Origin of the sequence: Nostoc sp. (genome assembly GCF_036917395.1) — a bacterium.
In the GTDB taxonomy this organism is placed as follows: domain Bacteria; phylum Cyanobacteriota; class Cyanobacteriia; order Cyanobacteriales; family Nostocaceae; genus Nostoc.
Window position 1 is genome coordinate 230686 of the sequence record NZ_JBALDI010000004.1, and the last position, 57671, is coordinate 288356.

The 57671-nt window shown below is 40.7% G+C and carries 43 protein-coding genes and 3 pseudogenes (1 of these 46 running past the window's edge); 20 read left to right on the forward strand and 26 right to left on the reverse strand.

The genetic code is table 11. From position 1 onward, the window contains the following. Nucleotides 1-1266: the 5' end (the start) of a cobaltochelatase subunit CobN gene (cobN, locus tag V7K46_RS03350; RefSeq protein ID WP_335111029.1), read on the reverse strand. The gene continues 2925 nt to the left of window position 1, outside the view; 1266 of the gene's 4191 nt are visible here — the first part of the coding sequence; its start codon is at nt 1264-1266; its stop codon lies beyond the left edge, outside the window. Between the two features lie 230 nt (nt 1267-1496). Here cobN and V7K46_RS03355 point away from each other — a divergent pair. Then, nucleotides 1497-1670 (forward strand): annotated as a pseudogene (locus tag V7K46_RS03355) (acetylmannosamine-6-phosphate 2-epimerase); the annotation flags it as partial. A gap of 45 nt (nt 1671-1715) precedes the next feature. Here V7K46_RS03355 and V7K46_RS03360 read toward each other — a convergent pair. Together V7K46_RS03360 and V7K46_RS03365 are read right to left on the reverse strand one after the other, a co-directional pair. Next, on the reverse strand, nt 1716-2549 hold the full coding sequence (locus V7K46_RS03360; RefSeq protein WP_335111031.1) for an ATP-grasp domain-containing protein: 834 nt from the start codon (nt 2547-2549) through the stop codon (nt 1716-1718). Between the two features lie 49 nt (nt 2550-2598). Continuing rightward, complete coding sequence (locus tag V7K46_RS03365; protein ID WP_335111033.1) at nt 2599-3480, reverse strand: hypothetical protein; 882 nt, start codon at nt 3478-3480, stop codon at nt 2599-2601. 136 nt (nt 3481-3616) lie between these two features. Between V7K46_RS03365 and V7K46_RS03370 the strand changes: the two genes are divergently transcribed. The 4 genes from V7K46_RS03370 to V7K46_RS03385 all read left to right on the forward strand — a co-directional run bounded on the left by V7K46_RS03370 (nt 3617) and on the right by V7K46_RS03385 (nt 6786). Continuing rightward, nucleotides 3617-4534, forward strand: coding sequence for a metallophosphoesterase family protein (locus V7K46_RS03370; protein ID WP_335111035.1), 918 nt, complete (start codon nt 3617-3619; stop codon nt 4532-4534). A 5-nt stretch (nt 4535-4539) separates the two neighbouring features. Beyond that, on the forward strand, nt 4540-5793 hold the full coding sequence (locus V7K46_RS03375; protein ID WP_335111037.1) for an AAA family ATPase: 1254 nt from the start codon (nt 4540-4542) through the stop codon (nt 5791-5793). Next, nucleotides 5790-6431 (forward strand): retron system putative HNH endonuclease, encoded by a 642-nt coding sequence (locus tag V7K46_RS03380; RefSeq protein WP_335111039.1) that lies wholly within the window; start codon nt 5790-5792, stop codon nt 6429-6431. Before V7K46_RS03375 ends, V7K46_RS03380 begins: the two co-directional genes overlap by 4 nt. 61 nt (nt 6432-6492) lie before the next feature. Then, complete coding sequence (locus V7K46_RS03385; RefSeq protein ID WP_335111041.1) at nt 6493-6786, forward strand: antibiotic biosynthesis monooxygenase family protein; 294 nt, start codon at nt 6493-6495, stop codon at nt 6784-6786. A 48-nt stretch (nt 6787-6834) separates the two neighbouring features. Here the strand turns inward: V7K46_RS03385 and pcrA are convergent, their stop codons facing one another. Beyond that, complete coding sequence (pcrA, locus tag V7K46_RS03390) at nt 6835-9159, reverse strand: DNA helicase PcrA (RefSeq protein WP_335111043.1); 2325 nt, start codon at nt 9157-9159, stop codon at nt 6835-6837. 600 nt (nt 9160-9759) lie between these two features. Then, complete coding sequence (locus tag V7K46_RS03395; protein WP_335111045.1) at nt 9760-15213, reverse strand: trifunctional serine/threonine-protein kinase/ATP-binding protein/sensor histidine kinase; 5454 nt, start codon at nt 15211-15213, stop codon at nt 9760-9762. 1337 nt (nt 15214-16550) lie between these two features. Between V7K46_RS03395 and V7K46_RS03400 the strand changes: the two genes are divergently transcribed. From V7K46_RS03400 to V7K46_RS03410, 3 genes are read left to right on the forward strand one after another with little or no spacing between them, the layout of a single operon-like run. Further along, a complete protein-coding gene (locus V7K46_RS03400; RefSeq protein WP_335111047.1) occupies nt 16551-17519 on the forward strand; it encodes a sodium-dependent bicarbonate transport family permease in 969 nt (322 codons plus the stop codon). Between the two features lie 4 nt (nt 17520-17523). Continuing rightward, a complete protein-coding gene (locus V7K46_RS03405; protein ID WP_335111049.1) occupies nt 17524-17835 on the forward strand; it encodes a P-II family nitrogen regulator in 312 nt (103 codons plus the stop codon). Nucleotides 17836-17863: 28 nt separating this feature from the next. Next, nucleotides 17864-18565: a carbonic anhydrase gene (locus V7K46_RS03410; RefSeq protein WP_335111313.1), complete on the forward strand. Its 702-nt coding sequence runs from the start codon at nt 17864-17866 to the stop codon at nt 18563-18565. 138 nt (nt 18566-18703) lie between these two features. On the opposite strand, the gene V7K46_RS03415 is transcribed toward V7K46_RS03410, so the two are convergent. Beyond that, a complete protein-coding gene (locus V7K46_RS03415; protein WP_335111051.1) occupies nt 18704-20377 on the reverse strand; it encodes a sensor histidine kinase in 1674 nt (557 codons plus the stop codon). Between the two features lie 1166 nt (nt 20378-21543). On the opposite strand from V7K46_RS03415, the gene V7K46_RS03420 reads away from it, so the two are divergent. Then, nucleotides 21544-21981, forward strand: coding sequence for a CAAD domain-containing protein (locus V7K46_RS03420; protein WP_334956620.1), 438 nt, complete (start codon nt 21544-21546; stop codon nt 21979-21981). Between the two features lie 247 nt (nt 21982-22228). On the opposite strand, the gene V7K46_RS03425 is transcribed toward V7K46_RS03420, so the two are convergent. Then, nucleotides 22229-23401, reverse strand: coding sequence for an S-layer homology domain-containing protein (locus V7K46_RS03425; protein ID WP_335111053.1), 1173 nt, complete (start codon nt 23399-23401; stop codon nt 22229-22231). A gap of 379 nt (nt 23402-23780) precedes the next feature. Here V7K46_RS03425 and V7K46_RS03430 point away from each other — a divergent pair, with 379 nt between their 5' ends. Next, on the forward strand, nt 23781-25139 hold the full coding sequence (locus V7K46_RS03430; protein ID WP_335111055.1) for a sensor histidine kinase: 1359 nt from the start codon (nt 23781-23783) through the stop codon (nt 25137-25139). Nucleotides 25140-25270: 131 nt separating this feature from the next. On the opposite strand, the gene V7K46_RS03435 is transcribed toward V7K46_RS03430, so the two are convergent. From V7K46_RS03435 to V7K46_RS03455, 5 genes and pseudogenes are all read right to left on the reverse strand, one after another. Beyond that, nucleotides 25271-26338, reverse strand: a complete 1068-nt coding sequence (locus V7K46_RS03435; protein ID WP_335111057.1) for a sensor histidine kinase — start codon at nt 26336-26338, stop codon at nt 25271-25273. A 7-nt stretch (nt 26339-26345) separates the two neighbouring features. After that, a complete protein-coding gene (locus tag V7K46_RS03440) occupies nt 26346-27503 on the reverse strand; it encodes an FIST signal transduction protein (RefSeq protein WP_335111315.1) in 1158 nt (385 codons plus the stop codon). Nucleotides 27504-27811: 308 nt separating this feature from the next. Beyond that, nucleotides 27812-29308 carry a glycosyl hydrolase family 57 gene (locus tag V7K46_RS03445; RefSeq protein WP_335111059.1) on the reverse strand — a complete coding sequence of 499 codons (1497 nt, stop codon included), beginning with the start codon at nt 29306-29308 and terminating at the stop codon, nt 27812-27814. 601 nt (nt 29309-29909) lie between these two features. Further along, nucleotides 29910-30767 carry a glycosyltransferase family 2 protein gene (locus V7K46_RS03450; protein WP_335111061.1) on the reverse strand — a complete coding sequence of 286 codons (858 nt, stop codon included), beginning with the start codon at nt 30765-30767 and terminating at the stop codon, nt 29910-29912. 273 nt (nt 30768-31040) lie between these two features. After that, nucleotides 31041-31348 (reverse strand): annotated as a pseudogene (locus V7K46_RS03455) (SDR family NAD(P)-dependent oxidoreductase); the annotation flags it as partial. A 726-nt stretch (nt 31349-32074) separates the two neighbouring features. On the opposite strand from V7K46_RS03455, the gene V7K46_RS03460 reads away from it, so the two are divergent. Next, complete coding sequence (locus tag V7K46_RS03460) at nt 32075-33283, forward strand: ScyD/ScyE family protein (RefSeq protein WP_335111063.1); 1209 nt, start codon at nt 32075-32077, stop codon at nt 33281-33283. A gap of 385 nt (nt 33284-33668) precedes the next feature. Here V7K46_RS03460 and V7K46_RS03465 read toward each other — a convergent pair whose 3' ends face one another. Next, on the reverse strand, nt 33669-34544 hold the full coding sequence (locus tag V7K46_RS03465; protein WP_335111065.1) for an SDR family NAD(P)-dependent oxidoreductase: 876 nt from the start codon (nt 34542-34544) through the stop codon (nt 33669-33671). A gap of 890 nt (nt 34545-35434) precedes the next feature. Beyond that, nucleotides 35435-35692 (reverse strand): hypothetical protein, encoded by a 258-nt coding sequence (locus V7K46_RS03470; RefSeq protein ID WP_335111067.1) that lies wholly within the window; start codon nt 35690-35692, stop codon nt 35435-35437. Nucleotides 35693-35739: 47 nt separating this feature from the next. Here V7K46_RS03470 and V7K46_RS03475 point away from each other — a divergent pair, with 47 nt between their 5' ends. After that, nucleotides 35740-36030 (forward strand): hypothetical protein, encoded by a 291-nt coding sequence (locus V7K46_RS03475; RefSeq protein WP_335111069.1) that lies wholly within the window; start codon nt 35740-35742, stop codon nt 36028-36030. A 503-nt stretch (nt 36031-36533) separates the two neighbouring features. Here the strand turns inward: V7K46_RS03475 and V7K46_RS03485 are convergent. Next, nucleotides 36534-36788 carry a hypothetical protein gene (locus V7K46_RS03485; RefSeq protein WP_335111073.1) on the reverse strand — a complete coding sequence of 85 codons (255 nt, stop codon included), beginning with the start codon at nt 36786-36788 and terminating at the stop codon, nt 36534-36536. A 1947-nt stretch (nt 36789-38735) separates the two neighbouring features. Next, nucleotides 38736-38957: a hypothetical protein gene (locus V7K46_RS03490; RefSeq protein ID WP_335111075.1), complete on the reverse strand. Its 222-nt coding sequence runs from the start codon at nt 38955-38957 to the stop codon at nt 38736-38738. Nucleotides 38958-39187: 230 nt separating this feature from the next. On the opposite strand from V7K46_RS03490, the gene V7K46_RS03495 reads away from it, so the two are divergent. Further along, nucleotides 39188-39325 carry a hypothetical protein gene (locus V7K46_RS03495; protein ID WP_335111077.1) on the forward strand — a complete coding sequence of 46 codons (138 nt, stop codon included), beginning with the start codon at nt 39188-39190 and terminating at the stop codon, nt 39323-39325. A 346-nt stretch (nt 39326-39671) separates the two neighbouring features. Here V7K46_RS03495 and V7K46_RS03500 read toward each other — a convergent pair whose 3' ends face one another. Continuing rightward, nucleotides 39672-41363 (reverse strand): alpha/beta hydrolase, encoded by a 1692-nt coding sequence (locus V7K46_RS03500; RefSeq protein ID WP_335111079.1) that lies wholly within the window; start codon nt 41361-41363, stop codon nt 39672-39674. Between the two features lie 310 nt (nt 41364-41673). Here V7K46_RS03500 and V7K46_RS03505 point away from each other — a divergent pair, with 310 nt between their 5' ends. Beyond that, nucleotides 41674-41868, forward strand: a complete 195-nt coding sequence (locus tag V7K46_RS03505) for a hypothetical protein (protein ID WP_335111081.1) — start codon at nt 41674-41676, stop codon at nt 41866-41868. A 21-nt stretch (nt 41869-41889) separates the two neighbouring features. On the opposite strand, the gene V7K46_RS03510 is transcribed toward V7K46_RS03505, so the two are convergent. The 5 genes from V7K46_RS03510 to sat form a co-directional block, all read right to left on the reverse strand. Beyond that, entirely contained in the window at nt 41890-42804 is a 915-nt protein-coding gene (locus V7K46_RS03510) for an ion channel (RefSeq protein ID WP_335111083.1), read from the reverse strand. Nucleotides 42805-42967: 163 nt separating this feature from the next. Continuing rightward, on the reverse strand, nt 42968-43849 hold the full coding sequence (locus tag V7K46_RS03515) for a YsnF/AvaK domain-containing protein (protein WP_335111085.1): 882 nt from the start codon (nt 43847-43849) through the stop codon (nt 42968-42970). A 170-nt stretch (nt 43850-44019) separates the two neighbouring features. Further along, nucleotides 44020-44922: a DUF2382 domain-containing protein gene (locus tag V7K46_RS03520; protein WP_335111088.1), complete on the reverse strand. Its 903-nt coding sequence runs from the start codon at nt 44920-44922 to the stop codon at nt 44020-44022. Between the two features lie 563 nt (nt 44923-45485). Next, a complete protein-coding gene (locus tag V7K46_RS03525) occupies nt 45486-47609 on the reverse strand; it encodes a caspase family protein (protein WP_335111090.1) in 2124 nt (707 codons plus the stop codon). 167 nt (nt 47610-47776) lie between these two features. Next, a complete protein-coding gene (gene sat / locus V7K46_RS03530; protein WP_335111092.1) occupies nt 47777-48955 on the reverse strand; it encodes a sulfate adenylyltransferase in 1179 nt (392 codons plus the stop codon). A 337-nt stretch (nt 48956-49292) separates the two neighbouring features. Between sat and V7K46_RS03535 the strand changes: the two genes are divergently transcribed. Next, complete coding sequence (locus V7K46_RS03535) at nt 49293-49928, forward strand: Uma2 family endonuclease (RefSeq protein ID WP_335111094.1); 636 nt, start codon at nt 49293-49295, stop codon at nt 49926-49928. A gap of 37 nt (nt 49929-49965) precedes the next feature. Next, nucleotides 49966-50184 carry a ribbon-helix-helix domain-containing protein gene (locus V7K46_RS03540; RefSeq protein ID WP_334725296.1) on the forward strand — a complete coding sequence of 73 codons (219 nt, stop codon included), beginning with the start codon at nt 49966-49968 and terminating at the stop codon, nt 50182-50184. Nucleotides 50185-50400: 216 nt separating this feature from the next. Here V7K46_RS03540 and V7K46_RS03545 read toward each other — a convergent pair whose 3' ends face one another. Further along, nucleotides 50401-50889, reverse strand: coding sequence for a hypothetical protein (locus tag V7K46_RS03545; protein WP_335111096.1), 489 nt, complete (start codon nt 50887-50889; stop codon nt 50401-50403). A gap of 3 nt (nt 50890-50892) precedes the next feature. Between V7K46_RS03545 and V7K46_RS03550 the strand changes: the two are divergent. Continuing rightward, a pseudogene (locus V7K46_RS03550) lies at nt 50893-51093 on the forward strand (IS630 transposase-related protein); the annotation flags it as partial. A gap of 236 nt (nt 51094-51329) precedes the next feature. Then, nucleotides 51330-51770: a cupin domain-containing protein gene (locus V7K46_RS03555; protein ID WP_335111098.1), complete on the forward strand. Its 441-nt coding sequence runs from the start codon at nt 51330-51332 to the stop codon at nt 51768-51770. A gap of 57 nt (nt 51771-51827) precedes the next feature. On the opposite strand, the gene V7K46_RS03560 is transcribed toward V7K46_RS03555, so the two are convergent. Both V7K46_RS03560 and mnmA read right to left on the reverse strand, forming a co-directional pair. Then, nucleotides 51828-52118: a hypothetical protein gene (locus V7K46_RS03560; RefSeq protein ID WP_335111100.1), complete on the reverse strand. Its 291-nt coding sequence runs from the start codon at nt 52116-52118 to the stop codon at nt 51828-51830. Between the two features lie 110 nt (nt 52119-52228). Then, nucleotides 52229-53284: a tRNA 2-thiouridine(34) synthase MnmA gene (mnmA, locus tag V7K46_RS03565; RefSeq protein ID WP_335111102.1), complete on the reverse strand. Its 1056-nt coding sequence runs from the start codon at nt 53282-53284 to the stop codon at nt 52229-52231. A 243-nt stretch (nt 53285-53527) separates the two neighbouring features. Between mnmA and V7K46_RS03570 the strand changes: the two genes are divergently transcribed. Beyond that, a complete protein-coding gene (locus tag V7K46_RS03570) occupies nt 53528-54442 on the forward strand; it encodes a hypothetical protein (protein WP_335111104.1) in 915 nt (304 codons plus the stop codon). Nucleotides 54443-54469: 27 nt separating this feature from the next. Here the strand turns inward: V7K46_RS03570 and V7K46_RS03575 are convergent, their stop codons facing one another. Continuing rightward, on the reverse strand, nt 54470-54697 hold the full coding sequence (locus V7K46_RS03575; protein ID WP_335111106.1) for a hypothetical protein: 228 nt from the start codon (nt 54695-54697) through the stop codon (nt 54470-54472). Nucleotides 54698-55183: 486 nt separating this feature from the next. On the opposite strand from V7K46_RS03575, the gene V7K46_RS03580 reads away from it, so the two are divergent. Then, the gene (locus V7K46_RS03580; protein WP_335111108.1) at nt 55184-57538 is read left to right on the forward strand and encodes an AAA family ATPase; all 2355 of its coding nucleotides are present in this window, start codon (nt 55184-55186) and stop codon (nt 57536-57538) included. Nucleotides 57539-57671: the final 133 nt, after the last annotated feature.

Genomic DNA, 57671 nt, shown 5'->3' on the forward strand with positions numbered 1-57671 from the left:
ACGAGTAATAATCCGCCCATCTACTTCTGGTAGCGCTACATTCATCCCAATATCGCGGGGAGAAAGCCCTTGAAACTGTGACTCCCACTGCTCAATTGAGCCGCCACTAAGGATTACCTGCAACACAGGTACATTTAATTTTTCCCATAGTTCAATTTGGGGTGTTTCGGTTTCCAACCTTGCTAGAGAAAAACTGGTGGTATTTAGCAGTACAGCTATTGATTCGGCTTCTTTGGGTTGGAAAAATTCACTCAACTCAGCCTGAACATCTGGTTCACGCAACGAGGAAACAAACACTGGCACTGGTTGTAAATTTTTCTGTACCAAGGCTTCGCATAAAGCATCGATTACCTTAGTATTTCCCGCTAAATAATGGGCACGGTAGAAAAGAATGCCAATTTTGGGCATGGAGCATGGGGCATGGGGCATTGAGTATTGGAACCCTTGAGCTTCTAAGGTGGATTCATCCAGTTCAAAGGTGGATGAACGGAGTTCTGAGGTGGATTCATCCGGTTCAAAGGTGGATGAACGGAGTTCTGAGGTGGATTCATCCGGTTCAAAGGTGGATGAACGGAGTTCCAAGGTGGATTCATCCAGTTCAAAGGTGGATGAACGGAGTTCCGAGGTGGATGAACGGAGTTCTAACTCTCCCCTGCTCCCCTGCCCCTCTGCTCCCCTGCCGCTCTGCTCCCCCACTCCCCACTCCCCACTCCCCACTCCCCATTCATACAATCCCACACGCGGAATTGGCCGGGGTAGCGGGGGATTGTATGCAGTTAATAGGCAAGTGTCAGAGATAAATTGGAGAGCATTAACGAAATTTTCTACGCCGCCTTCGCTAAAATACTGCCATACCTGGTTAACAACACCCAAAGGCACGGTAGACAGGGAGATTAAATCGGGATCAAAAGCGTCATCCCCTGGCATTACAATCAGGGATCTACCATTACGTTGTACAATTTCCTGCACTACTTCTAAGCCATAACCCCAGTAGGAACGTCCTCCTAACAGGCGCAAAATAATTACTTGGGCAAGTTCTAAAACTTGCTCTCCATAAGTATCTACACTTAATTGTTGCTGCAATTGCAACAGGTTGGCGACTCTTAATGCCGGAAAGCTTGCAGGTAATTTTGTCACCGCAGCTGCCAAAGTTTGAATGTCGGTATCAGCAGCTGTAATCAACACCAAAGGCGCTGGAGTTTGTTCTAGAAAAATTAAACCCTCTGACTGATTCCATCCACCCGATGTGCTACTTGTCCGATGCATAATGCTGTATTACCGTTTTAAACTGTTGGTTATTACATAATCAAAACAAACTTTTTCCCTTGCACTCAGCCCCCTCTTACCATTAATGATTGAAAATGCTTATAGCGGTTCCCATTCAGATGAGGTAAAACATTATATTGCCAGGTGTAGGGGCACAATAGGACTGCGCGATGCTCTCCTCGCCGCCGAAGCCGCTAGCATAAGCTGCTGTAAATAATGGTGTTGTTGGTGTGCGTATTCATCCGCCAAATCACATCAGCACCCTGCAAGAAAGGGTGCAAGTACCAATTATTAGGTTATAGAAGCAATTAATAGCTGGATGCGATGTGTATATTACACCACAGTTTAACCATGCTGGTGCGATCGCAAAAGTAGGAGCAAATATTATTGTCATAGATGCAACTAATTTATGCAGAGTCATGAATTGGATAACCGAAGTACCGATTTTTTTATTTTGAGGCTAGGCTAATTAGCATTTTCTCAAAAATTTTCAATACAGGCTCCTCGCCATTGTCTCTAGTGAAAATACTATAATTTGGGTGAGAATTGATTTCAATCAACCAATATTGGTTATTTCGATCTAATACAATATCTAAACCAGCATAATCAAGGTCTAATTCTTCAAAAATTGGTCTGGCGAAATTAGCAATCTCTGACAATATTTGTGGATCATTGATATACTTGGCTTTCGCACCATCCCAATGCAGAGGACTGAGATTACCCACAAATTTTGCATTACTTATATCTTTTTCATAAAGCAAAACTAACTCTTTTTTTAAGAAAACTGCTCTATATTCAGATTGAATGTCAATAAACTCTTGAGCAAGAGCGACGTAATCATACTTATTAGAATTGATATTAAAAATCTCTTTTAAAGCAGTTGTAATTTCATGTTGATTCTGACATAAAAAAACATTATGTCCCCTAGCACCAGAATTCCTTTTAACAATCACAGGTGTTTTAAAATTTTCCTTAATCTCTAATACAATATCTTGAATAGTTGAGAATTTTAAGTAAATCTTATACTTGGTGTCACAAAAAGGAGAAAGAAAACCTACTGTCCGAGGAAGTTTAACTTTTTTATTTAAAATATGGTAAGTGTATTCTTTGTCTTTTATCAGATATGCTAATGCTTGATTAATTAACGGAGTGCTATAGTTACAAAAATAATGCTGTTTACTATTCAATTTTATTTTGACTAAGTTTTCAGCAGGATAAATAATTTCATAAGTGATGTTTAAATTTTTACAAGCTTGGATTAATAGAGAAACATTGTCTAACATAAATACTTGAGTTAAACATCCTAATAAAGTGTTTAGATTACGAATTATTTTAACTTGTTGTTTGCCGTTTAAAAATCACTATCTCAGTACCAACAACTGGGTTACGCGCTATCAGCCTATCTTGGGAGTCGATAATTTCTAAATGGGTAAAATCAAGTTCTTGAGAGCGTTGTAATATCTTTGCAGCTAGTTTATCCTGCTGAGATTCTTTGAGAGTGTACCAATCGTTACTAATTTTGACAGTCAGATTGCTGGTGCGAAAGTTGGCTTGAATTGACTTTATCAGACCAGAGGCAATGCGATCGCTAGTTTCAGCTACCTGATTTTCAATAGCCGCAATCAAGGCTTGTTCTGGTGTCAATTCTATGGTTTGTGTGCGAGTTGGTGTGGGAATTGGTTCTGGTTCCGCTTCTGGCGTTGGTAGTGGCGGAGTTTGTACTTCTGGCGGCGGCGTAATTTCCTCTGGTGGCTGTGGCGGCTGTGGTTCTGGTGCGACTGACTCCGGGGGAGTAGTTATCGTTGGTGTTGGTGCAGGAACCTCCTCAACCGGTGGAACTGTTGCTATTTCAGTAGGTTTACCAGTAAAGACAGTCGCCGTTGTCCAAACGAGAATTACAGCAATTGCAGTAACAATTCCCGTCAAAGCTGTATCTGATAACTTTGTTGACAAATTTGATGGTAAAAACAAGCGGATTGTCCTTAACAGTCCACCCCATCGCAACTGAAGCTGCTGGAAAAAACTGGGTGTTTCCTCAGTACCAGGTGGGGGTGCAGTCTCCAGTTTTTCAACCGTTACTTCTAAAACCCCAATCGTCCCTTGGAGAAGTTGGATAATTTTAGCCTTCCAAAATGGCTGAACTATCTGATAAGGTTTTTGGGGAGGTTGAGTTACCTGCTCATCCGTCGGTTTTGACTGATTGTCTTGTGACATGGAACTTTCACCAAAAGCAGCGAATCAAAGACAAACAACGTACATTATTACTGGTGCTGCCTTCTTTTGCCTTAATGTATCACTTCATTGCTCATTGTTTCTGCTGAACTGACTATTTATTAAATTTGGTGAATATATGAACCTGAAACGCCGTCAATTTTTATTTTTAAGTAGCCTCAGCGCCATTGGTGCAGGATTTTTAGGCTGGATGTTAGCTAATCAAAATAATCAAAGTGCTGGTATTACCGATTCAACAACAGCCATAGCCGCTAACCCACCCAAAAAAGACTTGTTATTACGTTTTGTGTCTGTTGCGGATACGGGGACTGGGGCTAAAGGACAGTATGCTGTGGCTGGGGCAATGAATGCGTATCACAAGAAAAATCCTTATGATTTAGTAGTTTTAGCTGGAGACAACATTTACAATAACGGCGAAATTGAGAAAATTGGCGAAGTTTTTGAGCGTCCCTACAAAGTTTTACTCAAGCAAGATGTGAAATTTCAGGCTTGTTTAGGTAATCACGATATTCGTACTGCTAATGGAGATCCACAAGTCAAGTATGCCGACTTTAATATGAAGGGACGTTACTATACATTTAAACGGAATCAAGTACAATTTTTCGCTTTAGATACTAATATTAATGCTGATTGGAAAAACCAGTTAAATTGGTTAGAAAAAGAATTAAGTCTTAGTAATGCTCCTTGGAAAGTGGTGTTTGGACATCATCCGATTTATTCATCGGGTCAGTATGGGAATAATCCAGGTTTTATTAAAACTTTCACTCCTCTATTTCAAAAATACGGTGTTCAACTTTACATCAATGGCCACGAACATAGTTATGAACGCACTCGTGCTATTGATGGTACAACTTATTTAATTTGTGGTGCAGGTGCAGGTAATCGTCCTGTAGGACGTTCCGAGTGGACAGAGTATTCCACCAGTGATTTAAGTTTTGCCTCTTATGAGGTGTATAAAGATAGAATAGAAGTAAGTGCGATCGCTACTGATAATCGCGTTTTTGATAAAGGCATTATTCAGTTGAAATCAACGTAATTATTATGAAAGTCAAGCGCTTGACAATGCAATCCTTCCGTGGAATCGGTGATTTGACGCTTGATTTCGATGTAACTGAACCTATTGTGCTTATTGGTATCAACGGTGTAGGTAAGTCTAGCATCCTTGATGCTCTTTCCCTCTTACTTTCCCGTTTTATGGAGTGGATTGGAGGTGTTTCTCCAAAAGATGAAGTACGAGCATTTAGTGAACTAGATATTTCTAATAAAGACATATTAACAATACTAAATATTACGATTTTATTAGGTGGAGGAGAAGACTATTGGGAAATATCTCGAAGTCGTAATGGAGTATCTCAAGATTCAATGCATGAAATGATCAGGTCTGCTGCTAATGCAATTTGGCGTCATTGGCAAAATGAGCCTCAATACAACCTACCTCTAGCAGTGTACTATCCCGTCAATCGTGCAGTTCTTGATATTAGACTAGAGATTCCAAATAAAACTCAGTTTAAGCAAATAGATGCTTATGAAAAAGCGCTTACAGGCAGCCGAAATGACTTTGCGATTTTTTTCCAATGGTTTAGAAACCGAGAAGATTTAGAGAGTGAGTTACTACGAGACAATCGTGCTTACCAAGATTCACAGTTAGAAGCAGTTAGACAAGCTATATCTTCATTGATACCTAGTTTTTCAAAGTTACGAGTTCGTCGTTCTCCTTTAAGAATGACTGTAATAAAACAAGGTGAGGAACTTATAGTCAATCAGCTATCTGATGGGGAGAAATGCTTGCTGGCAATGGTGGGGGATTTAGCAAGACGATTAGCGATCGCCAACCCAGGTTTAACAGAACCGCTCGAAGGTGAAGGTGTTGTTTTAATTGATGAAATTGAACTACATTTACACCCCAAATGGCAACGGGAAATTATTCCAGCTTTGACAAGAACATTCCCCAATTGCCAATTTATTGTCACCACCCATTCGCCTCAAGTAATTAGCCAAGTCAAGCCGGAAGGAATTTACATTCTAGAAAAAATAGACGAAGGTGTTGTTGCTAAAAGACCAGAAAGTTCCTTTGGGAGAGATAGCAATCGAATACTAGAAGACTTAATGGGTGTTCCAGCACGTCCACAAGAAATTAAAGATCGTTTACATGAGTTATTTAGACTTATTGATGAAGGTAATCTTGATAGTGCTAGGCAATTATCTCAAGAAATTGCTAACATTATTGGACAAGATGAACCGGAATTAGTAAAAGCAAGTGTATCTATTCGACGCAAAGAGATTTTGAAGCGGTGAAATATATCAAAAAAAGTGAGGAGCCAGAAAGTTTTACCGTTTGGAAAAACTTAGTAAATGAGGATTGGCAACCAAGTTGGGAAAACTTCAGCAAACCACAAAAAACCGATGTACATGATTCTTTGTTGCAAGAGCAAGGTTTTATATGTTGCTATTGCGGAAGGCGTATTACCAAGGATATTAGCCATATCGAACATCTAAAGCCTAGAAAAACTCATCACAACTTAGCACTAGAATATACAAATCTGTTAGCTTCATGCCAAAGAGAAAGAGAACGTAAAGAACCTCTGCACTGTGGAAGCAAGAAAGATGAATGGCATGACGAAAACCTCATGGTTTCGCCTCTATATATAAACTGTGCTGAGTTCTTTAGATATACAGAAGATGGACAAATTCTCTCAACAGAAGTTCTAGATAAAAAATCTGCGGCTGACACAACAATTGATAAGCTCGACCTGAATATTGATAAGCTAAAAAAAATGCGTAGTGATGCCATAGAAGGTATCTTGGAAGGTTTTGAGGAACTTACAAAGGATGACCAACAAAGATTAATCCAGGCTTTCTGTCAACCAGATCACAATGGGAAAAATGAAGAGTTTTGTGCTGCTATTGCGTATATCCTTAAGAATTATTTTTGAGTTAGTGAAGTAAGCGCCGCCGTCTTACCATAGTTTCAGTCTAATTTTTAGGATAAATTGTATGATTCTTGAGGCAGTTACGCTTCATGTTAAACCTGGTCTAGAATCTGATTTTGAAGCTACTTTCAAAAAAGCTTCTAAAATTATTTCCTCTATGGACGGATATTTATCCCATGAATTGCATAGATGCATAGAAGTTAAAGGTAAATACTTATTACTTGTCAGATGGGAAACTTTAGAATCTCATACTGTTGGATTTAGAAATTCTGCTGATTTTCAAGAGTGGAAAAAACTTCTGCACCATTTTTATGAGCCATTTCCTACTGTTGAACACTTTGAAGAAATTCAAATATAAAAAACAAGAACCCCGCTTTATTTGATAAGTCGGAGTTCTGCGATTGTATCATTCTACTCGTTGCAACTGTGCTACTCTTGGGTCAACAATTTTTTGTCCCAAGCTGGAAAATTTAATTGCTACAGACATCTTATTACCCGTTCCGAAAACATGAGTGATTTCACCAAGCCCAAAAGTTTTATGTGATACTCTATCGCCCACTTGCCAATTCTGGGTTGCGTCTTGTTTCCCATTAGGAGTAGAAGCACTTTTGGTATAACTTTGACGACTCAGGTGTTTGGTAGATAATAATTCTTCTGGTAATTCGTCGAGAAATTGCGATCGCATCGCGGGTTCACGAGAACCATATAAACGACGTTCACGCGCGTGTGATAAAAATAACCGCTCTTGGGCGCGAGTAATCCCCACATAACACAAGCGGCGTTCCTCTTCCAAAGATGCGGGATCGCCCAGCGATCGGTAGCCAGGAAATAGCCCTTGTTCTAATCCCACCAAAAATACTACGGGAAATTCTAGCCCTTTGGAAGCGTGCAAAGTCATCAAAGAAACGGCTGTCTGTGCTTCTTTTAAGTTATCCAAATCGGAACTGAGGGCGGCACTACTCAGAAAGTCTTGAAGGGAAACCTCTTCGTTTTCTTCTTGAAATTGCAGTGCAGCGTTGTAAAGTTCTTGGACGTTTTGTACCCGGTCTGTGGCTTCATCTGTGCCTTGACTCATCAAGTCTTGGACGTAACCAGAGTCTTCTAGTATTCCTTGCAAAACCTCAGTTACCGGAAGCGTGCCGATTTGTCCTTGCCAACGGCTAATCATTGCGGCAAAGTTATTTACAGCTTTTGTCGCCCGTCCAGCTAATGTATTAACTGATGTTTCATCACTGAGTATTTCCCATAAAGTTGTCCCTAATTGTTGGGAGGCATTCACCAAAGCATCAATAGTGGTTTTGCCAACTCCCCGCCGGGGAGTATTAATGACTCGTAATAAACTGACTGTATCAGATGGGTTAGCGATCGCTCTTAAATAAGCAATGACATCTTTAATTTCTTTGCGATCGTAAAATCTCATTCCCCCCACAACTGTATAAGGAATTTGATATTTCACCAACAATTCTTCAAAGGGGCGAGATTGGGCGTTTGTCCGATAAAGTATGGCAAAACTACCCCAGCTTAATTCTGGATTTTGCTGTTCTAAAGTCCGAATTTGATTGATTACAAATGCGGCTTCTGCAAGTTCTTCATCGGCTTTGTAACAAGTAATCTGCTCACCCGGCCCCCGTGTCGGTTTGAGGATTTTATCAATCCGTTGGGTGTTATTTTCAATCAGTTCGTTAGCCGCTTGCAGAATGTTTTCACAAGAACGATAGTTTTCCTCCAGCTTAACCATCGTCCGGGTGTCATCATCTACCAAACCATCCCCAAAGTCTTCCTGAAATCCCAGCAAGATAGTGAAATCTGCCATCCGAAAGCTGTAAATTGATTGATCTGCATCGCCGACAACGAAAACTGAGCGATTTTGCCATTCCCATTCGCTCTTTCTGGTTTCGCCATTAGTAACTAATAAGTGGATGAGTTGATACTGAGTGCGGTTGGTATCTTGATATTCATCTACGAGTATATGGCGAAACTTCCGATGCCAGTAACCCAATACTTGCTCATTTTGCTGAAATAATCTGGTAGGTACGAGAATTAGATCATCAAAGTCGAGAGCGTTGTTTTCTGCTAACTTATCTTGATATAAATTGTAAACTTGGGCAATCACTCGTCCGCGATAATTGGGTTGTTCTTGCTCAAATTCTTGGGGTGATAAACCTTGGTTTTTAGCATTACTAATAGCGTAGCGGACAGAGCGGGCGTCAAACTTCTTATCGTCTAAATTTAACTGTTTGTTGACGATTTCTTTAATCAGAGTCATCACATCTGATTCATCAAAGATAGAGAAATTGCGATTCCAACGGCGTCCTTTCTCGTCTACATATTTTTCAATATCAAAGCGGAGAATGCGAGAAAATAGACTGTGGAAAGTGCCACACCATAAGTCTTTGATCGTGTTTTTGTAAACTTGCGATCGCAATTGTGTTTGTTGATATTCCGTCAATAAATCAAAACGCTGACCGTGTTCCTTCATTGCCAGTTGTTCCGCAAACAGCCGTTGAATCCGGTCTTTCATCTCCCGTGCGGCTTTGTTGGTAAAAGTAACCGCCAGGATATTTTCTGGATCAACGCGGTGTTTCAGAATCAGATTCGCAATGCGATAAGTCAGCGCTCGTGTTTTACCGGAACCTGCGCCAGCAACAACTAGCAACGGCCCGCAGTAATGTTCGACAGCTTGACGTTGGCTAGGGTTAAGGTGACTGAGAACGTCGATGGTTGTTGTCATGGATGTGAAAAAGCGATACCTGGCGTCACATCAATAGAGAGTCGCTATTGCCCAGGTTACAATATCCTAACTAAACTTGCTCAACAAAGATTGTGTGGCAATATTCTTAACCAGAATGGTACTCTATCATGATTTATGTAAAAGCAAGAAAAAGCTATGCTGTCAGTCAAAGGCACATTCCAAAACGGTGTGGTTCATCCTAACGAACCAATTGAAGGGCATGAGGGGCAGTCAGTTATAATCTGTGTTTGTCGAAGAAAACCACACACCTCAGCCAGTAGCCCTTTCAAGGTGGGTAAAAATGTTAGTCAAAAAACCTCTTTTTAACTTCTTACCTCTGTGTTCTCTGCGTCTCTGTGGTTAGATAAATTACTTTTAAACCACAGAGGCATAGAGGAGGGCAGTTGCGTGGGCGGGTTTCCCGACTTGAGCAAACTGCCCGTAGCGCAGAGAGAAAAAACGAGATTTTTCGAGTCACCTTGAAAGGGCTAGTCCTAGCTCTGCAATATTTCTTTACAACGTGTCCTGTTTTGGGCGTATCCCGGCTGAACCCCTAATTACTAATTCGTAATTTGTAATTGCAATCAGTGGCGGTAAAGATTAGACACTTCTTGCTTTTAGTCTTGCTTGAAGGGGGATAGAGATAATAAATTCAGCCCCTTGTCCTAAAACCGATACACATTCTAACTGTCCTTGATGCTTATTAGTTACAATCTGGTAACTAATAGATAGCCCTAAACCAGTTCCTTTACCGACAGGTTTTGTAGTAAAAAAGGGGGTGAAGAGTTGCTGACGGATATTTTCAGAGATCCCAGAACCGTTGTCAGCAATACGAATGACACCAAGATCACCCTCAACAGTAGTACGAATTGTAATAATACCTGGGCGACGTATTCTCTCTGCATCAGTCCGATGTTTGTTAAATTCTTCCAAAGAGTCAATGGAATTAGCGATCAGGTTCATAAATACCTGATTCAGTTGCCCAGGGTAGCACTCTACGGGTGGCAGGTTGCCGTACTCCTGTATTACCTGAATTCCCGGAGAGTCTGGTTGGGGTTTAAGCCGACTTTGCAAAATCATTAAGGTGCTATCAATGCCCTCATGGATATCAACGGCTTTGACTTCAGATTCGTCTAGGCGGGAAAAGTTTCGTAAAGATAATACAATTTGACGAATACGATCAGTTCCCACTTTCATTGAAGCCAACAGCTTAGGTAAGTCTTCCATCAAAAAATCTAAGTCAACAGCATCTATTTCATTCTGAACTTTAGGTGGTAAATTCTGGTTTTGCTGCTGATAAAGTTGTACTACACTCATCAAGTCTTTGATATAATTATTGACGTAAGTAAGGTTGCCGTAGATAAAGCTGACTGGGTTATTGATTTCGTGAGCAACGCCTGCTACCAACTGCCCCAGGCTAGACATTTTTTCGCTTTGCACCATCTGGGACTGGGTGAACTTCAATTCATCAAGCGTCTGCTCTAGCTCCTTTGCTTTCTGACGCGCTTGTGTTTCCGAAATCTCTAACTCTTGGGAGTATATGTGCAAATTTGTGTAGAGCCGAGCATTTTCTATTGAGATAGAAACTTGCGAAGTCAATAAGTTGAGTACCTCTAGTCGCTCTGCGGTAAAGGCTCCGGTTGTAAGGTTATTTTCCAAGTAAAGAACTCCGGTTAGCTTACCCTGATGAGCGAAAGGCGAACACAAAACTGATTTGGGTTGATTGACAACAATATAGTTGTCACTGGCAAAACGCTCTGTGTGGCTAGCATCGTCTAAAACCAAATTTTCTTTTGTTCTTTCAACATAGTTAATCAGCAAAACTGGTAGTTTATGCTTTACTTGAACCAGGCTGGATGATTGCACTGTAACTTGGTCTCGATCAACGCTTCCCTCAGCTTCAATCAGCCATTGGTTCTCCCGTTTAATAAGTAGATAACCCATTTGAGCACCAGCATTCTCGATCGCGATCGTCATCATCTTCTCCAGCAGCCGATTTAGCTCCATCTCACTCGACAGTGCTTGTGATGCTTTAATTGCTGTGCTTAAATCTAGAATTTGGGTTTTAGCTTCAGAAGTATCTCTGATTGAGTTTGTAGCAGTGCCCCGAAGAGTTGCTTCTGCTGCTGTATCTGTAAAAAATTGAGAATATTGTTCGTCTAGTTGTTGGACTTTACCCATCGCTTCCCACTTCAAATAGCGATAGCGGGCTTCTGTAAGATAAACTTTGGCAAGGTTTTTTCTGTCCTTGGCCAAGTAAAATCGAAATGCGAGTTCGTTTGCTAAGGCTTCATTTTGTAAATAACCGTTTTCGGCAGCAGAGACGATCGCCTTGTCATACAACTCCATTGCCTGATAATCTTGTTGACAAATTCTGGCAATTTCAGCTTGAATCAGCAGGAACTTGTGTTGATAATTGGTTGGGCAGTGCATTGCCCATTGCTGGAATTTTTCCAGGTTGACATTTAGTTTATGCAGATAAATGGCTTGAGTTGTTGTATCTACCTCAGCATAAGCTTTAGCCAAAGCAATACTGTGGTGAAAGTAGAAAACAGGATTAATAAAAATTCCTCGTGCTCCCCCAACAAATTTTTCTGCATTTTCTGCATACTCAACAGCTTTGGTATACTCTCCATACCAGTTACAGAGAGCAAGTTTATAGATGTAAACTACAAATGCACTCAACATATCCGAAGATGCCAACGCAAACTCTAGCACTTGTTGTTCATCTGCCCAAGTTCCAACAAGCTCGTCAATCTTGCCTGCTGGCTTAGTTAGGTTAGCGATCGCTTCCATAGCCAGCAGATGATAGTTCAACATATTTTTGTCAATCTTGCGGAGGGTAGGAATAAAATCTTCGGCTACTTCTGCGGTTTTTTCTAAAGATTCATTCCCAAATAAAGATTGCCATAACAAATTAACTGAACAATAACCAGACCATTGGTAAGAACCTGTTTCTAAACCGCTATTAAATCCTTTTAACAAATAAGGTTTTCCCTGGCTAATATGGTCTTTATAATGACAGATTAAACCTCCCCACATATTCAAAATGTTTGCTTCTAATTCCTTCGTTCTCATAATTTCATGGAGTTGGAGAGAAAGCTGCCCAAACTCATAACCTGAATCTACCTCACCATATTGAAATACTAAATTGAAGGAATATAGCATATAGCCAAATACCGAAATCGGTGAGTTGCCATACTGAACCGAAAGTTGAGTCAGATTCATTGATGTAACGTGCAACGCTTTAGATCCTAAAAAGTAAGCAATAGGCCAAACTTCTTTTAAAATGCGTTGAGCCATTAACTTCTCTTCGTCTTGCATTTGTGGTAGTTCTGCTAGACTAAAAGTTGAGCGATCGCCGATAACTTCCTTTGTTTGATTAAGTTTTTCCAACAGATATGCATCATCAGGATAAGCTGTAAACTCAAAACCTAAAAGCTTCAAGGTGTTTAACCCAATTTCATAAGCGGAGTTTAAGTCATTCTCCATGCGATAACACATAATCCGATATTCATTTACACGGCACATATCAAGAGTATTTATAACCTGGCTGAAAGTCTGCTCAAAAATCAGTAAAGCTTGCTCGTATCTTCCATTTAAAAATTCTGCTTCTCCAGATTGTAAATATAATTTTAATGTCAGTAAATATTTATCTTGCCAACTATTTTTATGTAAATACTTTATCCCTATCTTCAATAATTTTAGGGCAGTTACAAACGCCGAAGATGATTTCGCTCGTTGACCTAATTTCAGATTTAATTCCGCCATTTCGTATCTTTCTGCTGGTTCAATAATCAATGATTCTCCAGCATTTAGATGGTTGACAATCTCGAATAGATGCTCCTCTAACTGACTTTTTTCAGTATTATGTAATAGTAATTTTCCAACCTTCAGGTGTACTTGTTGTTGCTGACCGATTGGAATTAAAGAATAGGCAGCTTGCTGAACGCGATCGTGCAAGAACTTATAGTCAATTTGTACCGCATTATCACAGTATCTTGCCAATTCCGACTGATTCAACAACTGAGGAATTTTATAAGTATCGCTCAAGGGAAGAATTAATCCCTCCTGTAAAGCTGACCATAAATCAGCTGCTGTTGCTGATGCAGATTTTTCGTTTACTACTGCTATAACTTCTAAATTAAAACGATTACCAACACAAGCAGCTAATTGTAAAACTTGCTGGGTTGGTTCTGACAGTCTCTGAATTTTATTCACCATTAAATCGACCACATTATCGGTAATGGCTTGTGATTCAATTTTGTTAAGATCCCACTGCCATAAACCTAAATGGTAATTAAATGTTAAAAGATTGTCTTGATGCAATACTTTTAATAACTGAGTCAAGAAAAAGGGATTACCTTGGCTTTTTTGAAGTAGCAAATCAGCTAAAGGTTCTGCCTGAGATGATTCGCAATTGAATGTGTCAGTAAGCAGTTGAGTAATATGAGGTGCTGCTAATGGCTTCAAGAGCAGTTCTTCAACCGTTGCCCCAGATACTCGAATGGCCTCTAGCATTAGTATCAACGGATGGGTAGGACTAACTTCGTTATCTCGGTAAGCCCCAATCATCAATAAATACTGGGTTTCTAAGTCAGTCATCAAATTCTCGACCAGCTTCAAAGAGGCAGCATCTGCCCATTGCAGGTCATCTAAAAACAGTACTAAGGGATGATCCGCAGCAGTAAAGGCATGGATAAATTGCTTAAATACCCGATTAAAACGGTTTTGAGACTCAGTAACACCCAACTGCGGTACAGGCGCTTGCTGCCCGATAATCAGTTCTACTTCTGGGATAACATCAATAATGACCTGGCCGTTAACTCCCAATGCTTGTAGCAATTTATTTTTCCAAACCTCAACTCTGACTTGGCTTTCAGTTAACAGTTGTCGCATCAATTCTCGAAATGCCTGAATCAAAGAAGCATAAGGAATATCTCGCTTGAGTTGGTCAAATTTGCCACCGATGAAGTAACCTCGTTGCCGCACAATAGGTTTATGAACTTCGTTAACTAGTGAGGATTTGCCGATACCTGAGTATCCTCCTACTAACACAACTTCACTCGAACCAAGGCTAACTTTATCGAAGGCAGCCATAAGAGCCGCCACTTCTACTTCCCGACCATAAAGTTTTTGAGCTATTTGAAGTTGATGCGAAAAATCCTGCTCACCTAAGCTAAAAAGGTCAATCCTTCCTTTTGTTTCCAGTTGAAGCATTGCTTTCTCTAGGTCAGCCTTTAACCCGTAAGCGCTTTGGTAGCGATCTTCAGCATTTTTGCTCAGGAGTTTCATGGCGATCGCACAGATTCCCAGTGGTATATTAGGATTGATCTCCTTAGGAGCCATTGGAATTTTCGCAATGTGACAATGCACCAACTCCATTGGATCTTGAACATTCTGGAACGGGAGCCGACCCGTTAGCATTTCGTAAAAACTCACGCCTAATGAGTAAAAATCTGTACGATAATCTAAGGTTCGGTTGATGCGTCCAGTTTGCTCTGGCGACATATAAGCCAGCGTTCCTTCTAGGAGGTTGAGGCTAGTGATTTCTGGGCTTTCTTTTGACAGCAGCGAAGCAATGCTAAAGTCAATCAGTTTTATTTTTTCGCTATTGGGGTTATAAAGAATGTTTTCAGGCTTAACATCCTTATGAATAATGTGGTGACTATGTAACTCTCCTAATGTTTCAGTAATTTGAACGGCAATGTTGAGAAATTTTCTGAGTTCAAACCCTGTAGTAGATATCTGATCTTTTAAGGATTTTCCGCCAAAATCTTCTAAAACCATTGCTAGACCATTACTATACCCATTGTCGTAATTGATTAATTTATGGGTTTTGATTACACCTACAATATTCAGGTTTTGGATAATTTCGTATTCGTGCTTGATCTGAGCAATCTCTTTGACAGTAGGATACTCTGCTTTGAGCAGTTTGATCACAACTGAGTCTCCGTTAACTTTGCAGTATGCTCGATAAATTACTGTGGCAGTAGCTTCATAAATTAAACTGGTAATACTGTACTCTGGGATACGAACAATTAATTTAGACACTATTACTTGCCTGAATGTTGTTTTACAATGGATTTTTGCGGTTCCTATAATAATTCCCAAAATTCAAGTCAAGTTAACTCTTCAAATCCTAGTTAAGCCCAGATCAGCGGCTTCCAAAATTGTTGCGTGAAAATTAGAGAGCAGACATCAGGCTCCTATAAAAATACTCTACTGATTTATTTCTCTCAGTAGAGTATTTAGAGGTTGTTTGAAAAGTGTTTTGCTATAACTTTAGGCACTTTTATATTTCCTATACCTCCCTTTTTAAGGGAGGAACCGGAATCAAAGTTTCGCTTTTTAAGGGGGATTTAGAGATAATTAGAACTTTTGATATCGACAAGAGGACTTTTCAAACATCCTCTTAAAGGGGTTCAGCCGGGATACGCGCAAAACAGGACACGTTGTAAAGAAATATTGCAGAGCGTGTTTTATTGATTTACCAACTTGCCCATAAATGATGTTGGGGCAATCAAAATTTGGCACGAAAAAATCCATCGGTGAGAGGTTAAGATAAAGTGCCTTTTGTCAATCATAGGACTTACGCACTGTACAAATTAACCATAATGTGCATCATGAAATTTTATAGTTTCAGGCGCTTCGCATAACTTTAATTTATTGGCCTAGAAAGCGATCGCTGGCTACTAATTATGGCTTTATACCCAAATTGCGTGTAGTACTTATGTACAATGCGTAAGTCTTGAAAGTCTGCAAATCATCCCTTTCGACCAAAAATTGCTAGATGAAGGTTAGATGTTATACAGCCAGCGTCCTGATAAAGATTGGGGGCTAACTGACTGTATTAGCTTTGCAGTGATGACATAGGAAGGGATTACTCAAGCCTTTACAACTGACCGTTATTTTAAGCAAGCGGGGTTTACCAAACTGTTGTAAATCAAAAAATACTGGGATTTAGCAAGGTTTGTGTAGGAGCAATTCATGAATTGTCCCGACAATATGTTAACTTTTTTCCGGAGAAAAGTTAGCCACTAGTTATTCCGGCGCGTTCTGTCGTAAAATCAGCGACGGGGAATCAAACCTCAAAACATGGTGAGCTTGCTCTCACTGTTCTGTTGTCAACAGAGCTTACAGCTATTTTCAGTTAATTGAACTACAGATTTTCGTAGGGATACGGCAATGTTCCCTAGCCCGTGGTTTATTTGCTTGAAAAACGCTGCAATACCTAACGGAGAGTATTGTCACCAATAGGACTATTCACTCCTTGAGTACCCAATTGACATTGGGTAGCAATACACGATACATCATGATTGAACCGTTAAATTTTTAAAGATGAAAAATTTCTTTAATTGCAGGTTTAACCAATACAACGAGGGGTGGATATGGATCTGAGCTTAATTGTATCCAACATTTTAAATCCGCCAATCCTGTTTTTCTTTTTAGGCATGACTGCTGTTTTTGTCAAATCTGATCTAGAAATTCCCGCACCAGCGCCCAAACTCTTTTCGTTGTATCTGCTGTTTGCCATTGGTTTTAAAGGAGGGGTAGAACTAATCAAAAGCGGTGTCACTCAGGAAGTAATTCTAACACTCGCCGCAGCAATGATGATGGCTTGCATTGTTCCAATTTACACCTTTTTTATCCTGAAGTGGAAATTGGATACTTACGATGCTGCTGCGATCGCTGCAACCTACGGCTCTATCAGTGCTGTTACCTTCATTACAGCTAGCGCTTTTTTGACTGAGCTTGGCATTACTTTTGATGGTTACATGGTGGCAGCTCTTGCCCTGATGGAATCCCCAGCTATTATAGTTGGTCTAATTTTGGTAAATATATTCACCGCCGATGGCAAGCGAGAGTTTTCGTGGCCGGAAGTTTTGCAAGAAGCATTTCTTAATAGTTCAGTTTTTCTATTAGTCGGTAGTCTATTAATAGGTGTCTTGACAGGAGAACGCGGTTGGCACGTATTAGAACCTTTTACTCAAGGGTTGTTTTATGGCGTTCTCACCTTCTTTTTACTGGACATGGGATTGGTCGCTGCTAGAAGAATTAAAGACTTACAAAAAACCGGAGTTTTCCTGATTTTATTTGCCATACTAATTCCAATACTCAATGCAGGCATTGGGTTGGTGATTGCCAAATTCATCGGTATGCCTCGCGGAGATTCGCTGTTATTTGCTGTATTGTGTGCCAGTGCTTCTTATATCGCTGTCCCTGCGGCGATGCGGATGACTGTTCCCGAAGCAAATCCCAGCCTGTATGTTTCTACTGCTCTAGCTGTAACATTCCCGTTCAATATTATTGTGGGAATTCCGTTATATCTCTACGGAATTAACCTATTTTGGAGGTAATAATATGCACGTAGTTAAAAAGATAGAAATTATCGCCAACTCCTTTGAGCTTGCCAAAATTTTAGATAGTTTAGACAAGTCTGGTGTACATAACCATGCCGTAATCCGAAATGTTGCTGGTAAAGGATTACGAGGAACGACAGAAGATTTAGACATGACTATGCTTGATAATGTTTACATCCTCGCGTTTTGTATGCCAGAAGAACTCAAGCGTGTTGTCGAAAACATCAAACCACTCCTGAATAAGTTCGGAGGTACTTGCTACATTTCCGATGTAATGGAAATTCGCTCTGTAAGATGTGTTGCCTCGATGTAGGAGAGTTAGAAATTCAATGAAGCATTTCATGGAACGTCGTGACTTTTTAAAGTTAGGAATGACCGGAGCGTTTGGGATGATGCTAACTGCCAGCGATTTCCTCTGGCGGGTTGAACAGGCCAAAGCTGCCGAAATACCCTCAACCTCCCCTGAATCCATCAATCCCGATGCAGCATTGCAAAAGCTGATGGAGGGAAATCAGCGGTTTGTTCAGCATCAACCCCAATACCCCGATCAATCTGCGCTGCGGTTGCAGGAAGTTGCTCAAGCTCAACATCCGTTTGCAACTATTCTTAGTTGTGCGGATTCACGAGTGCCCGCAGAAATTGTTTTTGATCAAGGCATTGGGGACATCTTTGATGTTCGGATTGCCGGAAATATTGCCACCCCTGAAGCGATCGGCAGTATTGAATATGCGGTTGTTCTGTTAGGTTCTCCACTGCTGATGGTGATGGGTCATGAGCGTTGTGGGGCAGTAACAGCCGCTGTACAAAACCAATCGTTACTCGGTGATATTGGTACTTTTGTGAAGGCAATTAAGCCAGCAGTGGAAAAGGTCAAGAGTCAGTCGGGTGACGCGGTTGAGAATGCTGTGGTTGCAAATGTACAATATCAACTTGAACGGTTGAAGCGATCGCAGCTTTTAACTGAGCAGGTGCAGTCGGGCAAATTGAAAATCGTCGGAGGTCGTTACGATTTGGATACAGGAAGGGTAAGTATCATTACTTAATTTGGCAGAGGACTTCCAACAATTAAACAATTTAGGACTTACACATAAGATATCCCCCAACCCCCTTATAAAAGTTGGCTGTTTAGGGTTCCCCCCTTTTTAAGGGGGGATCTAGGTTTCAGGTTTTCAGTAACTCCTTCAATCCTGCACAGTCATTGGTAGACGAATAGTGAAAGTAGAGCCAACTCCCGGCTCACTTTTGACAATAATCTCACCACCCATCATCTGGCAAAAGTGGCGGCTAATTGCCAACCCCAGTCCCGTACCTCCATACTTTTTCGTAGTCGAGGTATCTCCTTGGGTAAAAGGTTGAAATAACTGCTGCTGTTGACGGTGAGACATACCTATGCCTGTGTCGGTAACGGTGAAAGTAATGATGCCCAAAGAAGCCTCCAGTCGGAATTCATCCTTTTCTCTGTTGACTGTCAGTATCACCTTGCCGTTTGTAGTGAACTTGGCGGCGTTACTTAGTAAGTTTAACAACACCTGCCGCATCCTGGTTTGATCGGCGTACATGATGCCAAGTTGCTGATCAATATGTACTTCTAAGACATTGGCATTTTTTTCTATAGTCGGTTTGACTGTGAGGACAACGTTATGAATTAGGGTTGCAATCTCGAATGTCTCTGGATAGAGGGTCATTTTCCCCGCTTCAATTTTTGACAAGTCGAGGATTTCGTTAATTAAGTGCAGTAGATGCTTACCAGCAGAGTTAATTGTTTCTAAGTCTGTGATAAAGTCTCCCGATAAACCAAGATCGGTGGCGTCGTCTTCTAGAAGTTGGCTTAAGCCAATGACAGCATTTAATGGCGTGCGTAATTCGTGGCTGACATTGGCCAAAAATACGCTTTTTGCTTTGCTAGCAGCTTCGGCTAATTCTTTAGCTTGTTGTAGTTCTTTTGTTCGCTCAGATACTCGTTCAATCAGACGATTTAGAGATTTGGCGAGTAGGCCAATTTCATCTTCAGTGGTGACTGGAGCTCGCAAATCGAAATTAGATTTTCTTGCAACTTGCTCCGCTACTTGGGTGACAGTGATAACTGGTTCAGCGATCGCCCGACTGGTACGCCATGCTACAATAGCTGCGATCGCCACCGAAACCAGCATACTCATAATCACGATGAATCGCTCGACTACTTTTGCCTCTTCAACAGCTTTTTGCCTTTCTTCCTCTTGAACTTCAGCAGTTTGCAGGATGTTAGTCAAGCTTTCAGAAAGCTGGTCTAGCCGGATGGCTGTTTCACCACGCATAATTGTCAATAACTGCGATCGGGCAGAGGAAATCTGCTTCTGCTGCACTTGCTGGGAGTCAACTTCCTTTAAGACGACCTCTATTTGGTCAACGTAAGCTTTTAAATTAGTCTTATAATCCAGCAATAACGTCTGTAAAATCGAACTTGTTGCTGCTAGTCTTTTAGGTTTACTATCGATGAATCCGGCAATTTTTGACTCTAGTTGCTTGGCTTTTTCAACATTTTTCAGAAAATCGGCTTTTTTACTTTGCAGTTGTTGTGAATTTTCCAATACAGCAACTAGGTTAGAGCTATGCAATTGCGCCCCTACTACTGCATCTTTATAATTACTCAGTAGTTGTCCTTGTTCATAGGCTTGATTGAATTGCCTGACTTCTCTTCCCCGGTAGTAGTTGGCAATCACTAACCCAGTCAGTGAGCCAAAAAAGCCAATTCCGATAGCTACAAAGTACCCATAGCCAATTTTTTGATGGATGCGCCAAGAACTGGCTTTGAGTTTCCCTCGTGAGGGAAATTCTATAGTCGGGAGTTCGTCTGTCGATCGCTCTTCGGCTGACACTTTTTTGCTTTCTGAACTGCTGTCGATAGGGGTTGGCTTTTGAGGAAAGCATTTCTCAATCTCCTTGCCTTCCCGCAAAAATCACTAAATCAGTCTAGCTTGTGCAAACACTTTCATTAATGATTAATATCTAGATTATCTTCTTTTATAGCAATAGCAAATCATTGCTTATTAGATAATTAGCATAACCTTATATAATATGAGTGGTTTTGATATAGCAATTTTAAATCATTCGTGAGAGATAAAATTGCTGAAATGCTTATAAATAGGTACTTTTAATCTCCGTATTTTCTCACATTTCAATTTTGATTGCTATAGCAATGAGTTCTTGGCATCAGGTACGCCACTACTCTACCTTACTGCTTCTTTAGAAAATTATTACAATCAGGAAAAAAACAAAAGCTTTGACATTCGTTGGGCACTTGTACTGAGCTTGTCCTGAGCGTAGTCGAAGGGCGACTTGTACCGAGTGTTCGCAAGAGCGTCTCGTAGAGAAGTCGAGGTAAGCCGTAAAGCCTGCGGCATAGCTACGCTTAGGGCGCAGCCTCTGCAAGAGTTGTATTGGGCATTGGGAGGAGACAAGTTAGAGACTTCTTCCTCCATGTCTAGCCAGTCCCCATTGCCCTTTATCCCCAGAGAGCGCCCCGAGTTCCCCAGTCCCCAGACACGCATATCATAAAATAATTCTAAAATCTAGTCTATATGAACACACAAAAACTGTTATTACGTATTAATATCAATACGAATGCGTTAATTGACGAAGGCGGCTTAAGATAGCTTTAATATCAGATAAAATCGGCTTTTAGGCTTATATAAATGAGAGGTAGACTGATTTTTGCATAATTTGTACTTAGATTTAGTACGATTATGAGCAAATGACACGGAATGGGATAATCACAACCGGAGGATTCCAGTTGATTCAAAAAAAAGAACTCAGAAAGCCGATTATAATACAACATCCTTCTGAGTTCTATCCTCCTGCTGACTTTCTACCTTGTAGTTGATGCAGTAGATATTACGGGGCAATTATGGTTATAGGATACTAAAACCCATTTCTGCCCTTGACCTAATTCTATTGATGCACTTGTGCATTACCTAATCAACAGCCTTTTGGTTGTAATTATCCAGATCAGAAAAACTCAACTGTCAAATTTATAGGAGCGAAAATGCCAGAACAAGAATTCACAGAAAGCACATCCAAAGAGGGTACAGTGACAGATATCAACAGCCAAACGGGAACCATCACCAAACTCCAGCCCCCCGCACAATCTCAAGACGAATGGCTAAAATACGGAGAGCAAATTTCTAGCTTTTTAGCAACATTACCAGAATATCTGGGAAGCTTCTTTAATCAATATAGGCAACCCCTGGTGACTGTTGGTTTAATTGTGGGATCAATTGTTGGAGTTAAAGTACTCTTGGCAATATTAGATGCTTTGAATGATATCCCCTTGGTAGCACCTACTTTTGAGTTGATCGGTATTGGTTATTCTGCCTGGTTTGTTTACCGCTATTTACTCAAAGCCTCAACCAGGAAAGAGTTAACTAGTGAAATCACCACTCTGAAATCACAAGTAGTTGGTAAAGAAATTCCAGAAGCTTAATATCTAACTATGGCTTCTCCTGCAAAGACGCTACGCTAATGCTTTAATTCAAAATCACGCTCTGTTCTGATCTGAGGAAGCCTTAGATCAGACTTTTCTCAAAATTAAGAATTTTTTTGAATTTCTAATTTTGAATTTTGAATTCTCTGCAATGGGTTAGCCAACAAGCAAGGGAGCAGGGGAGCAATAAAGAATCTTTCTCCTCAGTTCCTCTGCTGTGTTTGTTGAACACTTTCCCTACCGAGCTTCACTGAGACGAGCCTCCTGCGGACAAGTTACCTTTTAGGTTGTGCTTTGGAGTGCGCGAAAGTCCTGGAGACACGCTGCGCGATGCCTGCGGCAGGCGTAGCTGCGGCACAATGTTTTGAGATGGAATTGCCTCCAACTTGCCACGTTTTACTAAAGCTTGATGAATCATCGCTGCCACTTCAGCCCGACTAGCTACTTTGTTAGGAGCGATAATTTGTTGATTTGGATAGTTAACTACCAGACCATTAGTTGTAGCAGCGGCTATTTTGCTAATAGCATAGGTTGGAATATCTTTAGCATCTTTATAGACACTTAAAATCTGATTTGGGGAAGTGGGTGCTTTTAAATTCAACCCACTGACAAGGGCAACTAAAACTTGCACTCGCGAAATATTTTGTTGTGGTTTGAAGGTTTTTTTAGGGTAGCCTGTGAGAAATCCGGCACTGATGGCTTGGTCAATTGCTGGAGTAGCCCAGAATTTTGCTGGTACATCTTGAAATGCGATCGCGGTCTTAGACGGTTCTTGGTCAAAGGCTTTTTGGAGTATAGCAGCAAATTCGGCGCGATTTACAGGCTGATTTGGTCTAAAAGAATAATCAGGAAACCCCTTGAGAATACCACGGGAAGAAAGAACATCTATAAAACGCCGACCCCAGAAGTTATTGGGCACATCGTTAAATGCAATTGGCGGCGGAATAATGGATTTTTGTTTTGCCGGAGTTACTAAAGGCAATGCTAATGATGTAATTGATGACTCAAGTCCTGTTGAAGAGGATACAGGCGTCTGTAGTTGTGGGGATTGAGTTGGGATTACCTCAGCAGATGGTAACACTGCGCGGGAAGGAGTTGCGCTGTTAGTCGGAAATGAAGGTATCTTGGGTTCAATAACAGCTTCAGGTGGAGATGACGGCAAAACGTTGAATCTAGGGGCTGCATTTGGTTCTACCTTGGGAGTAGGGGAGGGCAATACTTGATTTGGTTGAACGCTAGGAGATGGAGTGGAAGAAGGCGACAGCAGCCCGTTTAAGTTCCAGCTAGAATCCCTGCCAGACAATGACCAAAAAAGAATCGCTCCGATAGTGGTAAAGGCAACCATAATGGCTATAAATTCATCAAAGCCAAGGGCAGTTCTTTGGGATGACTCTGGTTCGGAAGGAGGTCTATTTGTCATCTTGATTACCCTGGTAGCAGTAAAATTTGTGTCTAAACAAATTAAGCCATAGATGACTCTTTTACACCAGCCCTTTTTAATTCATAATTCCAATTCGTAATCACGCTCGTTGCGCGGCATCGTCTCACGCCACTTGCTCTACTTGGGGTTTCCCCAAGTAGAGCAAGTGGCTCCCCTTGTCCCATTCGTGAGAGGCTAACGCCTGCCGTAGGATGCCCAAAGGGCTGGAGCCGCTTAATACAAGCGAATCATTCTGGAAAAATGAATGAGGATTAACTTAGTTCGACTAGATACCTAAACCTAAACCGGATTTAGAGGGTGGCAGAATGTAAAATATTAACTTATTGTTTACCTGTCTTTGTAAAAATCAGGGTGTCTAGTGCCAGAAGAATTCAGTTGCTCAATCTTACCGCCATTTTTGTCTATTGGTAGCGATCGCGATCTCGATTTAGAGTCAACCCTCCAAGAACTACCAATGTACAACTTCCCAGTGGAAATCAACCGCACTGGTATGGAAGTGGCTAATTTTTTGGAAAAATATCCCCTGTTACCAGGAGTAATTTTGGTAGAACAGGGAAACTTTATTGGGATGATTTCGCGGCGACGACTGCTGGAATTTTTGATTCGTCCCTATGGACAAGAGTTATTTGTTCAGCAACCATTAGCCGTTCTCTACAGCTATGCACGGATACCGATGTTGCTCCTTGCTGATACAACATCGATTTTAACTGCGATGCAACTTAGCTTAAAGCGATCGCCAGAATTCTTAGCAGAACCAATTGTAGTACACACAGAATCTGATGCTTATAGATTGTTAGATGTACAAGAATTGAATATTATTTCTTGGCAAATTCGGGGAATTGACAATTTGGTGCGGTATGAACGCAGCCAAGCCCAAATGATTCAAAATGATAAAATGGCAAATCTGGGACGTTTGGTAGACGGCATAGCGCACGAAATTTTAGACCCAGTAGGTTTTATTTGGGGTAATATAACTTATGTTTCAAACTACAGCCAAGATTTACTCAAGCTGATAGCAGCTTATGAAAAAGAATTACCATCAGCTTCCCAGACAATTAATCTTCTTAAAGAAGAGATTGAATTTGATTTTTTAGAACAAGATTTGTCGCGATCGCTTGCTAGTATCCGCACCGGAGCGGAAAGATTAAAAAAACTCGTCACCAGCTTACAAAATTTCTGTCATATCGATGAACTTTATCCAAAACCAGCAGATTTACATGCCTGTATAGATAGTATCATTTTATTAATTAATAGCCGTCTTCAAGGAGAAATTGAAATCGTCAAATACTACGGTCAATTACCTCCAATCTATTGCTTTATGGGGCAATTAAATCAGGTTTTGATGAATATTTTCAGCGAAGTTGTAGATACTTTACTCAATGAAGCAGTGCGACAGCAATTGCATCTAGATGATACAAAGACTGTTCAAAAACCCCGAATTGAGATTACCACAGAAGTGATTTCCCAGGAAGCAAGCAACCCAGATGTAGCAGATTCTCGCTGGATTTTAATTCGCATTGCTGACAATAGTTCTGGAATATCTCAAGAATTGCAACAGCAAATTATGGAGTCTTTTTCTCTTGAAACAAAGAATAGTAAGAATACTAGTTTAGCACTAAGTTATCGAATTATCACTGTAAGACATGGTGGAAAATTAAATTTCCATTCACAAATTGGTATAGGTACAAAATTTGAAATTTTATTGCCTTTAGTTTAATAAAACTCCATCCCCAAAGGCTTATTGGAAATACATAAAATTTTGCTCCTAGTCTTTGACTTGAAACGAAGAATTTATTTTCGGTTAGGTGGAGTTTGAATATCCATCATCACATTGCGTTAGATTACTTCCTAAACTTGCTGCTTGATAGGAATTTGAACCACAAACTCCGTTCCTTTTCCAGGTGTCGAAAAAAATTCTAACTTGCCGCTATGTTTTTCGGTGATGATTTGATAACTGATAGCCATTCCCATTCCTGTTCCCTTCCCGACAGGTTTTGTTGTAAAGAAGGGATTGAAAATCTCTTTTTGAATCGATTCGGGAATCCCAGGGCCATTGTCAGCGATCGCAATTTTTACCCATTGCAAATCAATGACAGAGGTATGAATCGTGATGTGACTGGGATTATCCAGGATTTCTTGATAAGTCCATTTGGTATTGAATTCTTCAAGCGCATCGAGCGCATTTACTAAAATATTCATAAATACCTGGTTGATCTGTCCGGCGCAGCATTCTACATTGGAGAAATTGCCGTAGTTTTTGATGATCTCAATTGCTGGGCTTTTGTCAGTGGCTTTGAGGCGGTGCTGCAAAATCATCAAAGTATTGTCGATGCCTTCATGAATATCCACCGCTTTAAACTCACTTTCATCTAGGCGCGAGAAGTTACGTAGTGACAGCACAATATCCCGGATACGCTCCGTCCCAATATTCATTGAGTTCAATACCATAATCGCGTCTTTTTGTAGAAACTCTAAATCGACGGTTTTGCGTTCAGTTTGAATTTCAGTAGGTGGGTTGGGGAAATGATGGTGATAAAGCTCGACTAGTTGTAGTAAGTCATGGATGTATTGCCTGATATGGCTGAGATTTCCGTAAATAAAGCTAACGGGATTGTTGATTTCGTGAGCAATGCCTGCCACCATTTGACCTAGAGCAGACATCTTTTCGCTTTGAATCATTTGAGCTTGCATTTTATGCAAACTAGCTAACGTAGCTTCTAACTCTTGGCCTCTATACTGCAAGTCTGTCCGAGAGTCTTCTAACTCACAAATGACTTTCTTTAGTAAAAATTCCTTTGTGCCAATGTCAGTTTCTAGCTGGCGGCGTTCAGCTTCGCAGCGTTCCAGCTTTTTTCGCAAGATACGGTTTGTCTTTTCCAACTCTTGGATTTGCATGGAATCGTCTTGGTTATCCATACACTACTTATTTTGTTCCCATTAGCAGTGTGACAAATGTTTTGTTATGATATTGCGTTTGACCTTTGCTTACCAAAGGAGCAATTTCACCATAAGCGTAGAAACCACAGCAAGGCAACGCCTTTGGTAAATGAGTTTTGACTAGCTGATACTCAAGTCTAGTCAGAGTTCCCAGAATTCGCCGACGGGCTGCACAGGAAATAAGTAACGCTGCTGTTGGCTCGACACCGGGATAATCGGCAAGAGCATTTTTCAGGGATGCCTCAGAAGCTGACAGAATATTGTCACGAGTTGCATCGGTGATTTGCACAACTGCTTGTTCAGGAATATCAGAGAAGAAGGTAACGCTACCAGATTGTTGATCGTAACCATTAGGTGCCCGCATATAAAAATGGTCTTGATCCTCAAAAACCGCCAAGGCATGAATCGCAAAGTTGGCCGCAAATCGTTCTTGACCGAGATAGTGCTGGTAGAAATCTAAGGCACGCTGTCCATCAATTTCATAGACTACGTTGCCATTAACTTTAGTTACACGGCTACGTTGACTGATAGGAGTCCAACCACTGGCAACTCCGTGGGAAAATAATAGTTGTCCAGAGAACAGCAGCACTGGCACTGAATCACTCAACACTTCACGCTGAAAGAATTGGTAGGTCTTATTAAAGGTATAGTCATCGGCAGCCATTCCCCCAATGATGGGAACATGCTCTGCCAGACTTTGTTTTAAACCCTCTAAAATCAAGACCCCATTGCTGGTTAGACTATCGGGAAAGGTGAGGCATAATTGCGGTAAGGATGCACTTTTTGCCTTTGCTTGTGCGATCGCTTGTTGGGCTGCAAGGGCTGGATTTTTAGATGCTCCTCGTCCAATACCTGCCCGAATTTCCACTTCATCGGTAGCAAACAGCATTAAGGTTAGAGAATCTTGCTGAAACTCCAGAATTGAGGAGATTTCTCCATTTGTAGTTCCACCAATCAACTCAATTCCGGGGAAAGCATCTTGAATACGTTGCAAAATTAACGCATGATCAAAGTCTATAGCAGTGAATAAAAGTCCAGCCTGAGGAATTGACCCTGCTAAGGAACGGCTACATTCTTGAAGAACTTCAGCGATCGCGTTTTGAGAATCAGGATCGTCACTATGACCAACAACAACTCGAAACACAACTACCTCATTGTAAGTTTGAATACCAGCGTGCTTACCCAATTCAGATGGCAGCACCTAGTAACCTACAATTAGACTTCCCACTTACTTAAACTAAATCTCAATTCACCTGAGTTTTTATTTTCTGCCTCATTACGCTTGGGTTAAGGCTTGCTCCTCCCTAACCCTCCTTAAAAAGGAGGGAATTAGAGCAAGCCTTTTTAAGGGGAGCCAGCTACCATCTCAATTAACCAGACAACAAGGGGCAAAATCCCCTTGTTAAAGGTAGGCAAACTGACGCCGTATTGTACTAGCTTCCAGTCCTCCGTTCAATTCATCTGCAATAAATTTTCACCCCGTTGATAAATTTCCCGTGCATAGTCAGTCCAAGCACCTTGTCCCCAATAACGAAAACAGCTGGTTTGCAGCAAAAGGTTATGTAAAAGAACGTTACGGTAGTTAAATTGTCTGGTAACAGGTTCTGCTGAATCAATTTGCTGTAATGAATCAACTTTTTGATGGAATAAACTGCTTAATTGATACATGGGGGATAACACATTTTCATATCCTTTCACCCAACTGATATGATTTGTCCACGAGGCTCCATCCATGTGAAAATTAGAGTTAATTTGCTTTAATTCTTGAATCGCATTCTCTACAGCTTCAGGTTGGCAATTATCTGGTGAAACTCGCTCCCAAATCTGATGTTGTCCAACTGGCTGACAACTTGGATAGTCTTCAGGTTTGCATCCAGCAGCTTCTATTAATTCTAAATATTCTGTACCACACATCGCAACAACACCTGATTTTCCTCCGCCGTTATTGACCATATCCCACCAAGCTTGTTTAAAAGCGCTAGGAAATTCATTCATCATTACACCGCCATTTTCACCATCTCCAATTTGGCTAACTATTGGTGGCACAAAAACACTGCCAATTTGTTGTTTGGATAAGGTTTTGGCTTCATAATAAGGCTGCATTTGTGCAACTAATTTAGTATCCGAACCTTGGGTTTTAATTAAGGCTGTGATACTAATTGTTTCGCCTTGAGAATTGCGGGCAATCAGACGATGTGGTAAATGTTTGTGGGTAAGAGATTGACCACTAATTGTTTCTACAGAATGTTCTTGAACAAGTAGCCAGCGATATCCACATTCTTTCAGCGCTTTCACAAATTCAAACAGAGCATCAGGGTGATTTGGTAGGTGCATTTCTGGGGGCGAAAATCCTTTGACTCGCGCTAGTGCTTCCCAGCCAAAAATTGCCGCAAAGTGATGTTGCCATGCGATGATATGCAATTTAATATCTGGTATAGGTGTGGAAGGAATAACTGCATGGCTCCACATTGTACCCAGCCATTCTACATAAGGTTGATAGGTGCGATCGCAAGTGATGCGTTTGAGATTATCAAGAACATCACTGCGTCCCATTTGCCGCAGTCCCCACAAAAGATTACCAGAGTAATCCAACATCACACGCGGATTGCAACCTTGATTTACAAGTTCGGGGATCAAGTCTCCCATGCGGCTGTAACAATAAGCAAAAGGATCTGCATTGTGGTTATCCCCCTCATGAGGATGTTCAAACATATATTGCAGATTGCTGATGAGTGTACCATCATTTCCTGCGGGTATAGTTGGCTGGTGCATGTGCAAGGCGATCGCAAACACAGCATTCACATCCTCTAAGCGGATATTTGTTGTTGGCAAAAATACTGGTTTATTATGGTTAACTACAGAGATAACCTCTGTTTCCCAACCAGAAATATTCGGCAAGCCATCAATAATTTCGGGCAAAGGAGTAAGAGTCGTGGGGAAGGAAAGCATTTTTGATTGCTCCGAAATAAGTTAGGACTTACGCAAACAATAGCCGAAAAGAAAGATTTTCTTCTTAGGGCAATTCATGAATTGCCCTAGAGCGCGTGTAGTTTTGCGTAAGTCCTAACAGTGTCACCAAAATTATCGCACTTTATTAAAAGTTATTGTTCCAGATCGTGTTCTAGAACGCCCAGGCAGAAGTGAAGTATGAGTCTGCAAACGCTCGCTGCCTGAAAGCTTACCCCTTGATGGCAAAATCCTGCATCAATTACATAAGCTGTAAACTGCTTAAACCACAAGTGTTTCTGCTTTTATTAATGCTATTCGGACTAGATCCCCTGGGGTACATCCCAGTTTTTATTTTGTAATCAGAGAATAACTTGTCATTGCCAACGCAAGAGCGTCTCGTAGAGAGGAGGGACGACGTTGTTCGCGCAGCGTGTCGCAGACAAGCAATCCCACAATCACTCACTAAGCACCAGTTGATGGGATTGCCACGCTCTACTTCGTTGCGCTCACAATGACAGGCAAAAAAGTGGGATGCTCCCGATCCCCTGTTAGCCAAAGTAGTCCAAAATTGTAGTTTTTAATTTTATTGCAATCCTTTTTATCAGGTTCGACTATATTTAGTTAATCTCTGCCTAATCGATTCAGGTAATCGTTCTGGATACTTATAAAAATAAAATATTTTTAATAAAATAAAATTCAGGTTCCGAGCTAACCAAATTTGCCATTGCTCCATCAATGATAGTGTTTTAATATAATCATTAAATAAGTGTTTAATTCGCACTATGCTGGTTCCTCTTGTAGAATCATCAAATGTTTTCGTTCCTGGATAATATCTATAGTTACCCCAAGTTTCATTGAAATACTTGACATGACATGAAGAAACCGCTCTCAAGAGGAAATCTACATCCATTGCATAATGCTCTTCTACTTTATAAAGTCCGATTTGCTGATGCAATGATTTGTGGTAGAAGTAAGCAGACGGATTTAATGGAAAAGAAGCATCGATAATTCCATCGTCATTAATTCGCCTTTCTAATAATAAATCAATCGCCCGTAAGGGTTTAGCTTTATTAATAGAAATTAATTCACCCTCAAAATTACAAATATTACAGTTGCCAATAATCAAGCTAGGCTCTGCTAAAGTTGGAAAAATTTCACAGATGCGGTTAAGAACATTTCTTTCATAAAAATCATCAACATTTAAAACACCAATAATCTCTCCTTGTGCCATAGAAATTCCTTTATTGAGAGCATCAGATTGTCCTCGATCCTTTTCACTAATCCAGCGGATGTGGGGATATTGATTGGCTTTATCCTTAATAATGTCTACTGTTTTGTCACTTGAACCTCCATCTACAATGATATGCTCAACTTCTAAACATTTTTGGTCAATAACAACTTGAAGACAAGATTCTATAAATCTCTCCCCATTATAAACTGGTGTAATTATACTAATCATTAACAACTACCTCTTGTGAGTATTCCAAACAAAAAAATAAATCAAACAATTGATCTCTAATAATAGAGTTACCCTGGCACAAGTTTCTAACATAATACGGTTCAGTGTAAGTAAGTCGGTGCTAATATTTTAAGCTATGTTAATAAATTTAAATCGTTGGTGCGTTGTCGCGCAGTGCAACCCACCATCAACGATTCAAGGTGCGTTAAGATAAAGGCAATTGACCGCAAAAGCCTCAAAAAATTTAGAAATTACGCGCAGACACGCAAAAAATCATATTCTTGACAAGAACAAATCACTGAAACGATGGATTCTTATCAAAAAACTAGTTTTTGACTCGGCTGTTGTTTTCTTGGTGCTGGCGGAGTTGCTATTCGTAAAATTAGCTCTAGCAACCAAAGAGCAAGGCGTTGACACCATACGGTTAAATGATACCATCTGAATAAAATTTATACTGAATTATTTTGTATTGCAGTGACGAGTGTTTTAGCCACTTGCTGGGGAGTCATGGGGATCACCCAGCGAAATAATTTTAAGTCGCGCACCATGTCTGTGTCTGTCAGGGAAAACAGTAATGCAATCCTCAGATATTGTGTTCAGCTATAGCAATCCTAAATCATTCGTGAAAAGTTAGATCCCCGACAACTTTTACAAAGTCGGGGATCTGGACACCGCGAATTTAAACGAAATCAGATAGGACTGCTATGGCTCTTGGCGCAAAGCTTAGGTAAATCCTAAGATGGCCAACTTGGTAGCTGAGTAAGTCAATCGCCTCAACTTGCTGAAATTGAGTTTTCCCTGGAGGGTGGGATCAGATTTTTCCAGACGCTGGAGTTCATCAAGTAGATACTTATCTATACGTCCCTACAGCCGATTCATGTGTTGCAAAGATTTTTGGAAATGGTATGATACAACTCAAAATTAAGAAATTCAGATTTAATCTGGGTTTCTGGGTTTGAATCTGTTGCCCTCTTTTAAAGAATTGGTATAAGTTTTAACTAATTAAAAAATTCTCAAACTTCTCTAATTAGCCAATTTTACAACAAATAGACTTGTCCAGAATTTTATAACTCAGTCTGTACAAGGGTTTTAAAGGTTGACTATATGTCTTCATTCAACGTTGCAATAAGGGTTTGGCATAGTTGATGATAGTTTAGAGAGAAAAAATAGGATTTTTAAATTTTGAGCGGGAATATGATTTATTATGCTGTACAATCCGCAGAAACTATATAAGGTAAACATTAGTATTTATAAAGATAAAATTTTATATTCTATCTTTACGCAAATTTAATTTGAGGACAGGTCTAATGAAACTAAAGCGATTTGGGATTACATTTTTGAGTGTTTGTATTGCTGCTTTTTCGGGAATGAAAGCAGCAGAGGCAGCATCGTTTTCGGTAATTGCCGATGGTCTTAATAATCCACGGGGTCTAACTTTTGGCCCTGACGGGAGTCTCTACGTCACAGAGGCAGGAACGGGCGGAAGTGGAGCTTGTGTTCCTTCACCGAGTGCCGCAGGTCAATCTTTATGTTATGGCACAACTGGTGCAGTGACAAAAATTGGAAATGGTACGCAAGAACGTGTACTTACAGGACTTCCTTCTTTAGCATTACCAGATGGTACTGATACTGCTGGGCCTCATGATATAAAATTTGATGCCAGTGGCAAGCCTTATATTGCAGTTGGGTATGCTTCTGATCCCACATTTCGCGCCACATTAGGTAAGACTGACTTAGGAAAAATCATCACTGCTAATTTCAATACAAATTCATGGACTAGTGTTGCTGATTTAGCTAATTATGAACTTGCAAATAATCCTGACCAAGGCGATCTAATTAGCAATCCCTTCTCTCTTCTTTTGGATGGAAATAATATTATTGCAGTTGATACTGGTGCTAATGAGTTACTCAGTGTAGGGACTGATGGGAGTAATTTAAAGGCGATCGCCACAATTCCTCGGCAGACATTAACTAATCCAGTTTTTCCCACTGGTGCATCGTCATCACCATTTGAAATCCAAGCAGTACCGACAAATGTCGCCAAAGGCCCAGATGGCGCTTATTATATTAGCCAATTAACTGGTTTTCCTTTTCCCGAAGGTAAAGCAAAAATCTACCGAGTTGGTTCTGATGGTCAACCAACAGTCTATACCGATGGCTTTACCCAACTTACTGACTTAGCTTTTGATCCTGAGGGTAATTTGTATGCTTTGCAGTACGCTAATCAGTCACTCTGGAAAGGTAATCTAGATGGTTCTGTGATTAAAATAGCGACCGATGGAACTCGCACAACTATTCTTAATGGCAATGGACTAGATTCTCCTACTGGTTTGACTATTGGTGCTGATGGTGCTATTTATGTGGCAAATCGAGGCGATAGCCCTGGACTTGGACAAGTTCTCAAAATTGAGAATCCCAAGTCTGTTCCTGAATCTAATTCTACTTTCAGCTTATTAGCGCTTCTTGGCACTGTGAGTGTTACTTTGTTGCAAAAGGGTAAAACTAAACGACTTTAGGGGCTTCCAGAAAATAAATTATTCCCTAAATAAAAATGATCTGAATTTGATGTCTAAACCTCATCTATGTTGAAAACCGTAATTTTTGCCCTCATCCTAAATCTCTCTCCCAGTAGGGAGAGGGACTTTTTTCCGGCTCCGCTTCTGGCAATATTGGGAGAAGGGGCTGGGGGATAAAGGTTTTTTCTTTTCATACGGAAAGAACTACAGTTTTCAAGGTGGACGCGGTTTATTTAGGAAAAATACGAGTTGGTGGAGAAGATTTTGAGAGTTCCTGTCCATCTGGGACAGGAACTCTCAAAAGTGTTACTTAATCGTCAGTGGCTCAAAAATCAGCGGTTGGTGGTAGATATACCATCCAAGGTGTTAACGCTGGGATAAATAGTTATAGTGACTTGACCTGACATTGAGTTTTTCTGGACAGTAACAAATCGCCAAAACGCTGCATTTTAACCAAAAAACTCAGTTTTTCACGAGGCTGTTGTCTTCTTGGGGCTGGCGGAGTTGCTATTCGTAAAATTAGCTCTAGCAACCAAGGAGTAAGGCGTTGACACAATACAGCTAAATGACTTTGCCATCCGACTAAAATTTCTGGTGCATCCCTTTGCATTCCGGTGATCAGTGCTTTAGCCACTTGCTGGGTAGTCATGGGGATCACCCAGCGAAATAATTTTAAGTCGCGCACCATGTCTGTGTCTGTCAGGGAAGGCAGTAATGCAATGACTCGGATATTGTATTCAGCTAATTCCTGGCGCAAAGCTTGGGTAAATCCCAAGATTGCAAACTTGGTAGCTGAGTAAGTCGCCATAGTTGGTGCTGCTACTTTCCCCATCAGACTCGATACATTGACGATTGTTCCTTGCCTTTGGCTGGCCATGCGTCGAGCGATCAGACTAGTGAGGTTGTACATTCCTAACAAGTTCACAGAGAGTTCTTCTTGAACTTGGGGCATTTTAGATTGCAAAAACGAACTTTGGTATGCGACTCCTGCACAATTAACCAGCAGGTGAATCTGTCCGTAATTGCGCCACAGTTGAGCAACAGCGATATTTACTTCAATTGTCTGCGTCAAATCTAATGCCACGATCGCAGTTTCTGTTCCCATCGCCTCGATTTCGTTAGCTATCTCGACTAACTTTTGGCGATCGCGTGCTACCAATATCAGCCGCTTAATGCCTTGTTGCGCTAGTTCCAGAGCGATCGCTCGTCCAATACCACGGGAAGCCCCTGTAATTAGGGCTACTTTGCCTTGAATATCCATTGGTTTTATCCTCCAAAATTTAAGTCTTACCAAACTCTTCGTTATTGCCGATACACACAATCAACAGCTACTCGCTTGTCGGCACAAGGTAAGACAAATAATCAATTGCAATTGAAATCAAACCCAAACTAAGCCTTTAGCAACGAGATATTTCTTGGTTAATCTGCAATCCCTCATAATTGTCTATACGAGGCAGAAATTTCTCGTTTTTAAACCGTCAAAGCCTAAAATACTTGGCTGAATGCATGTAGCTCATAGATTTTACTTCTCCTAGATCCGAGCGCTCATCAGCATCGTTGTCATACACACGTTAGCAATTAAATCAAGGTATTGCAATATTCTTTAATCAGGATTTCTTAATACTTCTTAACGACAAGCATATATATGCAAAAGATTTTATTAAATAAGTTTTTATGAATACCTCAGTACAAATATCTCACTTTCCTGACAATTAGCTCCAATTTGGTAAAATTGTTATACCTAACTCATAACTTAGAAATAAAAAAGACATATAGCCTTTTTGTTTATGGTTGCAACACTTATTTTTTGGGCTATTTTGCAGACTTGTCTCAGTATATTTACTGATTTATGTAAAATAAAGGTTTCTGATTTTTATTTTTTAAAAGAATAGAAGAGAGTTAAATTATTGTCTTTAATGCAAATTACAACGGTATGTTTATCTGCCAAAACTTTAGGACAAATAGTAATTTGTTTGGCTTTAGCTTTGAGTTCATCAAAGAAATGCTTGAGACGTGCTTAGTATATAGCAAACTTAAATCATTCATGAACAACAAGATCCCCGACTTCTCTAAGAAGTCGGGGATCTAAGGCCTTCAATCTTCACAAATTAAATTAATATAGTTCAACGGCTGGCGCACCATCTCCACCAGCTACTCCAACTCCACCATAATAGAGCCTCCAGTAACACTACCCGTAGTAATACTACCCCCAGTAATACTAGCAGAGCCTACGGCGGTATTTTGTATACCAACTCCCTTATTGCTGCCAGTAAGTGTAACTATAGAGATTTTAACAGGCTTCTTCTTCTCGTGAGTCTTGTGCGTATCTTTGTACTTCTTTAATTTAATACCACCAGATAGATTGGCTTCTTCGTTGGGGGTTAATGTAGTAAATAATGTGCTTTCCATTACATTTAGGCTAAGTATTGGTTATCAAGCTAAAGCTAGAAGATTTTTTGGCGAGATTATTTGCACAACCAAAATGTTTTTTAGCGTTCATGCTCATTGACTTCCAACCAAAATTTATCCGCCTAGTTCAAAACAACGAATATCTTCCGCCAATCAGCATATGGACAAGGCTGGAAGGACTATTTTTCATTGGAACTATTGGTGCAGCCTTCAGCCTTGCAAGTGTTATTCAATACAACATAATAGTGAAAGCTGATGCTACCGTTCGTCCAACCGGGGAAATATGGTTAGTGCAAGCAGCAAATGAGGCAACAGTCACAAGCATCAAGGTGAAATAAAATCAGGTTGTGAGAAAGGGAGATGCGATCGCACTCATCGACAACGCCCAATTGCAAAGTAAAAAAAACCAAATACTCGGAAATATCCGGCAGAATTCAGTTACAACGAGCGCAAATTGATGCACAACTTAACGCGATAAAAATTTAACTGAGTCCAATCTAATGCGATCGCCTGTTTTATCCGCAAAAACATTACTAAAAAGCGCTACAAAAACCGATTGACTGTGGCTGTGAAACTACAATCAATCGGTTTTTGTTAAGTTTGTTAACAAAACTAGGTGGGTAATAATAAATGTCTGTTAAGATTTTACGCGTATGGAGACAGCTAATTGCTCCTGAGACTAAGTCAATTAGCAATTAAGCCAAACATAAAAGCAATTTGCCCTGTTGACGCAGGTTAAATTGTTTTTAACGTAAACTTTTATCTCTGTAAAGACGCGATTAATCGTGTCTTTACCTTTATTATTTCCCTTTTACGAAACCTAATAGTTTTGCTTACTCTCCTAAATAGGGAAGAAGGGGGGGATGATGGTTTTGCTGTTGTCACTCTCGTCATATACACCATCGCCACCAGTTGCAGATCCACTACTGCCGTTGCTACCAGCTACGCCGCCACTGACAGCACCACCACCTACGCCGACCTTGGCTTTTTTACCAATTTTGACCTTATTACTAGGATCTTTAGGTTTAGGATCAGTACCACCAGATAGGCTGGCTTCTTCACTAACGCTTAGTTCGGTAAATAGTGTATTTTGCATGTTTTTAGTCCTCACTTGATTATTGGGATTAAAGTCACGTCACTCCAAAGTTCTAAATCTAAACCTAAAGTGTATATTTAGTAACCTTTTCCTGCCGTTAAAAGTATTATTACTCCTATTGCGAAATAGATCAAGCAGTTAAATATTTAAGAAATGTGTATTACACTGTTTTATAAATATATTACATAGTTACTATTTATACATGGTCGATTAAAAATAAGTTTTTATTTCTCACAAAATTCTAGGCATCAATATATATTGATATAAATATGGCAATCTAAAAACTGAATTTTGTCTAAAGATATATAACTTAAGCTGATAACGTATTAATACTGATAAAAAACGAGGATTTCCAGAATTAAAGATATATTAAGCAAACAAATAAAACTTTTTATACTAAATATACTTAAATGACTTTCTGAAACCCAAAACTGGGATTCGGCCTTTTTAAACAAGTATTTTTTCGTAAAAATATTTTATTTATAATTATTTTATACAACATTTATTTTAATGTATATAATTTCTTTTAATACAAAAACGTTTAATTTTGCTTAAACATTTATTAATTTGAAAAAAGCTTTATTGACTACACAAATTTTTTATAAATAAATAAAGAAAGGATAAATTTTAGATAAAAATTATAAAGATTTTGTGTTCGTACTAAAATGCGCTAATTGTTATTTAGACTTAGCCGTATATAACCTTGATATTTACATAGTAAATACATAAATAGGTAGGTACGAATTAACCTAACTATATAACAGAATGTAAATCTATCCAAGTCCTTGTGATTGCTTTGTTGCAGTCTGTTTCACTCGCAATAACATACTTATAAATTTTCCCACCCACCTACTTACAGGCAAGGCACTTATCAGTTATAAAAGCAAAAGCTGTCGTTTTTGCTCTAGAGGGTGAAAACACCAAAATTATGGGAGTTTATGCCAAAAATATCACTAGACCTCTTGCATAAGTAGAATAGACCCCCCTTTATCCCCCCTTATAAAGGGGGGAAACTTGAAATCTTGCCCCCTTTATAAGGGGAGGGTTGGGGAGGGGTGATTCAAGGATTTTTGCAAGAGGTCTATTGAAATAGAAGAGAACTTTTTTTTGGATATCCCTAAATCTTGGTCGTCACACTAAGGCTAGATAGATTTTTTTGGCGAGATTATTTGCACGACAAAAATGTTTTTTAGCGCTCATGGTCATTCACCCCTAACCAGACTTTCTTTGCCTAGTCGAAAGTAACGAATATCTTCCGCCAATCAGCAGTTGGACACGGTTGGGAGGGATATTCTAAATTGGAAGTGTTGGCGCTGCCTTCAGCCTTGCGAGTGTCATTCAATACAACATAATAGTGAAAGCTGATGCTCCTGTCCGTCCAACCGCAGAAATACGGTTAGTGCAAGCAGTAACTCAGGGAACGATCACAAGCATCAAGGTGAAAGAAAATTAGGTTGTGAAAAGGGGAGATGCGATCGCACTGATCGACAATTCCCAATTGCAAAGTAAAAAAATATCCGGCAGAATCAGTTACAACGAGTGCAAATCGATACACAACTCAAAGCGCTAAAAATTTAAATGACTACTGAGTTCAATGCAATGCGACAGGCGATCGCATTCAATCTCAAATTTTTTCGCAGTTAGAATTAACAGTTAAACAAGTGTTAATAGCCGAAAATTAAAAATAATTTAAAGATTTCAAAAATTTAATCCAATACATTGTGAGAAAAACCAAAAAAATAGCAAACTTTTATGCCTGTATACAAGAGCGCTTATTCCCTACTCTACTACTCAAAGATAAGCAGTATTTTCAGAAAAAAGCGCTACAAAAGTTTATTAACTGTGGTTATGAAACAACAGTCAATCGGAATTTGTTAAGTTTGAAAACCTTGATTAAACAAGAAACATTGCTAATCCATATCAGGCATGATTTGGAAATTTTAATTATCAACCGAATATAAATTGGTTACCTGAACCGCCAGTCGCGCCTCCAGAGTTACCGCCAATGGAACCACCGGAAGCAGCACCACCGCCTGCGCCAGCAATATCTCCAAAGAAAAAGATATAATACACATTTTTCGGCTGCTTATTAAGTTTTTCACCCTTGTCAGCTTTTTTACCTCCAGACATACTTGCTTCTTCGTTAGAAGTCAGTTCTGTAAAAAGCATTTTGCTGTTGTTCATTAAGTTCATTAAGCTTTAGATTGTGATGAATATGGATGATTTTTGAAGATAGCAGTTTTGTACCGCCAGAAGTATTATACGGCTCTTGCTAGATAGGTCAACCAATTATTCTATGGTGAAATAAAAATATATAAACTCAGACAGAAGTGCAAAAAGCAGAAGCCGCTGCTGAATTTGCTAGGGAGGAAATGAACTGATATCAGCAGCTAGGAAATATGGGGGCGATCGCCATTCTCCAAATTAAGGAAAAAGAACAAGCTTTCAAAGCTGCTGTTGCTAGACTTATCATTTTCAAAAAAGAAACCGTACTGACATTTATTCTGAGAAAAGCAAGGCTGCTAACAGATTTGTAGCTTCCTGTATTCCATGCCATCGAGAACCACTATAAGTAGATGGACAAAAATATAGCGTTTCTCGTTTGGATGCAATACACTTTGACCTCTCTCCTAAAAGGAGAGAGGCTTTGAGGCTTACTCCCTTTCCCTTGCAGGGAAGGGGTTGGGGGTTAGGTCTGTATTCTATTCAATTGAGAACCGCTATATTTACCGTCATTGCCAACGTTGGCGTACCCCTACGGGGAAGCAAGCTACGCGCAGCGTCTCTAAGAATTGCCTCTCGTTCGCGGTAGTGTTGCGTAGCAAAGAGACGCTACATTCGCAATAGGTTTATTGATGTAATTGATTCCGTCCGACTACTTAACTAAGGGTGGGTAGGAGTAGGTTGAAGATTTGATGGTTTGGCTGACTGGGCAGTTGGCCCCTTCCAAATTTGATTTAACTGATCTGCCGACAAGGACTGTAAAATACTGAGATTCAGAGGCTCTTTACTGATAAATGTGGCGTAAGATGGTTGCAAATAGGATCGGTATTCAGGGCGATTGAGGAGATGGGTTTCCATAAAAGCTACACTCAGGGCATCGAGATAGGAATAAACAGCAACGCGATCGGGACCCAGTAAGGTAGACGGTACAGGTAACACATCATCTTTAGATTCTCCGATCGCCGAAAAGTGGGTGGCGTTTTCAATCAAAGCCAGGTACTTATTGGAGTCAGAAAGCCAGGTGAAGGGGCGAATTTGCTCAAATACAGGTGGGGCGAAAATATCTTGACTACCTGCTACTAGCATTACCGGAATTTTAATTTGACTCACTCCACCCTCACCCAAAATTGAGCTGTCAAACGGATTAATCGCCATGACAACCTTGATGCGATCGTCTTTGAGTTCGTAATTTATTGGTGGTAACTTAGTTGCTTGACACTGCAAAAAGAGCGACAAATTTAAGGATGAATTATTGGGATTACAGTCTAGCTTTAGTTGCCTAAAGTTAATATTTGCTCCTGCTAGAGTCAAAACAGTATAACCACCAAAGGACTGACCGATCGCCCCAATTTGCTGAAAATTGAGTTTTCCCTGGAGAGTAGGATCAGATTTGTCTAGACGCTGAAGTTCATTAAGTAGATATTTGATATCCAAAGGTCGGTTGATAAATTCTGCTGCGTCTGGCGGCCCTGCCAAACCCGCAAAGTATAGCTGAAAGCGTTTGGCATTACTACCAGGGTGTTCCAGTACAGCAACGGCAAAACCATAGGATGTTAGATGTTCAGCCAGATAAACAAAAGTAGAGCGGTCTGAGGCCAGTCCATGAGAAATTACAATTAGGGGAAAGGGAGGCGAGGGCAGTTCTTTAGTGCTTGGTGAACCTGCTTTTGGCAGATAGATATCCACGGGTAGACGGCGATTGCGAGAAATGTCATTTAGCTCTAGGCTTTTTTTCTGCCAACTGTATTTTCCAGGCGATCGCAAATCTGGCTGTTTTGAGAAGTCAATTGTTGAATTGGCTGCCTCAGCGATCGCTTCTTTTTGAAGAGAGGCAAAAACTTCATCCTTTTTTTTGATCAATTGCGACAAGTCATCGACTATCCTTAACCCCTCTGAAAAATTCACCCGGATAGTATTGCTAGGAAATTTCCGCAGTAAATTCACAACTGTTAAGCCCTCTTTATCGGCAGCAGACAAAATCAAAGAGGCACGTATGGCATAAAAGCCGTTCTGTCGAGACTCAGTGAGGAGTAATTTTCCCAGTTGTTGCACCAACTCCTCGCCTATCGGTGAGTAAGTAACTTGAGATACTAGTGTAGGAGTGACATTGAACCGTTGCTGGAGCAGATCCCGCAGTTGAGCGAGTTGTTGGGGAGTAGCACGGTTAGCATAAAATGAAAAATCTTGATCGATTTTGCCAACTTTCGCAAAAGTTTCCAGCGAGTCCACGGACAAGTAAAATTCCCCGAAGGGAGGATAAAAAAAGCTAATGCGTTCAGCTCCCAATCCGGGAGTAGCAGTCAAAAACGTAGATAGCAAACCGAAACCCAGGTATCTGAAAAATTTTTTCATTAGAAAAACCCACCGTCTAACTCTGCCAAACTTGTTTGGGCAGGGAGGAAAGCGGGGCGGGATCTATAACCGCTTTCCTGTTTACTTGGTTTAGATATATCAAACAGGCTACAAGCACAAGAAAGCAAGTACTTACTAACTATAGTTTCACACATACGCTTTAAACCGGCATTGAATTAAATTTCGGGGTGCTAGGGGCACACAGCTAGTTTGTTTATTATCCTGAGTTATCAAAACACATGGGTGGCAAATTTTTCAGCTAAACAGCACCAGTAGGGCGATAATAGATATAGAGATCAAAATATTTTATATGTCCTCCTCCTCCTGCGCCTGTTGTGTTGTCGTCCTCAATCAACAACAGAAGCAAAATATCTCCCACCAAAGCCAGTACCAGGATGTACCAGTTAACCACAGCAAGAGCGTGGTTAAAAGTTGCACTGTAATTGAAAATGGTCGGGTTGTCGTTAAACCCTTACAACCAGCACTCAATCAGACTTTGGAGTAAATTTCAGGAATTTAACCCCCTTCACTCTAAAGGTAAAACATCGTGGAAGCGGTTGTAATCAATGTAGCGATGTCCATCGGGTGAGTGGTGGAAGATATCGACAAATTGATTGTTCCACAAAATCTCATTAGCACCATAGCTATGACGGGCATTAACCACTTGTGCAACGGTTTCATCAATGCCACTCAAAGAGATGATCAGCATAGTATTTGTCTGGGTTAACGATTCTGATGTCATCCCATATAGAGGACTAAACTCATCAATGACATGCATCACCGACCAGCTTAACGTGAAGCTAGGTGTTTGGTTCCTCAGCAGTTTGAGATCGTAGAACCGACGCATGAACTGCCCTTCTATGGTTACTTCGTCGCGCATTAAGTAGACTCGCATCTGCGCCTCCAAAATTGTATTGCGACGCTTATTAGCGGTGCGAAATATCAGAGTTGGCATCGCCTCATGAGGTGTAATTACAGCAACACGGCTAAAAAGCACACGGGCTGTGGGTCGGGAGAACCGAGCAAACGCTAATCCCGTCATCACAGCAATTCCCACCAAACCGATCATTGCTTCAATCGTGACAATAATGTTGGCGTAAGTTGTTTTAGGATACATTGCCCCATAGCCGATGGATGCTAGGGTTTGCACACTAAAGAAAAACACATCTAAAAAAGAGCCAGGTCGGGCGTTGGCAATACAATCTCCTCCTATCAAGTAAGCTAGAGCAAATAGAGTATTAATAGTTAGATAAAAAGCACTAATCAGGATCAGAAAGCCAATCCAGGGAATCGTTAGCAGCAGATGGTAGGGATCGCGCCAGTAGGAATACCATATACCCATACCCATAATCTCAAATTTTCCATCTCGAACTTGAATCTGAATCGGTGGGATCAGACGCTCTCGTTTCTTCCGTGAAAGTCTTTTGAGTCGAAATTTCATTGCAAGTAGCCAAAAGAACGGCAACTGCTTAGTATTGTAAATTAAGTTGCTTTGGAGACATTCCACTTACCCGAAAGAGAACAGAAATTTCAACTTTCTTTTCTTAAATCAGCAAAAAAATAGGGTGTGCAATGCCCACCCTACTAATTGGTCTTCTAAAAACTTATTTTTCTGGCTTTATTGATTGACTTTTAGAACAACGGTCAAACCACTCCTGATATTTTTTCTGCTGTGACTCATCTTCAACAGCAATGGTCACTCGTACCAGCTTGCATCCATGATTTTTCTCTAGTGCGATCGCATTCAACAATAAACTAGCAGTTTTAGGCGAAGTAAATTCGCCGCTTACCGTTAAAGCGCTGTCAAAATTTGTAACTTCAAGTCTTTCTACTTGGGTCAAGTCAATACCATCAATTTCCTCTTGTCCTAAATCAATTTCTGCGAGTTGTTTGTGTTCTGGGCTAATTTGTTCCACAATCAGCTTTTCACGCCGGACAGGAACTTGTACCATCCGGGTTTCGATTACTTTGCGAACAATTACCTCACCAACTTTCCGCTTGCTGCTTTCAACAACTAGTCGTTCTTCTAATAGACGAATAATCTGTTCTTCGCTAGCCTCTTCTGAATTTGTTGCCTCAACTGGGCTATTTGTAATTCGATTATTGGCTAGTTGCTCAGTTGAGTTGCTATCGCCTGGTGTTTCTGTTTCTAAATATTCAGGCATATACTCGATTTCTGATTTGTTTAAGTCTATGAAAACAGATTTACTCGGCTTGTCGATTTTTTTGATTCTCTGGCTCTGCAATCGAAAGAAAGAAGGACGTTTATCGGCTAATTGCTGATTATATTCTCCAGTTTGTTGATTCGCCTGGTTAGATATAACTAAGTTTAGCCGACGATTAGCATCCACAATTAAATCATGAACTACTCCTACTAGCTGACCTTGCTTATCGATGACAGCAAAATTATTTACCTTATTTTTCAAATCTGCTAGTGAGCTGCTAGTGCGAGAGTTCGAGTTTGCCTGTCCAATGTTTTTGGTCATCGGTTGGCTATTCATATGCAAAGTTTATGAACTGCTTTTAGTTAGCTAAATTAAATGTAGTACTCATTCGCAGCTATTATAAGCACAGGTAAAGCTATTTCAACAGCCCCACCTGCACTGTGGCGAATTAATTATTAGTCATTAGCTAGTAACTAATGACTATATTTTAGTTAGCGTTCTTCAATCGGAAGATTACCAGAATTCACATCTAACTCTTCACGACGCACAGTTTCTTGAGTTTCAACTGTATCTTGATCTACCACTTTTTTAACTCTGACTTCTTCACGCAAAAATGCTTCTTTGCGAACATCAGCAGTTTCTTCGTGGAGTTCTATGCGAGCAACTTCGCCTTCACGGAAATCTGCTTCGCGCCCAGAAACAGCAGTACCTGCATCTGCTGGAGTTACACGCTCAATCACAACTCGCTCTCTTTCTATTGGGACTGCAATCCGTGCAGTATCAGTCTCAACACGCTTACCAATCGATACTTCTCCAGTTTTTTGGCGTCGTTTACTGGCAATCAGCCGTTCTTCATACAATTTCAGAGTTTGATTCTCTTGCTCATTTAACCCAAACAAAGAAGGCTCACGTTCGTAAGTATAGTCATCACGGGTGTAAGTGGGCGTAGGCGTCGGTGTTGGTGTCAGTGTCGGTGTATCCAATGGTGCTAAAGCATCTACAGGTGTTGAAGCCTCTACAGGAGGGGTGTAGTCTGTGGGTTGGCGATATACCCCACGCACCTGTTCTTCATAGTCATAATCAAGGGTTTGGCGTTCATTGAACTCAGGTAAACTTTCTGCTTGCTGTCTATTCAAGCCAATTGTGTAGACGCGATCAACGTTATAGTCGATCCGGGCACGACCAATTGGTAATAACACTTTTTTACCAAAAATCCAGAAGCCTAAGTCAACCACTAAATAGCGGAAATGACCTTCCTCATCCACTAAAACATCGGTAACACTACCAATTTTTTCATCGCTTCCTTGTGTATAAACCCCAAGCCCATTAATATCCTGACCTTCAAAGCTATCCCGATAGTTAGGCTCAAAATCTGCTAATTTGTAAAGAACCATTATATTTTTCCTCAAAAATTTCCTTGCCATCTCCTAATAAATAAAGTAGATATTTAACTACTTATTTACCTCCGTCTAGCGAATGAATTATTTAAAAAGCTTAATAATCAAAAGTTATAGATATTTGATGATGGCAGATGAACCATGTAAATACACGAAAGGGTGGTGGTATTAAGTGCAATTTTGCATCTCTACATCAATATAGTTCAGTTAAGGATAATTGTAGGTTGGGTTGAACGAAGTAAAACTCAACAAATGCCTGTTTAGGTTGGGTTTTGTTCCTCAAACGCCGATTGGAGAACGAAATATATTATCAACCTTTTCTTCCTAATCATGATCAATGATCGCGTCTTCTTTGTACTCAGGTAAACTTTCTACTTGCTTAACCCATCAATCTAAAATCTAAAATCTAAAATCCAAAATCTAAAATTGATTGATCCCAAGCCTAATCAGATTCAGGCTGAAGTTTTAAGACTCTATCATAAGAAACGATCGCCTGATCATATCGTTGCAATTTTTTAAGTGAATTGTTATATACACAACTAAGTTAATGAATTCCATGTTTATACAACCTGAAAACTAAAGCTAAAACTTGCCCAATTATTTACATCCAAGATATATGAGTCGGCTGCTGTGCCGTTCATCTCCGTTTTGAGGGTGCTGGCATTATGTAAGTCTTGTAGCAAGGCTTGTGCAACGTCTAATGGATTCAACAATGGACCAATCGGTTGTTCTTCGGCTGTGGAATATTTAGTAGTGTTCAAGGCGGCGAGAGTTGCACTAAAGGGGGCAGTACTAAAAATCAATTGTTGTTCGCACTCAGAAGCTAGTCCTGAAATCACCCATTCGGAAGCAGCATTAGTTTGGGGTAGGGTAATGGTTTCACCTGAGGCGATAACGACTTGTTGGAGGAGGGGTTTGGTATCTGCTGTGTTTGGTTCTTGGGGGTCCCAAGAATAGAAGGCAATTGCTGTATGATTATTGTTCAATCCCAGCAAGATTAAATATACCGAGCGATCGCTCTGGTTTTCCACTCGATATTGCATTCGACTACCGATAGGCACAATCGGAGGGAGAGACGCGATTAATCGCGTCTGTACTGATTTTTTAATCGAAGTTTCAGTTTTGAAAGTTCGTGCTGTTTGGCGCTGCATGACGAGGCGAGGCGATATCTCATTAATTATTTCTAAGGTTGCCTTGATAGGCAAGCGGGAAGAACCTTGATTTTCTGTAAGTCGCCATAACTTGGCTGCAAGCAGGGTTGATAATTTTGGCGCTAACTTTTGTACTGTTAACTTTACTGCTTCTCCTACTTCCCCAGTGGTATTGGTAATTAGTTCGCCACCAATAGAAAATAGACCATAATGACTGGGAATTTCCTGTTGCTTGGCAAATAGATAATCAGCGGGTTTTTCTCCTGCTACTACGGTGGATACATGGGAAAATCCAGCAAAGGCACTTGTAGCGTCTACCCGCTCAATTCTTTCCAATCCAGTATCCAAAGCTATTGTTAAATTAATATTTCGGGGTAAAACCCGGACTGCTTCTTGGACGAGTTGCCCGACTTTGAGGGAATTTGCACCTTCAATTTTATAAATTTGGGCTTTTGCAGTTAACCCAGTCCGCGATCGCAATATTAATTGCTCTGTTGTTTCTAGGGTGAATCGAGAATTCACTCCGTAGTATAGCAGCACTTGTGGAGGTAATCCTGCTAACCACAGATGCACGGTTTTGCCGTCTTCTTCAATGGCACTCACCGCGCCTTGGGCACCGATGATACCGTCTGGTAGTAGAGACGTTACATCTGGATTTTTCTGATTACTTAATAACGTTGGTTGCTGTTTACTACCCAATTTGGATAGAGAATTTTCCACATGAGAGAGGGCGACTTGAATTGTGGTGGCTGGGGTGAATTCCCACAAATACTGCGTTAAGGCGTAGGTAAATAACCCGGCACTAAAACCAGAAAAAAGTCCTTCTCTCGCTGGCTGCTTTGGTTCTGAGGTAGCTGCTAAAACAATCGGAGTGCTGGGTAAGTTTTGAGTTTTAAGTTTTTTGAGAAAGTCGAGTTCCTCTGCTGCTAACTTTCCTAGTGACTCCTCAAGGGTGCGAATTTTTAATCCTAATACTGTGCTAGGAGCATAAAAGCTAGTATCTAATACTGCTGTTACTCGGTCTGTGGGGAGCGATCGCAATAATAGCAGTAGAGTTTCTTCTAATATATAGTTGACTATTTTATCATCTTGTGAATTTTTACTTACATTGGCTGCCACCAGAGCATTTTGCATTGGATCTAGCGATGTTTCCAATTTGACACGGCTACCATAGCCGCTAAAGTGAAATACGACCAGATCACCGGGTTTAGCTTGCTTGCCCAAGTGATCCAAAAAAGCCGCCTCAATGAATTCCCTGCTAGCTTCTTCCTCAGTTAAGGTTAAAATATCTGACCCTTGGAAGCCAAAGCGGTGAATCAAAAGTTCTTTTTGCAGTTCTACATCCGTCAGACAACCACTGAGGTCTGGAGTTTTTGGGTATTGGTTGATACCTATTAATAAAGCCAACTTGCGCGGACTGGGTTGTGCCAAAGCCTGATAATAGCGATTTCCCAATGTCAACCACTCAGCTTCAGTTACCCCCAATACCGCGAGTATTGAGCCAATTCTGTGTAAAAACGTGCGCCGTTTCATAATTAGCTATCAGCCCTCAGCCCATCAGCTAGCAGCTTACAGGAGTTACAGTTTATGCTGTTTGCTTGTTGATCAAAGTGTGGGTAGTGGGGGAGATGAGGAAGATCAGGGAACAGAGTGAGAAAGAATAATTAATGCCCAATACCCAATGCCCAATGCCCAATGCCCTAGACAGGTACTTCTATCCGCATTGCCCGTGCCAACTCTGCCGCCACCTCTGGACGGGAAAATTCTGGTGGAGGTAACTCACCGCGCCGCAGCATTTCCCGAACTTTTGTCCCCGATAAATGAATGCGTTCCTCTGGCTTGCTGGGACTGGTTTTAGATGTTGCCATCTGCTTAGTACGCAGGCAGTAGAAAGCGTGTTCAAATTTCATCGGCACAATGCCCAATTCACTTGGCTCAAACTCGTCAAAAATGTATTGAGCATCGTAAGTGCCGTAATAGTCACCGACGCCAGCATGATCCCGTCCGACGATAAAGTGAGTACAGCCGTAGTTTTTGCGGACTAAAGCATGGAATATTGCCTCACGAGGCCCAGCATAGCGCATTGCGGCTGGATTAATTGCCAAAACCACCCGGTCATCAGGGTAGTAGTGTTCTAGCAAAATTTCATAGCAGCGCATTCGCACGTCGGCGGCAATGTCATCATCTTTTGTAGCCCCTACCAATGGGTGCAAAAAGAGTGCATCTACTGTTTCCAACGCGCACTTTTGGATATATTCATGAGCGCGATGAATGGGGTTGCGAGTTTGGAAACCAACAATGGTTTTCCAGCCATTTTCTCGAAACATTTGCCGCGAGGCAGCCGGATCAATTTGATAGGTGGGAAACTGGGGATGAGGTTCGCGTTGCAGTAGCCAAATATCGCCAGCCAGATGTATTAAACCTTGGTTATAGAGTACCTGTACACCTGGATGATTGGCATCATCAGTGCGGTAGACCTTTATTGCTTCGCGGGTTTTGTCGTAGTGGTATTTTTGCGTGAGTTGCAAAACCCCGATAAACCGACCGGCGGGGTTATCTAGACGGAGCAAGTCGCCTTCTTTCAGGCGAGAAGCGACTTCTTCGCTTACTGATAGTGTAATCGGGATTGACCAAACAAGACCGTTAGCTAGTCGCATTTCTGTAACAGTGCGATCGTAGTCTTCCTGGTTCATAAAACCCGTCAGTGGACTAAAAGCACCGATCGCAATCATTTCTAGATCAGAAACGGCGCGATCGTCAAGTTGCACTCGCGGCAAAAAGTCAGCTTTTGAGAGAAACTCTGCTCTTTGTTCTGGTGTGGCGATTTGGTTAACCAACTGTCCACCGTGGGGGGCTATAGCATCTGGATTGTGACTCAACGTAGATCCCCTCTCTGCTTTTACTGTTATTGTTTCAGATTATGTACTAACTTATCAAATGCTGGTACGTAGAGAAAAATATAGGACTTACGCAAAAATTGCTAAAAAGCTTAATTTATCGAACCGCCTTCTCTACGAGAGGCTGACGCCAACGCGCAGCGTCTCGTAGAGAAGACGCCAAGAGCGCCGAGAATTCGTAGAGTGTGCGTAAGTCCTAAAATAGTTTAGGTAATGGAAGAAAATTTTTGCAATTAGCCTCCAACCTATCTGATTCGGTTAGGCTAAAGCTTAATCCAGTCTCTAGTTTCAGAATAGTTCCTTTATAAGGAAAATGCATATGACTGCTGTATCCCCCGTTGTTAAACCTGTTAGCCAAATGCGGCTAGCACCTGGTAGTACAGTGAATATCCAGGATATCAGTTGGGAGGAATTTGAGTCTATTTTGCAAGAACTGGGGGAAAAGCGATCGCTACGAGTTGCTTACAGCAAGTCTACTTTAGAAATTATGGTTCCTCTACCCGAACACGAAAAATCAAAGGACTTAATTTCGGATATTGTAAAAATCTTGCTGAAGATTGCAGGGAAAAGTTATGAACCCTTCGGTTCAACCACCTTCAAGCGGGAAAATATAGCGGGGGTAGAACCAGATGCTTGCTTCTACATTCAAAATTACCAAAGAATGATTGGTCGTTGCAAACTGGAACCAAACGATCCGCCTCCTGATTTGGCAATTGAAACAGATGTGACATCAAAAACAACTCTTGATGCATACGTTGCGATCGCTGTTCCAGAACTATGGATTTACGATAGTAAAAAGCTGAGGATTTATTTACTCAGGGATGGACATTATATCGAATATGCTCACAGTCCTAACTTTCAAAATATACCTCTAACTCAAATTATTGCCACTACAGTTGAACGAGCTTGGCAAGTAGGAACTGTACAAGCTTTGAAAGAGTTTGAAAGGGCATAAGATAGAAGTTGCGATCCGAACTTATATAGAAGAGAAAATGACGACTGGTGGCTACAGCAGTGTTAGTGAATATTTCCGTGAGTTAGTGCGCCAAGACCAAAAGCGTCAAGCGGCTGAACATTTGGAAGTGATACTTTTAGAAGGTCTAAATTCTGGGAATACAACTGAGATGACTCCTGAGGATTGGGAAGACATTCGCCAAGCTGTGCGCGAAAGAATCACCAAGCATAAAGGGTCAAACAATTTTGGATTTTAGATTTTGGATTTTGGATTGACCCTGGTAAGATTGGGTATGGGGCAAGCCGAATAATAAACATTGAGAATTTTGGATTTGTTCCGCCCACGTACTCCTACGGAGAAGCAAGCTACGCGCCCTGTCAGAAGTGCGGGGCGGAGCATGAACCAAAAAACCTTTTATCTAAAATCTTTTATCTAAAATTCGTAGTCAAACCAAGGTTAATCAGTAATGATTTTAATCCCTCTGAAACTGCAAATATTCCAACAGTAGTAAACGCAAGTAATCTAACGTTCTAATATAACTCTTTATCTGTTCAAAATTGCCATTAATGCCAAAATAAAAATTCGCAATTTGAGGTACATTTAAAACTCGCGTAGCTTGTAATTGCTCAATTGCATGGTCTTTATTGACAATTCGATCTGTGGATTGAAATTGACTAGCATAACCTCTAAGATTTACTGTTAAAAGTTCAATTTCTTCTAACAGGGAAAACTCTTCGTTTTCTGTTGGAAACTGAATAGCAATTTCTTGTCGTTCGGTGCGACTACTTTGATATGTGTTAGTCAACTGTGCTAACAATTGAACAATGTTTTTCTTAGTCAATTCTTGCTCATTTAAAATTGCTTCAGTCATCATTGACTCCATAAGTATAGCAACCGCCAAGGCGGTTATGACATAAACTGGAAGTAGTCCCAAATCCTCCTTGCGCGCGATCGCACTCATTCCATGCCCAAACCCTACAGTTACGACCTGCGTCAGAAAGTTATCCAAGCCATAAAGCTCAATGGATTGAAGATTAGTGAAGCAAGTCTTCTATCCAACATTAGTCGCAACACCATCAACCTATGGCTAAAGCGGCTGGACATTACTGGGGACTTTCAAGCGTTGCCTAATCAACCTCCCGGTAATGGACACAAGATTACCGACTAGACAAAATTCCGCGAGTTTGCCTTATATCATGGAGATATAGTAGCGTCACCCCGATCTGGTGGCAGTGTTTCCCTTTTGTCTATATAAAACCAACGAAAATACGTAAGGATTCAGGTGGGGGGTATTGACAGAGGGGACAGTTGGGATAGAGGATCGCAATCATGACGTAAGAGCAACCTAGAAGAGGTAACTGAAAGCGAGATAATGAACTCACTATAAAGGGAACTCAATGTATGATTCCAGTAATTAAATCTCCCAAAGACTACCAGGTATATCGTATCAGTCCCGATGCCACGAATCGGTTAGCGATCGTGTTCGATAAGGCAAGTGCTGACGTCTCCCCTATAGTTTGTGTAGAAATTTTTGACGTGGGCGGGAAGCAACCCCCGAATCGGCATCAGTCGGCGGTGGAAATGTTTTTCATCCTTAAAGGGGAAGGACTCGCTCACTGTGATGGTAAGGCAGTACCAATTCAGGCGGGGGACAGCTTTTTAGTACCTCCCACCGACATACATTTTATTGAAAATACCGGGTTGGGTCGCTTATATGCCCTAAGTATTATGGTGCCAAATGACCATTTTGCTGAACTGATTCGCAGTGGAATTGAAGTGGAACTGGATGAGGAGGATTTAGCAGTTTTGCGTCGCACTGCTACACCATCTTTGACAAATTAAGGAAATGGCACAAATGTCTGTGAGGGTGCAGGAAAAGGCGGTACGAATCGACCCAAGTCATCGCCCACACTCCCCGCTTTTACGATAGACAGCTGAACTATCGCCTCTATATCCAGTTTTCGGAACTCGAATAGCTCCTTTTTTATTAAAGTTATGAGCTTTGCGTAGATACTTTAAGGGTTCAATTCCTTTTCTAGCAGCATGGTCTAAGATACTTTGAGCAACACTGGTATAGGTAGCAGCATCCCATTGCTCCATGTATTGTTGAATCTCTGCCGCCTCTGCTGAGGTATAGCCTTCTAATAGCTGTATTAAAAACGGATCAGTGATTGGCTCTTGTTCTGGCATTATTATCCAATTTAAACATAAAAATACCCCTCCAAAACTCAGTGCAGCTTTTGCTTATCTGAAGTTAAAAAAAGAGGCAGTTTTGGCTTCTAGCAAAACCGATGTGACATTCAACTAAATTGTTCAATAATTCCGCCACCTAACACTTTCTCGCCGTCGTACCACACCGCCGCTTGTCCGGGGGTGATGCTGATTTGGGGTTCATCAAACACCAAACGCACACGGGAGTTTTCTAACGGAATCACCGTCACGGGTGTAGCCATTGAACGATAGCGAATTTGCACTTCGGCATGAATTGGGGTGGATGGTTCGGCAATAGAAACCCAATTTACCCGATTTACAGTGCATTCTGGTTGAGTTACCTTGGTGCGATCGCCTACTACTACCTTATTATTTTCCGCATCTAATTCAATCACATACAACGGTTCAGCAGCAGCAATCCCCAAGCCTTTGCGCTGGCCAATGGTGTAGTGATGGACACCATCATGCTGTCCCAAAACTTTGCCTGTGACATCTACAATATCGCCTGTTTTGGGAGCTAAATATTTATCGAGAAATGCCCGCATGGAACCGTTACTTTCCACTAAGCATAAGTCTTGACTTTCTGGTTTATCAGCAGTTTTCAGTCCGTATTCAGTCGCGATGCGGCGCGTGTCAGTTTTTTCTAGTTCGCCTAGAGGAAATATAGTTGCTTTTAGTAAATCTTGAGACAAATCATAGAGGAAGTATGACTGGTCTTTGTTGCGGTCAACAGCCCTTAATAATTGGTAACGTCCAGTTGCTTCGTCAAAGCTAATTCGGGCATAATGACCAGTGGCGATGCGATCGCATCCCAATTGTTCACGAGCATACTGCACCATTGGCCCAAACTTTACCGTTTTATTGCACTGGGAGCAAGGCAAAGGCGTGATCCCAGCACTGTAACCAGTCACCAGGTAATCGACAATATGCGTCTGAAAGAGATCCCGAATATCCACAACTTGATGGGGAACGCCCAACTGTTCACAAATATCAGCCGCGTCGATCATACCTTCAGAGCAACATTGACCTTTGCCTTTCATTAGCCAAAGAGTCAAACCAATCACTTTATAGCCCTGATGGTGCAGGATAGCTGCGGCGGTGGAACTGTCAACGCCACCAGAAAGACCAACGACGACTTTTTTCATACAAACACGACACGATATGCGTGGTTGTACCATTGTAGCACATACTCTTCAAAGCCTTGCTACTAAAGCACTTCAGTTTTTCAAAGCCTTTATCTTTTTAGGAGAAAGAAATGGAAGTCAGGTCAGAGTGTATTGTATAGAAACCAGAAGCGCTATAGTTGCTACAAAGGTAAACTAATTAGTTCCTGATGGAAATTGCCTAGAAATATTTTGACTACTTTCTAACTACTTATGTCGAGAGGAATGCTAAGTCAATTTATCCCATTTCAGATGCTGCACCGAAGTTCTGAGGGTTGGAAGCCCACTATTAGACTTCTCCCCTTGTTAGTGGGAGGATGGTTAGTGCTGATTCCCAACTCTACCCCAGCACAAGCACAAATCCATAACAACGTGCTACTGGCTCAAGAAGCAGGTGAAATACTGCCACCGCCAATTCCCTTTGGTCAACAGCCATCACCGCAGTTACAACCATTACAAAACAATCAATTTGAGCAGAACTTTCAGCCCTCCCAACCATTACAAAACAATCAATTTGAGCAGAACTTTCAGCCCTCCCAACCATTACAAAATAATCAATTTGAGCAGGACTTTCAGCCCTCTCAACCTGCACAGTTTAGTCAATATAACCAGAACTTTGAGCGTTACTCAGTTTACGTTGATAGTAGTGATTTTCAGACGCTACAAGCAATCCGTCGGATTGAACCCAGTGCTTACATTCGCTACTACCAAGGACGGAATGTAATTCAGTCAGGAGTTTTTAACAGAGTATCTAACGCCCAACAACTGGTCAGAAAGCTACAGTCACAAGGTATTTCTAATGTACGGATCAGCTCCGCTAACGGACAGGAAATAGATGCAGGTAATAGAGACTTTGTAGGCGATCGCAGTAATATAAATTCTCCCAAGCAAGCCTCTAGATATTATGTCGTCATTCCCACCACTCAACAAGAGTTAACTGCGATCGCAGCAAAAATTAGGCAGAATCTAGGCCCATATAGTCAAGATTTAGGACGATCTGGCGCAGTCCTCGAAAGGACGCAACCACGAGGGCCACACGTAGCAGTAGGGCCTTTCCCTGAGCGATTCCAAGCTCAGGAATGGAATAAATACCTGCGAAATATAGGATATGGTAATGCCAGGGTTTACTACGGAAAGTGAATAAGTTAGGAGTGATTCCCTCGATTCTTAACGCAGGGATTCAAGAATTATTGCTGTTGTAATTAAACACAACAGGATAATTCCTAGTGGAAGCAAAAACTGTTGTAAAAGGTATAGCAGTATGGGGATGATTTGTGAGATACCTAAACCACTGGATAAAACGTAGGCGATCGCAATGCCAAATAGCACCAACAAGAAATATTTCAAAGATTTAGAAGCAAAGCGAAATAGAAGCGTATCCTGATTTGTGTCCATAATTTTACTTACGAAAGTTGCTGAATTTTTAGCAGTGAATATTCTTTTTAATTTCTCATGTCCCATTTAAAAAAGGAGGATGTGGGAAATCATGCCTAGTCTGAAGATTAGTTTTACAAGTGAATAATTACCTGATTTGGTGAATTATTCAAAGACTTATACAGAATCTAATTAGTTAATAGCTACTGCCTGTTTAGTAGACACCACTTTCATCAGTCATTAATATGGGAGAGGAACAAATAATATCTGTGATTTACTAAGCTTGCAGTAGTCGCGCTCTCTGAATCTCTCCTCAACCACCTTTTCTTAACGCTTAACTTAACTTCGCCTGTATTAATTACAATAGTAATACAGCCTAAAATGCTTTGCAGTCAGATAAAGTAAGTTCCCTACCGAGTATGAAAAAGTATTTTGTAGTATGAAGGGTAGGAAGAAGTAGTAAAAATATGGTTATAATGAATTACAAATGATACATCAAGCTAGCAAATGGGTGCAGAAGAAGCCTTAGAGTTTGTAGATAACTTGGTTTTTCTCAAGACAGGAGAACACTTAGATAAAACTCAAAGGATTATCTTGCGTCATTTGTGGGAGGATGAAAAGCGGACTTACCAGGATATTGCCAATAGCCGTGGTTATACAGAAGCGCATTTAAAAGCAGTTGGCGCAGAACTTTGGCATTTACTATCAAAAGTTATAGGGGAGAAAGTCTCAAAATCTACTTTTCAAGGCGTGGTTCAGGGGTTTAAAACAACCCAACAGTCGCAACAAATCTCCCAGATTCCTAATTTAGCAGGCTATGACGCTAAACCCCAAGAAATAGATTCTAACTTTGTAGGGCGCGATCGCCAAATAGCCGATCTCCACGCCCTTGTGAGTCGGGGAGCAAAAGTTATTCTCATCCAGGGTGAAGGCGGTGTTGGTAAAACCACCTTAGCACGTAAGTATTTTAAAACTCAAAAGTTTAATTTTGTACTGGAACTGTGGATGGCCACAGAAATCCAAAACCTCACTCCTGTGGAGAGTGTGGTTGAGGAATGGCTGCGGCGATACTTTAAGGAAGAACCGGGATGCGACTTTGGTATCAGCTTAGAACGACTACGGCGCAAACTCCGAGAACAAACTTCTAAAATTGGGGTATTTATCGATAATCTAGAAACTGCTCTCGATAAAAATGGCAAGATTCTCGAATCTCGTCGCCCTTATGTTGAACTATTGAGACTATTAGCAGATCAGGATGTGCATTCAGTTACTTTAGTAACGAGTCGTGAGCGTTTGCGGGAGTCAAGTGTAGAGGTTCATCTCTACCCACTGGAAGGTTTAGATGAGCAAGCGTGGCGACAGTTTTTCAGCCGTCGCCACATCAATTGTGATTCTACTATTCTCAGTGAAATGTGCAAAGCTTGTGGAGGTAACGCCAAAGCAATGCAAATTCTCCGAGGAGCAATATTGACAGATTTTTCTGGTGATATACATGCCTATTGGCAGGAAAACTGTACAAATTTATTAATAGAAAGAGAGTTAAAAGATTTAGTCGCCAGTCAATTTACCCGTCTCCAAGAAAATGACTTAGAAGCCTATCGTCTCCTGTGTCGTTTAGGATGCTATCGTTATCAAGATATTACTTCATTACCTATTGAGGGAGTTTTATGTTCGCTTTGGGATGTACCAGAACAAAAACGTAGAGGTGTAATTAAAGCTCTGCAAGATTTGTCTTTAATAGAAGCAAAAAAAGGACAATACTGGCTGCATCCGGTCATTCGTGATGAAGCTATCAGTAGGTTAAGGTTAATCAGTGAAGAATGGGAATTAGTAAACCGAAAAGCCGCAGAATTTTGGACGCAACGAGTTGCAGCCATCAAAAATATCACAGATGCTTTAACCGCTTTAGAAGCTTACTATCACTATGTAGAAATTAGTGATTTTGAGCAAGCTGGTGATGTAATTTTACAAGGAAGAGGTGAACAGTGGAGTATAGGGTTGCCTTTGGGTTGCTCGTTTTACCAACTGGGACTGCTCCAGAAAAATTTCTCTGTCATTAAACGGATAATAGACGATATCAAATCGCCAGAAAGACTAATTAAACTTTACAATATACTTGGGTATACATATCGAATTATCGGGTGTATTAGAGAAGCTATAGAATGTTATGAAAAATCAGGAAAAGTATTAGGCGAATTAGATGTCAAAACAAAAATATCTATTTTGTTCAATACAGGGCTTTGCAAACTTGAATTATGGGAAATAGAAGCAGCCGAAGATTGTTTTAATTCTGTTTGTAGCCTTGCTGAACAAAATAGCAACCTTGATGATTACATGGCATATGCTCAATGCTGTTTAGCTTTGATAAAATCACGCTCTGGTAGCAGAGAAGATGCTTTGAATCTTACTGAAAATGCCTTTTATGCCATGTCATCATCAACTAGAGTGACTTTATGGGGAATAGGGCATAGTTTAGTAACTCTCTGCTTAACTTATAAAAATTTAGGTAATTTAAAAAAATCCTTTGAGTTGTGCCAACGAGCTATATTGAATTCTGATCAAAATAACTTTACTCAGATCAAAGCTAAAGCTATTAGTTGTCTGGCTGAACTTTTTCGAGAAGAAGGAGAATTTTCTAGAGCAATTTTTCATCATTCAGAAGCAGTAGAAATTCTTGATAAAATAGGTGCTAAATCAGACTTAGCTGAAGCTTATTATCAGTTGGCATTGACTCATAAAAAAATGGGTGAAATTGAGCAGACTAGGGAAAGTTTTGTACAAGCGATGGCACTTTTTCACGAAATGCAAGCACCCAGGCAAGTTGAGAAAGTTCAAACAGCGATGGAGTGTTTTGAAAAATAAGCAATAATATTCGATTTTACTGCTTATTCCTGTTTTTGACGATACAGCAGAGCATAGAAAGTATTTAGAGTAACAGATTTGGCGATGACTGGGAAATTCATGGAGCGATCGCTCCTAGAGGGGTCTGTTGTCT

Excerpts from the sequence above, each read along its gene's own strand:
- V7K46_RS03420 (WP_334956620.1), top strand. The coding sequence starts at position 21,544 with ATGCCAGAACAAGAATTCACAGAAAGCACATCCAAAGAGGGTACAGTG.
- V7K46_RS03400 (WP_335111047.1), top strand. The coding sequence starts at position 16,551 with ATGGATCTGAGCTTAATTGTATCCAACATTTTAAATCCGCCAATCCTG.
- V7K46_RS03470 (WP_335111067.1), bottom strand. The coding sequence starts at position 35,692 with ATGGAAAGCACATTATTTACTACATTAACCCCCAACGAAGAAGCCAAT.
- V7K46_RS03360 (WP_335111031.1), bottom strand. The coding sequence starts at position 2,549 with ATGTTAGACAATGTTTCTCTATTAATCCAAGCTTGTAAAAATTTAAAC.
- V7K46_RS03460 (WP_335111063.1), top strand. The coding sequence starts at position 32,075 with ATGAAACTAAAGCGATTTGGGATTACATTTTTGAGTGTTTGTATTGCT.
- V7K46_RS03540 (WP_334725296.1), top strand. The coding sequence starts at position 49,966 with ATGACGACTGGTGGCTACAGCAGTGTTAGTGAATATTTCCGTGAGTTA.
- V7K46_RS03425 (WP_335111053.1), bottom strand. The coding sequence starts at position 23,401 with ATGACAAATAGACCTCCTTCCGAACCAGAGTCATCCCAAAGAACTGCC.
- mnmA (WP_335111102.1), bottom strand. The coding sequence starts at position 53,284 with ATGAAAAAAGTCGTCGTTGGTCTTTCTGGTGGCGTTGACAGTTCCACC.
- V7K46_RS03465 (WP_335111065.1), bottom strand. The coding sequence starts at position 34,544 with ATGGATATTCAAGGCAAAGTAGCCCTAATTACAGGGGCTTCCCGTGGT.
- V7K46_RS03570 (WP_335111104.1), top strand. The coding sequence starts at position 53,528 with ATGCTAAGTCAATTTATCCCATTTCAGATGCTGCACCGAAGTTCTGAG.
- V7K46_RS03365 (WP_335111033.1), bottom strand. The coding sequence starts at position 3,480 with ATGTCACAAGACAATCAGTCAAAACCGACGGATGAGCAGGTAACTCAA.
- V7K46_RS03370 (WP_335111035.1), top strand. The coding sequence starts at position 3,617 with ATGAACCTGAAACGCCGTCAATTTTTATTTTTAAGTAGCCTCAGCGCC.
- V7K46_RS03505 (WP_335111081.1), top strand. The coding sequence starts at position 41,674 with ATGTCCTCCTCCTCCTGCGCCTGTTGTGTTGTCGTCCTCAATCAACAA.
- pcrA (WP_335111043.1), bottom strand. The coding sequence starts at position 9,159 with ATGACAACAACCATCGACGTTCTCAGTCACCTTAACCCTAGCCAACGT.
- V7K46_RS03560 (WP_335111100.1), bottom strand. The coding sequence starts at position 52,118 with ATGCCAGAACAAGAGCCAATCACTGATCCGTTTTTAATACAGCTATTA.
- V7K46_RS03555 (WP_335111098.1), top strand. The coding sequence starts at position 51,330 with ATGATTCCAGTAATTAAATCTCCCAAAGACTACCAGGTATATCGTATC.
- V7K46_RS03545 (WP_335111096.1), bottom strand. The coding sequence starts at position 50,889 with ATGAGTGCGATCGCGCGCAAGGAGGATTTGGGACTACTTCCAGTTTAT.
- V7K46_RS03500 (WP_335111079.1), bottom strand. The coding sequence starts at position 41,363 with ATGAAAAAATTTTTCAGATACCTGGGTTTCGGTTTGCTATCTACGTTT.
- V7K46_RS03520 (WP_335111088.1), bottom strand. The coding sequence starts at position 44,922 with ATGGTTCTTTACAAATTAGCAGATTTTGAGCCTAACTATCGGGATAGC.
- V7K46_RS03490 (WP_335111075.1), bottom strand. The coding sequence starts at position 38,957 with ATGCTTTTTACAGAACTGACTTCTAACGAAGAAGCAAGTATGTCTGGA.
- V7K46_RS03450 (WP_335111061.1), bottom strand. The coding sequence starts at position 30,767 with ATGATTAGTATAATTACACCAGTTTATAATGGGGAGAGATTTATAGAA.
- V7K46_RS03485 (WP_335111073.1), bottom strand. The coding sequence starts at position 36,788 with ATGCAAAATACACTATTTACCGAACTAAGCGTTAGTGAAGAAGCCAGC.
- V7K46_RS03495 (WP_335111077.1), top strand. The coding sequence starts at position 39,188 with ATGGGGGCGATCGCCATTCTCCAAATTAAGGAAAAAGAACAAGCTTTC.
- V7K46_RS03445 (WP_335111059.1), bottom strand. The coding sequence starts at position 29,308 with ATGCTTTCCTTCCCCACGACTCTTACTCCTTTGCCCGAAATTATTGAT.
- V7K46_RS03535 (WP_335111094.1), top strand. The coding sequence starts at position 49,293 with ATGACTGCTGTATCCCCCGTTGTTAAACCTGTTAGCCAAATGCGGCTA.
- V7K46_RS03580 (WP_335111108.1), top strand. The coding sequence starts at position 55,184 with ATGGGTGCAGAAGAAGCCTTAGAGTTTGTAGATAACTTGGTTTTTCTC.
- V7K46_RS03515 (WP_335111085.1), bottom strand. The coding sequence starts at position 43,849 with ATGACCAAAAACATTGGACAGGCAAACTCGAACTCTCGCACTAGCAGC.
- V7K46_RS03405 (WP_335111049.1), top strand. The coding sequence starts at position 17,524 with ATGCACGTAGTTAAAAAGATAGAAATTATCGCCAACTCCTTTGAGCTT.
- V7K46_RS03435 (WP_335111057.1), bottom strand. The coding sequence starts at position 26,338 with ATGGATAACCAAGACGATTCCATGCAAATCCAAGAGTTGGAAAAGACA.
- V7K46_RS03375 (WP_335111037.1), top strand. The coding sequence starts at position 4,540 with ATGAAAGTCAAGCGCTTGACAATGCAATCCTTCCGTGGAATCGGTGAT.
- V7K46_RS03385 (WP_335111041.1), top strand. The coding sequence starts at position 6,493 with ATGATTCTTGAGGCAGTTACGCTTCATGTTAAACCTGGTCTAGAATCT.
- V7K46_RS03525 (WP_335111090.1), bottom strand. The coding sequence starts at position 47,609 with ATGAAACGGCGCACGTTTTTACACAGAATTGGCTCAATACTCGCGGTA.
- V7K46_RS03510 (WP_335111083.1), bottom strand. The coding sequence starts at position 42,804 with ATGAAATTTCGACTCAAAAGACTTTCACGGAAGAAACGAGAGCGTCTG.
- V7K46_RS03575 (WP_335111106.1), bottom strand. The coding sequence starts at position 54,697 with ATGGACACAAATCAGGATACGCTTCTATTTCGCTTTGCTTCTAAATCT.
- V7K46_RS03410 (WP_335111313.1), top strand. The coding sequence starts at position 17,864 with ATGGAACGTCGTGACTTTTTAAAGTTAGGAATGACCGGAGCGTTTGGG.